Genomic DNA, 57,671 nt, shown 5'->3' on the forward strand with positions numbered 1-57,671 from the left:
CCAGCAGCACTACCCAAATCCGCCGAGTGTGATTCAGGAACACGGAACCAACATTGAGATAGATTATTTACTAAAAGATTTGCCAAAGATGATTGGTTCCATGCAGCTAGGAAGCGATCGCATCAAAGATATTATGCAATCTTTGCGGAATTATTCTCGCAACGATCATGGGCAAAGAAAGCTGAGTGATATCCACAAAGGTATAGACACCACATTAATGATTCTGCAACATCGGCTGAAAGCTAAAGCTAATCGTCCCGCAATTCAAGTGGTGAAAAACTATAGTGATTTACCAAAAGTTCCCTGTTACCAGGGACAACTCAATCAAGTATTTATGAATTTATTGGCAAATGCTATTGATGCTTTAGAAGAAGCTAATGAAGGTAAAAATTATCAAGATTTAGAGCAACAACCTAACATGATTCATATTCAAACAACAGTAGAAGATGAATGTGCAGTAATTAGAATTGTAGATAATGGATTGGGGATGTCACAAGAAGTACAGCAGCTACTTTTTAACCCTTTCTTTACTACTAAGCCTGAAGGTAAAGGTACAGGTTTAGGATTATCTATCAGTCAGCAAATTATTACCGAAAAACACGGTGGAACTCTTGAGTGTAATTCTTCTCCCAGTCAAGGTACAGAATTTGTGATTCATCTGCCATTAAATTAATACAATTTTGAATTTTGAATTTTGAATTTATTTTAGGGACTTCCAGAAAATAAATTATACCAATTCAAATAATGTTTGCGATACATCAATATATTCTAGAGGCCAAGGCACTGCCCATTGGTGTCAACTTAACGTGAAACCAGCTTGGTTGCAAGGTTTCGCCCTCACCCCCAGCCCCTCTCCCACCAGGAGAGGGGAGCAAGAGATTTAGTTCCCCTTCTCCTGCGGGAGAAGGGGTTAGGGGATGAGGGCGCGAGGTATTTTTACAACACGCGCCGTATATAGCTTTTAGCTTAAGTTGACACAGGTGGGCAGTGCCTTGCCCCTACAATCTGTCGCATTCTTTTTTCAAATTAGTATTATCAAATTTACAAGAGAGAATATTTTCTTTCTCCCCTGCTCCCTGCTCCCCTGCCAAAAAAGCGATAGTATATTTTTTAAGTTACAAATTCCTTAGTTACTACGCACAGTAATTACAGCTACCGGACACCGTGCTTTATTGAGAATAGCATCAACACGATGACCAAAAAATACTCGACCTGTGATTGTTTGAATACTGCTACCTAAAACAATTAAATCTACTTGCTTAGTATGAGCATATTTGAGAATTTCAAACTCTGGAATACCAGTCAAAATTGCTGTTTTTACCTCAGCACCGAATCCTCGCCCTACTTCAGCTTGCTGCTGCACAATTTGTTTAGCAATGTCTGTAATAGAATCAATTGTCTGCTCCTCAAATAAAACATATTCGCGCTGAGTTCGGTTGACGACATTGACTAAAGTTACAGTTGCTCCGGTTTGAGCAGCAATTGTACTCGCAACTTCTACGGCGTGTAGGCTGTATTCATTACCGCTAGTGGGTACTAAAATATGAGCGAGTTTGTGATAACCAGTTGGCTCATTTGTAGATAAATTTGACTTCACCACCATTGTGGCGCAAGGAGATTCTTGCACTACTCGATCAACTAACAAGTTGAATACAGAACCGCGAGAACGTTGATTTCCAGTTGCGCCTAAAACAATCAAGTCATAGCCTTTATTGGCTTCTTTTAAAATCACATCCGCTTTGTTTTGTCCAGATTCAACTTTGGTCTGGATTAGTGAACCAGTGGGGAGATTCATTTCATTAGCTACGATAGCAATAGCATTTTCTGCTGTATTATCTTTAACAGCAGTTGCGACAGCTTTTACTGATTTACGTAGAGGCTGTTGATCGCTTTTAGCATATAAAGCTGTCACTTCCAAAGAATTTTGATGTGCTAAATGATTGACTAACTGAGCCGCTAACCTGACATTCGGCCCGCCTTGAGTGGGTACTAATACGCGACGAATGCGCTTGATAAAGCTGCGACTAGCGAGTTCTTCTTGCTCTAAGCGTTGGGCTTCTTCTTCACCGATGGAGACTTTAGAAAGTGACCAGCGTAGCAAAGGCGGAGCCATCAATGAGGTAACGATCGCCACCATCACGATAATAGAATACATCTGGGGATTCAGTACACCCAAGGAAACCCCAATGGTGGCGACGATAATCTCCATCGCGCCTCTCGCATTCATTCCCGATCCCATTGCGATCGCTTCCCAGTGGCTTAATCCACCAACACGCGAACCAATATAAGCACCAGTGAATTTGCCAAAACAGGCGATCGCTAACACCACTAAACCCACTACAAAGGTTTGCGGAACCAATAGTTGTACTAAATCAACCTTTAATCCGGCTGTAGCAAAGAAAATCGGTGCTAGAAATCCAGCCGTGATTAATTCCAGAGTTAAACCCGCCTCACGACTAAAACGGGGTGATTGTCCTGCTAAAATTCCGGTGACAAATGCTCCTAATGCAGCTTCAATTCCTAAGGTGTGAGTAAAAGCCGCTGCACTTAACGCCAACACTAATAAAGCGGACAAACTAGCTGTAGCGCCACCAATATAATCATCTACCCAGCGAAGCGCCCAAGCCATGAGCGATCGCCCTATAGTAAAAGCAATTGCCAAAAACAGTACTGCACCACCAATTGACCTAAATACCGTCGGAAAATCAAACTTTCCACTGGTTGCTAAACCAGAAACTACCGAAAGCAAAATCCAGCCTAAGGTATCATCAGTCATCCCCGCAGCTAAAGTCACCTGACCAATATCCCGGCGAATTAGCTTTAAGTCCATTAATACCTTGGCTATTACTGGTACTGCGGAAATACTCATCGCCGTAGCAATAAACAAACTAAAGATTAACCTTTGCTCAGGATTTGCTAAAAAGCTTTCTGGGAGAAACCAACCTAATCCCAATCCAGTTGCAAAGGGAATGATAATCCCCCCCAAGGAAATTAGTAATGCTGTTTTGCCTTTGCGAACTATTAAGTTAAGGTCTGTTTCTAATCCTGTGACAATTAGTAAGAACAGCACACCTAACCAAGACACAACTGAAAGCAAATCAGACTGCGCCTGACTTTTAGGAAAAATATGATGCTGTAAATTTGGCAGAATCCAACCAAATACTGATGGGCCTAATAGTACCCCAGCGAGTAATTCACCTACCACTGGTGGTAACTTAATCCGACGCATAAATTCGCCCAAACCTCTAGCCACTAGCAGTAGTAAAGCTAATTCCAGCAACACTAATAGCAACTCATGATGACCAAGAGGTTTAATTAAACCTTTTGCTGGTAATGCACTAGAAGCGAATAAAAAGTTTAGCAGTTGATTCATGTTTTCAGTAGTGTTTGAATAATGCCAATGCAATGCTACTCGGTTAAGGGTTTTGAACTCAAAATTGGTTGTGGGGAAAAGGTTAAAGGTTAAGGGTTAAAGGTTTTTTTCCCTTTTCCCATTCCCCTTTTTTCCCTTAAACGACAGACAAGTATTGAATGCCAATGGATGAGATTATTAATAATAAAAGCTTTGACTTAACATAAAAATAATGATGAGGAAAAACCCTCATCATTTAACTTACAGTACCCCTATAAAACTTAGAGAAATTTGACAGCAACAAGGCTAGACAATCCCTGGCCCTTTACCACGAACATCATCCTTATCTGTTAATTGACCTTCCTTATCTTCATTCGCTTCTATTAGTTCTTCTGAACGGTTGGCAATATCTTGTTCGACTTCTTGACGTGCATCACCAGGAACTTCATAATACATTTCTGGCTCAACTGCATAGTTGTTTAATAAACCTTCTTTATCTACAGTGTAGCCATCGGTGGTACGAATACTATCGCCCTCAGTTTGGTCGTCAGTAGGAGCGCTGGCTTCTCTTTCTTCTGTGGGGAGCGTTTTGTATAAGTCTCCTTCTCTTTCTTTACGAGCCGCTGTTTCTGCTGGGACAATACCTCTATCATATACATCAGATTCAACGCGATCCGAAGAGTCTATTGCTCTATTAAAATCTTTATTACTCATAATTTATGTCCTCGTTAAAACATTTTGTTCATTACTTCTTTGATTAGATTACGGTTTGAAAAAAGATAAAGATACTATCTTGAGAAGGGAATTAATTTGCATGAGTAAGTATTTACTCTATCAAAAGATATATCTTGATTGCTAATTTTAGACTTTTTCCTGCATTTCACAGCCTTTGAGAAAGGTTACACCAATTTGAAAAAAGAATGCGACAGATTGTAGGGGCAAGGCATTGCCTTGCCCTCTAGAATCTATTGATGTATCGCAAACATTATTTGAATTGATATTAGATAAATTGAAAAACTATTTGCAATGCATCAGTAACGCAAGAAAAGCATTGCCAGAGGTGCCATACTCTCGCTGCTAACGCACCCTACTGGACTAATAAAAATAATAAATAATATATAGAAATTAGATGTGATTTTTGAAAAAATTTCAGTAACACACGAAAATTTAGACCAGAGATGCGTTACGCGATCGCTAACGCATCCTCCTGGACTGACAAGACTAAAATGTGGCAATATAATTTTCTTGTGGGGTTGACATCTTGTGCCCCCAGGACGGGCAAGATGCCCATCCCACAAGAGTTTGAGCAATGCCCTATTTTAGTCTAGACACGCTACTACATGGTTATTTATAAAGTAAAAATATAATTACTGAAACTTAACGCACCATCCATGCGGTGGTGCGTTACCCAAAGTAGCACAATGCGGTGACCCTACCGTAGGGTACTCCTGCGGAGAAAGAGTACCCGCAGAAGCGTATACAGCAACGCCACTTGCTACAACGGGGTGAACCCCCACACCGCAGTGGCTCCTCAGCACTCAGTAATAGGGTTGGCGGTACTTATTTACCCAAAATCTGTGCTTTAAACTGGTTAATTTCCCCAACTAATTCTTGTCGAGTGTTGGCTTTGAGTAGATAACGGAAGGTTAACCAGCCTGTATAACCAATTCCAATCAACTCAAAAGTTGGTGCTATTAAAGGAATACTATTTAGTGCAGACAGGATTGCTAATACTACTTTGAGTGTGACAATCGCTGACAAAATTAAAATGATGGTCACCAAAGGCTGCTGGTATTGCTGATAAAAGCTGCCTAAATATTCTGGCAAATTTGCCAAAAAATCAGAAACATTGCTCAAAATTTCCTGCAATTCTGAATTAGAATTTTTAGCAGGTGGTAGCTTTGGTAAGTTTTGATTGTCTGCCCCTGTCAGAGCTATTGCCCCTTCTGCTGAGTTAGAATTGGCTACTTCAATTGGCTGTTCTTGGGTTTCCATAAGTTTTATATGTTCGGTAACACAACAGTTTTTATAGGTGATGGAGCTTCACTAATAATAATAGTACTTATTCTATGAAAATTATCTCAGTTTTTATTCAAAAGTCTATAATCAAGGAAAATTTTCCTTTGATTATAGACTATTAGACCTGTAATTTAGATTTTGGGGTTATGTGCATTGCACCCTGTTTAGGAAAGTGAATTAGTTTGTAGTCATAACTTCAGTTGTGCAAGATTTAAGTACTAAAGTGCTAACTACAAACTAGTTAAATTCATTTGGGCGATTTATGAATCCAGCTGCCGATGGATAATTTATTGTTGCTTAGGTGGAGCAACTGCGGCTTTAACTACTACTTTTGTGACACCTTTAATTTCTTTTGACAAAGGTTCAATCTTAGCTAACTGTTGCTGATTGTTAACAGTTCCGCCAACAGTCACAGTACCATCTTTTGCTGCTTCAACTGTTAAAGCACCATTGGGGATGTTAGCCTCTAATTTAGAGCGAACTTCACTGGCTAAGTCGCCTTCAGCTCTTTGTGCATCGCCACCAGTGGTGTTATTGCGTTGTTCACGGGCGCGAATATCAGAGTTTAATTGTCTGCGACGAGTTTCGCTTTGAGCATCTTGTTGAGCTGCTTCTGTGGCTTTGGCGCTAGGTGCTTGTACAGCTTCGTTAGGATTAGCGGGAGCAGATTCACTTGTTTTAGCACCATTATCACAAGCAACAGCACCAAACATGAGAAGACTGCCAATTAAGAACGGTGTTAGCTTTTTCATTTGTTTACTCTTGGTATAAAAAGGGTTAATTGTGCTGATGTGTGTGGGAGAGAAGAGGCAGGGGGAAAGGGAAAAGGTGAAGGGGAGAATGGTATTCCTTTAACCCTTTTCCCTTTCATGCAGAGGCGCGATTATATGGTTTCGTCGCGGCGATCGATGATGACTACAGCAGGCTCGTCTGTAGCAACATCGCTTACATAATTGGGGTGTGTATGGTCAACAACTGTTCTATCGTGGTGGTGATGTGCTCTGTCTAAATCGGTAGCATCGTATACTGCCCAATCTTCGATACCACGACGGCGGAGAATATTTTCAGCTTGATGGATTTCCGATTCTGTACCATCAACCATGACTATATAGTCACCTTTGTTGAAGCGATCGCTATAAACTCGCGCCCGATTTTCGGGAATTCCTAAGCCAACCAAGCCACCTGTAATTCCACCTGCGGCTGCACCAATCGCCCCACCTGTGACTGTTGTAGCTAAGGCTGTGGCTGCTGCACCACCTGCAATTACGGGGCCGACTCCAGGAATGGCTAATGCACCCAAACCAACTAATAGACCACCCAATCCACCTAAGGCTGCACCTGTAGCGGCACCTGCTTTAGCACCTTCATCGGCTTTATTACCAGTGCCCACATTTCTGTCTACAGCAGTATTTACACCAGTGTTCACACCCGCAATGCGATCGCCTTCGTTGTGTTTAGCAATGATCGAGACTCGGCTCATGGGGAAACCCGCATCGCGCAGTTCTGTGAGTGCGGCTTCTGCATCGCGGCGATGAGCAAATACACCAACCGCCCGTCTGTTGGCGCGAACATCCCCAACTGGTCTGTCGTGGTTGTCGTGGTGGTGATGCACTCTGTCTAAATCGGTAGCATCGTATACTGCCCAATCTTCAATACCACGACGGCGGAGAATATTTTCAGCTTGATGGATTTCGGATTCTGTACCATCAACGATCACGAGATAGTCGCCTCTGTTGAAGCGATCGCTATAAACTCGCGCCCGGTTTTCAGGAATTCCTAAGCCAACTAAGCCACCTGTAATTCCACCTGCAGCTGCACCAATTGCGCCGCCTGTGACTGCTGTAGCTAAGGCTGTGGCTGCTGCACCACCTGCAATTACGGGGCCGACTCCGGGAATGGCTAATGCACCCAAACCAACTAATAGACCACCTAATCCACCTAAGGCTGCACCTGTAGCTGCACCTGCTTTGGCACCTTCATCGGCTTTATTACCAGTGCCCACATTTCTATCTACACCAGTATTTACACCAGTGTTCACACCCGCAATGCGATCGCCTTCGTTGTGTTTAGCAATGATCGAGACTCGGCTCATGGGGAAGCCTGCATCACGCAATTCTGTAAGTGCAGCTTCTGCATCGCGGCGATGAGCAAATACACCAATCGCCCGTTTGTTGGTGCGAACATCTCTATGAGTACCAACAGCACCTACAGGCGCAACAGGTGCAACGCGATCGCTAGCTACATTTTCGCTAGTGGGGCGATCAAAAACATTGAACTCGTCAATATTCCAGCGTCGGAGAATGGGTTCGACTCTAGCAATTTCTGCTTCTGTACCATCAAAAATTACTAGATAGCCGCCACGTTCTACGCGTTCGTTATACATTCTGGCGCGTTCTTCGGGAATTCCTAAGCCAATTAATCCTCCAAGTAAGCTACCTGCGGCTGCACCAATTGCACCACCTGCAACGGTTGTGGCTAAAGCTGTGGCGGCTGCACCAGCCAGCATAATGGGGCCAATTCCAGGGATGGCTAGGCTACCAAGACCTACCAACAAGCCAGTTAGACCACCTAATGCACCACCGGAAACTGCACCGATTGTTGCACCTTCATCAGATTTATCGCCGACTTTTTCTGTAACTGGAGTTCCCGCAATATCACCGTGGCGATCGCCTTCTCTGGCGATGACAGAAACTCTATCCATTGCTATGCCAGAATTGCTTAATTCCCGCAGTGCTTGTTCAGTATCATGACGATTATGAAATACACCTATAGCTCGTCTAACTACAGCCATTGTTTTCTCCCAATAAGAAAATTACTTAAACAACAAAATTATTAAGCTTCAGCTAAGACTATTTAGGCTTTTTTAAAATTGCTTTTCATCAATCATTTGGGAGAAATTATTCCTCTATCATTGGATATAGATTTTTTATAAGCGAAATTTATCTCTGATATATTGCTTTCTAGGCAAGGATTTTCGCATTTAATTTTATGTACATTGCCGCATATTTTGCTAGGGCAATTTATTTTTATTGCTGCTTCAACATGACACCTTAGTGTTTTCTTAGATAAATTTTAATAATTTTATTTTTATATAAATGAAACAAAAATTCACATAAAAATTTGCTTTTAATGCTATTCATTCGGCATGAAATTTTAATGTTATATATACTTATTCAATGTGAGATACCACTTTTGACCCATAGATATATTACTTAGGAAAGTGTATGCCCGCATCTCTACTATTTACACTGATAACTAAGCCATTTCCTCTAACAGCGATTTAATATTTGGTAAACCGCAGGTTAGGCATTATCTATAAAGTAAGTTGGCAAAGAAATAGAACACAATTGCCTACCTGACAAAAGCGTTAATTATTAATAAATGAATCGATGTTTTAGAGAAATGGCATTGAACCATCGAACGTAAGAGAGAAAATACTATGTTTCAAAGTTTTGAAACTATGTTGAGATGGGGTTGGCTACCTTTAGGCATCACAAGCACAGATAGCATACCAGAAGTTATCAGTCCAGAAAGAGTGTCACTTGTCTTTTCCAGCCCTAAATTTTTAGTGGCTTTTTTGGCTGGTACTTTAATGGCTTTAGCCTTTCAATTATTGCTCACAAATTTTTCTTTAGCTGTTGGTATTTCATCTTGGGATAATGATGCAGATGATGACGATAGCTCAGGTAGTTTGGGACATTCAATTCGCAAAGTAGAAGCGAAAGTAGGTTTGTGGGCATTAATTTCTGCTAGTACCGCCTTATTTATTGCTTGTTTTCTAGCAGTAAAACTAAGTTTAATTCAAAGTGCCCTTTTCGGAGCCATCATTGGTGTAGTTATTTGGTCTACCTTTTTCTCATTGGTAGTTTGGTTTGGCTCATCAGCAATCGGTTCTTTAATTGGTTCTCTCGCCTCTACCTTGACTACTGGTTTGCAAACCCTAACGGGTACAGCAAGTGCTGGTATCGGTGCAAATATGGCACAAAGACAAATGGTTTCCACTGCTGAGGAAATCACTGCGGCGGTGCGGCGAGAATTAACTTCAGGTTTTGACCCTGATAGTATTAGGAATACATTGCAAAGTTCCTTAAGTTCTCTGCAAATACCAAACCTAGATTTAAAAGATATTCGCTCGCAATTTGATAAAATCCTCAGCGATGTTGATTTTGGTAGCATTGCTAATAGTGATGTGCTACGCAATGTCAATCGGCAAACATTTGTGGATTTAATTAGCAGTCGCACTAACTTATCTGCTGGCGATATCAATAAAATTGCTGACCAATTGCAAGCTGCTTGGACGCAAGCATCATCGCGGAAAAACCCCACAGAACAAGTAATTAATTTGCTGAAATCGGCTACACCTGAAGAATTAAATTCCGAAAAATTAGGTGAACGACTTCAGGAATTAGTGACAGTTGGCGTAAATGGTAGCGGTAATGGCAATGGTAGCAATGGTGTATTGAAGCAAGCGGCTCAATATGGCGTAGGTGCTGCTATCCCCGCAGTGCTGGATCGAGTAGATTTCTCTAATGTAGATATCGGCAAAATTACCAATCAGTTACAAAAACTGAAAGACAAAGTTCAAGATATCGACGTTGAGAAAATTACCCACGAACTGCAAAGTTTTACCGAGAAAACTACCGAACAAATAACTGAGAAATTGCCTACATCCAACCGCAACAATATTAAAGCGGATGTAGAAGATTACATTTCCAATTCTTTCCCTTGGCATTTTAATCGCCTGACAATCAAAGATGAATTCCAAGAACTCATCTACGATCCACAAGCCGATCCAGCAACCACACGCCGAGAGTTGGAAGAAATCAATGAAAACTATATTACCAGCTTGTTAAGCCGGCGAGATGATCTAAGCGAAGCTAGAATCAAAGAAATTTCTCAGCAGTTAGAAAGCATTCGCCAAGAAGTTTTAGCAACTGTGCAACAATCAAGCACCCGAGATAAATGGCAAGATGTGCGTAGTCAGTTGGAAAATTATCTGCGTTCAACAGGGAAAGAAGAACTCAAACCAGAAAATATTGAGCGTAATTTCACAGAGATACTCCAAGATCCACAAGTTGGTTTTGCAGAGTTGAGCGATCGCTTCTCGCAATTTGACCGCGATACCTTTGTACAATTGCTCCAGCAACGTCAAGATATTGACGATGAGCAAATCAATAATATTATTGGTCAACTGGAAAGCAGTCGCGATTCTATCTTGAATAGTGCGAGAGAATTGCAAGAACAAGCACAAGCAAAAACTGCGGAATTGCGTCAACGAGTAGAAGATTATCTGCGGAATACTAACAAGGATGAACTGAATCCTGATGGTATCAAGCGCGATTTTAGAACTTTAATCGAAGACCCACAAGCGGGATTTGCAGCTTTAAAAGAACGCCTCTCGCAATTTGACCGTGATACATTTGTGCAACTACTTTCTCAACGTCAAGATTTGAGCGAAGACCAAGTTAATCAAATTATCGATCAGTTAGAAGGTGTCAGAGATAATATCTTACAAGCACCCCAAGCAGTTGCAGATAAAGCCAAAGAACAATACGAACAAACTAGTACCAAGATTGCAGAATATCTCCGCAATACCAATTTGGAAGAACTCAACCCCGAAGGTATTAGAAAAGATTTAGAAACCTTACTTTCCGATCCACAACAAGGTGCTGTAGCTTTACGCGATCGCCTTTCGCACTTTGACCGTGATACCCTGGTACAACTCCTCAGCCAACGGGAAGGCTTAAGCGAAGAACAAGTTAATCGCACTATCGACCAATTCCAAGAAGCGATTAATAGTATAGTCAAAGCACCTCGACGCTTAGTCAACCGCACCAGCCAACGGGTAATAGATTTTGAAAAGACTCTGGAAAATTACCTGCGTCACACAAACAAAGAAGAACTCAACCCCGATAGTATCAAGCGCGATTTACAATTACTCTTGCAAGATCCAAGATTGGGTATTGGAAATTTAGCCGAACGCCTATCTAGATTCGACCGTTCGACAATTGTCGCGTTGCTATCTCAACGAGAAGATATCTCGGAAGAAGAAGCCAAACGGATTGTCGATCAAATCTTGTCGATTAGCGAATCTCTAGGGAAGCAATATCAGCAGATTCAGCAAAAAGTACAATCAGTTATTGATGGTGTTTTTGGCAGAATCCGCAACTATCTCAACTCCTTGGATCGTCCCGAACTCAACTATGAAAGCATTCAACAAGACTTTGCTAAAGTCTTCGACGATCCGCAAGCTGGATTTGAAGCCTTACGCGATCGCCTCAGCCATTTTGATCGCGATACCTTAGTAGCGTTGATTAGTTCGCGTTCCGATATTTCTGGGGAAGACGCTAACCGTATTATCGACCAAATCGAAACCGCACGCGATCGCGTCTTACATCAAGCCGAACGCATTCAAGAAGAAACCCAAAAACGCATCAAAGCCATTCAGCACCAAGCTAAAAAGCAAGTTGAAGAAACCAAAAAAACCGTCGCCAGTGCAGCTTGGTGGCTATTTAGTACAGCCTTCACTTCCTTAGTTGCAAGTGCGATCGCTGGAGTTATCGCCGCCACAGGTGGGTTAAACTTCATTGGGTAAGGGGGAAGGGTAAGGGTTTTATCTGTTTTCTCTTAACCAAATCCTAATCCTCCTATCCAACTCATCATCTATATATATTTCAATTCCGTCAGCCCGATCCGGCGGAACTCATGGAACACCAACTAAGCCTGCTTCACCTTGATTTCTGGGTGTAAGCAGGTTTATTTATGCAAACAGACGCGATGAATCGCGTCTCTACAAGAATTAAAGAATTCTTTCCCAATCCCCAATCCCCAATCCCCAATCCCGAAAACTGCGATCGCAATCACCATACTGTGAGATATATATCACAGGGAATATCCGCACTTATCACTTAGGTTGTGTACAAAATTAATCATACTGATACATAAGCTGAAGCTTTCAGCGATCGCCTGGCAGGTGTGGGGAGTGACGATTATGTCTGAAAAATTATTATTAGCAGTAGGCCTCACGTTAAGTCTTGTTTTATTTACAAAAATGAGTTGGTCAGCCCCAACTCAGACTACTAGCAGTATTGAGTTAGAGCATCCAGGGTTCACTGTTAGCCAAGTAGCTGAGTAATTGATGATACTACAGATGGCACATGGCTGATATTGCCCATATCATAAGCTGAAGTATAAATATTTCTCAGCGTCAGCTGAGTATTGAGTAACTAATATGGCGGCAGCGATTATGAAAAGCCAAATTCTAGCCACAACAGTATTCTTAACTATAATCAGCTACACAACAAGCGCCCAAGCTGCAAATTCTGAACATATTAGACAATTATTGGCTAGCAAACAATGTCAAAATTGTGACCTAACAAATGCGGGTTTGGTATTAGCTGACTTATCAGGAGCCAATTTAAGCGGTGCTAATCTTGCCGGTGCTAATCTCAGCCGTGCAAACTTAACCGGTGCGGATTTAAGAGGTGCAAATTTAAGTGGTGCTGGTTTATTTGGTGTAAACCTGAGCGGTGCTAGACTGGCGGGAGCAAATCTAGCAGGTGCAGATTTACGAAATAGCTATTTAGCCAATGCAGAATTAACCGGAGTCAACCTTAATAGCACTTACCTGCAAGGTGCCGTTGGGATACCAGCACAAATTGCCACACCAGACGAATTTTATGCTTGGGGTGTAGCAGAAGGACAAAAAGGCAACGTCCGCCAAGCCATTGATTATTTTAACCAAGCGATCGCGGCTAAAGATGACTACGCAGGCGCATATTTAGCTCGTGGTATTGCCCGTTACCAAATCCTAGACCGCCAAGGTGCATTCCAAGATGCCCAAGTTGCAGAAAAGCTGTTTACTTCTCAACAAAATAGTTCTGGAATCCAAACATCCCAAGCTTTTATTAAAGAACTGCAAACACCGCCAGATGGTAAAGTCAGCGTTGGTAAACCTAGCTTTTTTGACTTTATTGGCAGTCTCGGCTCAGTCTTGCTGCAATTCTTCCCCTTCTAAGAAATATCTTGATTCAGGTTACTATTTCAGTATTTCCAAAGCGAAAATATCTCAGTTTTCGGATGCTTAAATAGTAAATATTATCGCAGGATTTTTTTAATTTGAATCACATCTTTGTTTGTGGCACAGCATTGCTATACCACAGTGTATTATTTTCTATGGGCTGATGGAGCTTACTCTCAGCACTAACGCATCATCAAATTGAATGTCACTTAATTGAGTGAGATTTAGATACCCGACTTTTGAAAAAGTCGGGTATCTGATCAGCAGTGTTTGCTTTAGTAGTGCTATTCATCCCTGGCTTTTATCAGCACAGAGACATCAAAAAACACTCATGATTAAGAATTCCTAAACGTAATTACGAATTACGAATTAGTAATTACGCTTCATCTAAAGCTGCAATACCGGGTAATACTTTACCTTCGAGTAATTCCAAGCTAGCACCACCGCCAGTTGAGATGTGGCTCATTTGATCGGCTAAACCTACCTTCTCTACAGCCGCTACAGAGTCACCACCACCGATGATAGTGGTAGCGCCAGTTTTGCTAATGTCAGCGAGGGTATGAGCGATCGCTTCTGTACCTACAGCAAATTTATCAAATTCAAACACACCCATTGGCCCGTTCCAAACTACTGATTTGCAATCTGCAAGCGCGTCTTGGAAGACTTTGACTGAGTCTGGGCCGATATCCAAACCCATACCATCAGCTGGGATGTTCTCGATGCTGACAGTTGTAGCATTGGCATCAGGAGCAAACTTATCTGCTACTACTACATCTGTGGGTAACAAGAAGGTAACACCACGTTCTTTAGCCTTAGCTTCCAAAGATTTCGCTAATTCTAGCTTGTCTTCTTCAACCAAAGACTTACCAACATTCAAACCACGGGCTTTGTAGAAGGTGAAAATCATCCCACCACCGATGATGAGTTTATCGCACTTCTCTAGCAGTGTTTCAATTACACCAATTTTGCTAGAAACCTTGGAACCACCAATAATCGCTGCTAAAGGACGTTGGGGATTTTCAATCGCATTTTGCAGATATTGCAATTCCTTTTCAACCAAATAGCCAGCTACAGAAGGGCTAAGGAATTTAGTTACACCTTCAGTAGAAGCATGGGCGCGGTGGGCAGTACCAAACGCATCATTTACATAAAAATCAGCATTGGATGCCAACTTTTTCGCAAATTCTGGGTCGTTTTTTTCCTCTTCCTTATAGAAGCGGACATTTTCTAACAGCAGCACTTGGCCGTTTTGTAAAGCACCGACTTTAGCGGCAACATCATCACCGATACAATCGTCTGTTTTAATAACTTCTTGACCCAGTAATTCCGACAACCGTTTAGCAACGGGAGTCAAACGCAATTTGTCATCCACACCCTTAGGACGACCAAAATGGCTTGCTAGAATTACCTTAGCTCCCTTCTGCGTTAAATCTTGGATAGTTGGCAGGGCGGCACGAATCCGAGTATCGTCTGTGATATTGCCTTGGTCATCCACAGGTACGTTAAAATCCACCCGTACTAAAGCACGTTTTCCAGATACATCTGTCGCAGATAAATTTGCTAAAGTTTTTTTGGACACAGCCAGACCCTCCTGATCGCCTTTTTGTTATTGTTTTGAAAGTAGAACCATCCAGATTTTACCGGAGTACGGGGTACGGAGGTGAGAGATATGTTCAAGACAGTTCTATTTCCTATTGATCAAAGTCGGGAAGCCAGAGAAGCTGCCGACGTAGTTACCAATGTTGTGCAGAAGTATGGTAGTCGTTTGGTGCTGCTATCCGTAGTGGAAGAACCACCCACAGACGCACCTGTTGCCGATCCAATGGTGTCGCCAGATGTGGTTGCCAAACTTTTAGAAAATGCCCAAACTTTATTTTCTCAACAAGGAATTAAAGCTGAAATTTTAGAACGGCAAGGCAAACCAGCTTTTACCATCTGTGATGTTGCCGATGAAATTGCCGCAGATTTAATCATTATGGGTTGCCGGGGCTTAGGTTTAACGGATGAAGGAGCAACTGATAGCGTCACCACTCGCGTGATTAATCTTTCTCCTTGTCCAGTTTTGATTGTGCCTTAATGGGAATGGGGCATGGAAGCGGGAGGGTGAAACAGATGAGGGAGATGAGGAGGATGAGGAAGACATAAAAAATGCCAATTACCCCATGCCCAATGCCCAATGCCCCATGCCCCATTCCCCATTCCCAACATTACACTTCATTGCAAAATAAAAAGTAACCCAAAACAACGTGATAAGTTTTTTTTCATGTGAAAAAACTGCACAAGACTAATCAAGGAGAATACCAGTGGCATTGGAATCAAATCTCTTAACGGGCACAAGTGTAGTAAATGAAGATTTTAGCGAGTATGTTGCCCATTTACAGCTACACATGACTTTACAAGCTCGCAATCTGGTTCCACCTCTCAAGCCAAATCAAGAAGATAGTCGAGAGCAATTACTCCATCAAACCCAAGCCTATTTTGAAAAGCTCGCTTCTCGGCAAGGTTTGTAAATTATTTAAACTTTCAATTAATTTCACTTAATATTTACATAAAAATAAAGCGGATATTGTTGATATATGCTAAGAGTGTTATCATCAAATCTGCTTTTTTTATTTATTTTCAGTATTTTGTCAGCAAGATCACTCTTTTGGATCACTAGCTAGAGGCGGAAAGCCGCTAATATTATTATTGCAGCAATTACTCAGCAAGAGCAGTTAATTAAGGCTTAATGGCGGCTCGAATTAAAATGACTTCACTACTTCCTCGAAATCTCAGCGTGATCGTCCGACCAGTCCAATACCGGGATTTGGACGGTATCGAACGCCTCCATCAAGAGTCATTCGCAGCTCTCACCCCCAAGGGAGCTGATTCTGCCACTCGCCAGATGCAATGGCTGCGACGCTGGTATGGCTTTTTGAAATTTTTAAGTTGGTTTCCTAACCCTTTACAGTATCTATTTTGTTCCTACGTAGCAGAGCAAGGGCGAATGCTGCTGGGAATGATTCAGGTGTCTCCGTTTAACCGTACCCGCAGTACTTGGCGTGTTGATCGGGTGATGCTTGACCGTGCTACAGATAAGCAAGTAATAGGTTCGCAACTTTTACGGTATTGCTTTGAGTCACTGGTCGAAGCACGGACTTGGATACTGGAAGTTAATGTTAATGACCTCGAAGCCTTAGCATTATATCGGCAAAACGGATTTCAACGTTTGGCAGAAATGACCTATTGGGAAATAGAACCCGAATTGTTGAGTGAATTGGCACAAGCAGAGCCAGATTTGCCTAACCTACTGCCGATAAGTAATGCTGATGCTCAGTTGCTTTATCAATTAGATACAGCATCAATGCCGCCTTTGGTGCGTCAGGTGTTCGATCGCAATACCCGTGACTTTAAAACGAGTTTGTTTGGAGCCTTAAGCGATGCTATCAAACAATGGGTGACGAAAACAGAAGTAGTCAGTGGCTACGTATTTGAACCCCAACGCAAAGCTGCGATCGGACATTTTCAGGTACAACTTGATCGCAAGGGTATTACCCCCCACGTAGCAACCCTGACGGTTCACCCTGCCTATACTTGGTTGTATCCCGAGTTGCTGTCTCAACTTGCGCGCATTGTCCAAGATTTTCCCCAACAAGGATTGCGACTAGCTTCCTCCGATTATCAACCAGAGCGAGAAGAGTATTTAGAGCGTATTGGAGCTAAACGCATCGAACATACTTTAATTATGTCTCGCTCAGTGTGGCACAAATTACGAGAGTCTAAATTTGTCTCCCTCGAAGGCATTCAATGGCCAGAAGTTTTGCAAGGACTACAACCTGCCCGTAAACCCATACCTGGTGGGATGTCATGGACACAACTGCCAACGCGATCGCCTGAGAGGACAGTGCCAACTAAATCAGAACCTGCTGCCTTTGAAACATCTTGCCAGCCTGAAGCAGCAGATGCACAGCAGGATAAAGGATGAAGTGCTAATTGGTCTAAAAACCGTCCCTAATGGCTAATTTAAGTGATATCTCTTTAGAGATAAGGTAATTTCACACTTCAGCCTTAAGCCTTCAGTTGATACTCAGGAGCAAGCACAAAAATTGATTTCAGCTTTAGGATTAGATTTCGGTCGTAAACGTATTGGTGTCGCTGGGTGTGATGGCACAGGCTTAATCGCAACTGGAATCACCACCATTGAGCGCACATCTTTTGAACAAGATGTGGAACAACTACGACAACTAGTAAATCAACGTCAAGTACAAGTACTAGTTATCGGCTTACCTTATTCAATGGATGGTTCCTTAGGCTTTCAGGCACATCAAGTGCAAAAATTTGCCAAAAGGCTCGCTAAAGCCCTACAACTGCCTGTGGAATACGTGGATGAGCGATTGACTTCATTCCAAGCAGAACAACTGCTAAAGGCAGAAAACCGCTCACCATCACGCCATAAAGCTTTGATTGATCGCAAAGCTGCTGCTTTAATTTTGCAGCAATGGCTGGATGCTCGCCGCGCTCAATCTCATAAATCGGCAATAGCGGCTGAGTATTGATACCTTTTAACATGATATTCTGAAAACTATTACCAGGCAGTTGTATTACATCTCAAGCTATTTATCAGGCACAATTCGGTCATTAAATAGTTAAACGATCTCCAAATTTGCTGCTATTTATAAAGTCCCAAACCTCGGCTATGTTTTCCTCACAATTTCCTGACGACAATGATCGCTCTAATGCTGGTTCCATCACCTTGACTGACGACAAGGGGCGGAGTCTGGATTGTTATATCGAACATTCCCTATCAGTTGATGGGCAAGAATATGTATTACTTCTACCTGTGGATTCGCCTGTAGAAATTTTTGCTTGGCAAGGTGAAAACGAGGAAGAAGAAGCCGTTCTAGTAGAAGATGATTACACCCTAGAAAAGATTTTTGCTACTGCTCAAGCCGTGTTGTCAGAGCAAAATCTCATGTTAAAAAATACCGCCTATGCACTCACTGTTGCTGGCGAATTACCTCCCGTAGAAGACTCAGAACTGTTCACATTAGAAATTGAAGATGATGAAGCAGATTTAGAGCCAGAACAATTACAACTCTTGGCTAGCTTCTACGATGAAGAACAGGAATACGCCATCTATACACCACTAGATCCCCTGCTCTTTTTTGCCCGCATTTCCAACACAGGTGAACCTGAACTACTTTCTCCAGAAGAATTCCGCAAGGTACAACCTTTATTAGAAGAACATCTTTTTAATGAAGTTGAATAATAATTACTAATTCGTAATTCGTAATTCGTAATTAAATAAGCACAGCAAAACCACCAAATCACAAGATTATGGTGGTGTTTTGTAGGGTGTGTTGTCGCGCAGCGCAACGCACCGTCAATAATTCGGCAGGCACTTTACCCTTGAGGCGAGTCAGACAGGTGAAAAAAGGGGTAAAAAGCTGAGGTTATAATGACAACGTTAATTTGCTTAGATTTTTAGGGAACTCTAGTAATAGAAATTTATATTCTGATACCTCGAACCATTAATACAAAGCAATGGCTTGAGGGCTCTATTACTATTAAATGTCTTATTGCATCAATCCTCATTGCCCAAAATCTGTTGACCCAGCGAATGCAAAAAACCGTATTTGCCGTAACTGTGGGTCAGATATTCTGCTGCAAGGTCGCTATCAAGTACTGAAACTACTAGGACATGGAGGCTTTGGTAAGACTTTTGAAGTGGATGATGGAGGTACACTTAAAGTCTTAAAAGTCCTAACAGAGAATAATTTAAAAGCTATTGAACTATTTCAGCAAGAAGCAAAAGTTTTAAGCCAGTTAGATAATCCTGGAATTCCCAGGGTAGAATCAGATGCTTATTTTACAGTTTTACCTAAAAATAGCTCTGTCCCATTGCATTGTTTAGTGATGGAGAAAATCGATGGCTTAGATTTAGAGCAATGGATGGAATGTCATAACTATCAACCAATTTCTCAATCTCAAGCTTTCAATTGGCTCAAGCAACTTGTAGAAATTCTCACTAAATTACACGCTCATCAATATTTTCATCGTGATATTAAGCCTCAGAATATCATGTTACGACCTAGTGGGCAGCTTGTCTTAATTGATTTTGGAGCGGTTCGACAAGTTACTACAACCATTTTGGTGGGAAATTCTCATACCAGAATAATTTCACAAGGATATTCACCGCCAGAGCAACAAAATGGTTATTCAGTACCACAGTCAGACTTTTTCGCTTTGGGGCGAACTTTTATTTTTCTACTCACAGGTAAAGAACCCCAAGATAAAGAAATTTATAACCCTCTGACTAACGAATTGAACTGGCGAAAATATGCATTAAATATTTCTCCACTTTTTGCAGACTTAATAGACAATTTAATGGCTCCCAGCGCAAGCCAGCGACCTCAAAATACAGAATTTATTTTGCTGCAATTACAAAATATAGAAAAAGAGTTACATAACACTCATAAACTATATCAATCAAGAATATTTCAATCAGCTAGCAAAGTTAAATCTCCTGCGTTATCGACTTCTGTAGCTACTGTATCAGTTGGTGTCATAAAATCACTAAATACTTCTTATAAGCAAACTCCTAAAAGCAAAATATATGGGCAATTTTTCATTGGCTTAGGAGTTATATTATGTTCTGGTTTTGCTATTACAGCAATTAACCAATCCAGTATAAAAACTCAAGTTTCTCCTGTAGAAAATATTCCAATTACTATTCCTAGTATAGTTTCCTCACCAGTTAACCAAATTCCAGAAACTATAAATGAAGCTAAACCTAAACCAGCAATAAGTCCTTTAAATTTACCTGTATCTGAAACAGTAGAAGCCGAACAAGCTCAAAGCAAAGCAGTAGAAAAAGAAAAACGTCAAGCTGCTTTTAAAGCAGAGCAAGAGAGACAAGCGGCTATTAAAAGAGAATTTGCAGCTAGAGCCGAAAAGGAGAAGCTAGAAGTTTTAATTAAGGAGAAAAAAATACAAGATGATTTATTAGTACAAAAAAGGCGACAAGACGCACTTTTAATTCAGCGCAAACGACAACAGGAGGCAATAGAAGCTGAAAAACCTCAGATCAAGCGCACTGCTTTACGAACAAAGCCACCACAAAAAAACACTATAAAAGCCCGAAGTAATCAGCAACTACCAGTTAAACAAAAAAAAGATGTAGTAAATCAAAATAATACTGCAATTAACACTAAAAATCCTTGGGAGTATAAAGATACTATTCCAAAAGCATCAGATGAATTAGAAAAGGTAATAAGAGAAGGAAACCAATGAGAAAACTTGTATTCAAAAGTTTAATTACTTTCTTTGTAACTAGCTCTGCATTATTGTTAACACCCATGAGCAGTTATGCACAGGTTAATATGAAAATACTGACCAACGTTGCTAAAAGTTGTCAAAAAGATGCTCCTTCTGCCAACTATTACAAGTCAATGGGGTTTGATCGTGATATGAATTACCCTGGTTCAATTGAATCTTGTGTATTGAGAAGATACCATTACTCCTTAATTATATCTAAATTCTCTTGGCTGCCTTCCACGGGAGAAATACTACCTGGATATATTAGTTCGGTGTTAGTTGGAACTCTAGCATATCAGACTGGGCCTGATTTATCTCTTTTAGACTGTATTGCTAGTCAGGATACCTCTAGTAAAGAATGCTGGGCTACCCGAGAATATATTGCTCTGGACTCGAAAGTGAGAGATTACAATTCTTCTATATATACTATGGGGTATAGTCAACCTCTTTATCTTGCTTATGTTTGTCCTACTTGTGTCGTTGCTCATGATGAAATCTCCGGTTCCAGAGATGAAATTTTAAAAGCTTTTATGAAATGGTTTCTTACACTTGAGAAACCAAAAAGAAGAGAATTAATGTCACTTTTAGGCGATAACGAACAAGCTATTCAGTTAAGGTCTCAAATAAGAGATGAATCTCAGCAAGCCGTACAAGAATATCTAAAAGCTCGCGCAAGAGTTGAGCAGCAGGAACGGGAGAGACGCAGACGAGAACTACTTGGTCAATAGTTGTTGTTTAAACTATAGAGAACAATGCATTAAGGCGTGAATATTCATAACCTTATTATTACCATTAATGAGGTAGAAATTCTCCACCTTATGCATCTTCTAACTTTACGTTTTTGTAGCTGTATATGAAATTAAAATTCCACGTTCTCAGGGGTGCGAGGGAAGGGAATTACATCTCGAATATTCCCCATACCCGTCATAAATTGCACAAGGCGCTCAAAACCTAAGCCGAAACCAGCGTGAGGTACAGAACCAAAGCGACGTAAATCTAAATACCACCATAAATCTTCTGGTTTCATCCCTTGTGCTAATACACGCCGTTCTAGCACGTCTAGCCGTTCTTCCCGTTGTGAACCACCGACAATTTCGCCGATTTTCGGTGCGAGAATATCCATTGCGCGCACAGTCTTTTCATCATCGTTTAACCGCATATAAAAAGCTTTGATTTGCGCTGGATAATCAGTCACAATTACTGGTTTTTTAAACAGTTGTTCAGCTAAATAGCGTTCGTGTTCTGATTGTAAATCTAGACCCCAACTAACGGGATATTCAAACTTGAAATCGGCTTTTTCTAAAAGTTTGATGGCATCTGTATAAGTTAAACGCTCAAATTGATTATTAATAATATTTTCTGCGGTTGCTAATACAGAATTATCAATGCGTTGATTAAAAAATTCCATATCTTCTGGACATTTTTCCAACACATATTTAAAAATGTATTTGAGAAATGCCTCAGCTAAATCCATATCACCATTAAGGTCACAAAATGCCATTTCTGGCTCAACCATCCAAAATTCGGCTAAGTGACGTGAGGTGTTGGAATTTTCTGCACGGAAGGTAGGGCCAAAAGTGTAGACATTACTAAACGCCATCGCCATCACTTCGGCTTCTAACTGTCCGCTAACAGTTAAATATGCAGGTTTCCCAAAAAAGTCTTTACTGTAATCGACAGCTTGGTTGTCTGTGCGGGGAATATTTTTCAAATCCAAGCTAGTGACGCTAAACATTTCGCCTGCGCCTTCGCAATCGCTAGCCGTAATGATGGGTGTGTGTACCCACAAAAAGCCTCTTTCCTGGAAAAAGTTGTGAATGGCTGTAGAACAAGCATTGCGGACGCGGAAAACTGCACCAAAAGAATTAGTGCGCGATCGCAAATGTCCAATGGTACGCAAAAATTCAAAGGAGTGGCGTTTCTTTTGCAGTGGATAAACTTCGGGATCAGCTTCACCATAGACTTTCACGGTTTCGGCTTTCAGTTCAATTCGCTGTCCTTTACCTTGGGAAGCCACCAACACGCCGGCTACTTCTACCGCCGCACCTGTATTGACTTTTTTTAAAATCACATCGTAGTCTGGCACATCTTCGTTGATCACAACTTGCAAATTCGCCAAAGATGAACCGTCATTAACTTCAATAAAAGCAAACCCTTTCAACTCGCGTTTCGTCCGCACCCAGCCTTGAACTACGAGGGAATCATCAGGTTCACCACTTCGCAATATTTCTCCAATTCGTCGATTTACCATAATTTACCCAGCACAGGACTTTAATATCCAGCCTATGATAACGCCCATTCCACCAAAGCGGACGGCTTGCCAGAAAGGTTTCTTGAAGCTACGCCAAGAAAATAATTGGCTTTCTAAGTTGAGTTCTAGCGCTTCCAACTGCTGTTTAATTTGCCGTAACTCTGCCTTGATTTCTGGGGTAGGATTTTTATTTTGCTGCAATTCTTGGCGACGCTGTTGCCATTTTGCCTTTTGTTCGCGATCGCTTTGCACTTGATTGTATCGTTCTTTAAGGGAGAAAAGCGATCGCTCTACTTCTTGCAGTTCTTGTTCAAAATCGGCTTCGGAATTTCCCTCGGGTAAAGAATTAGAAAACTGTTTAGGCGGCTTCATTTTGCAGTAGTAAATTATGATTAAATGAGAGTCTGCCAATAGTCAATAGCTAAAATTGAGACTATAAACTAACTCAGCACTTATCATTTAGTACTCAGCATTTAGACTCATGTCTCAACCTACCCAGCTGCCTAAAACCAGCCAACTGAATGAATTTAGCACTCTGGAACTAGCCCAAGCTCTCATGGAGAGACTAAGCATTTCCCCTAACGATTGGCATCGCCTCAAGTCTAACCGCAATTCCCGCGCTCGTGAACAGGCTGCCGCTGCTCTGGTGTTTCTCCTGAAGGATCAGCCACAAGAAGCACTCGCCAGATTAGAACAGGCTACTGGTTGGTTAGATCGTACGATTTCTGCTCCCCCTTGTCCGACTCATGGTCATGGGGGGAAGGGGGCTGGTGATTAGGGACTGGGTACTGGGTACTGGGAAAAAAGGAAAATCAATAACTTTTGACACTTGACCTTTGACCCTTGACTCTTTACCGATACCTAATCCCTGATCCCCGATCCCCAATCCCTAGCATCACCGCCGCAGAGATAGGCGGGGGCGGGGGGTTTCTAGCTGTTTACAAAGCCTTAATTCTGTGCCCTTTCGGTTCCACTCTACCTGATCAAAGATTTGATGCAGTAGACAAAGACCTCGACCACTTTCTGCTTCGTCTGGAGGGAGATAATCAATGGGATCGGGATCGCAATCAGAATCAGATTCTGATGATGGACTAAAACCGTTACCTTGATCTGATATAATCCACCAATATTGATTATCTATCAAGGAAAAACGTACTAAGACTGTTTTACTAGGGTCTAAGTTATTACCATGTTTTGCTGCGTTGACTAAGGCTTCTTGGAGTCCTAGCCGCAGTTCTGCTTGCATTCTTTCTGGAATTTCTGCCAAGAGTAAATCTAAGATTGGACACAGATAGAGGGTTGAGGCAAAACTAATAGTGCCCCAATAACGTCCAACTGGACGGAGCGAGATGGTAATCACAAGAGAAACCCCATAGCTTTCAGTTAGCTAGACATCAGTTTGCTATCACAGGCACCCTGATAAATATTGAGGTGGTCATGCTGCCTTCAAACTTGCGTCTTTAAAACTAAATTTTGAAAATGCTAGGGAGCATTGACTCTATTTATGAATTAGAGATTGTTTAATACATAAAACGGCTTGGAGTTATATCCAAAGGCAGTCAGGCAATAAAAAAATGCTAATGATTAAAAGTAGCATTTTTATGTTATGTCTGTTGGCCGATTTGGCATTTTACAATCAGATTCATAATTTAATTGAGTCTATGCAACATCAGTTTTTTAAAAAAATCAATCTATTTTTAGCTTAATTCAATTTTAGCATTTTTACTATGCAATAGACTACAAATTTGAAATTTGAGTTTTTGTCAAGGTGGCAGTACCCCCGTATTATTGAGATAACGCAAGAAATGCGGCAGCTTCCACATGAGCAGTTTGCGGAAAAAAATCAGCAGGTTGCACCCGTGTGAGCGTATATAGCCCATCTTGGCAGAGCAGCTTCAAGTCACGAGCCAAGGTAGCTACTTTACAGCTGACGTAAACGATTCTTTGTGGTTTCGTTTGCCGTAAAGATTCGATGACAGCGCGATCGCAACCTTTGCGAGGCGGATCGAGTAATACCACATCTGGGACGCTTTCCATCTGTGGCAGCAATTTTTCTACTGCCCCGGTTTGGAAGGTGACATTATTAATTCCATTGCGTTGAGCGTTCAAAATTGCTTGCTGTACTGCCTCTGCCTGTACTTCTAGCCCGGTAGCTTGCTGTACTTGTTTCGCCAAAGGCAAGGTCAAAGTTCCAATTCCACAGTAGGCATCCACCAATACCTCATACCCTTGAAGATTCAGTTCTGACTGAATTACTTCTAAAAGTGCCTCTGCTGTTTCAGTATAAACCTGAAAAAACGTATCGGGTAGTACCTGAAATTCCAATCCTGCAAATTTTTCGTGCAAGTATGGCATACCAGCAATGCAGCGAGTCTCACTACCAAAGATGGCATTAGTGCGATCGCCATTGCGATTTAACGATACACCTACTAACTGGGGATAGCGTTGCAACCATTCCTGTGCTTGGGTTTCAATGCATGGTAAATGCCAATCTTTAACAACTAGAGTTAATAAAATTTCTCCAGTGCGCCGCCCAATGCGTAAACCTAAATGGCGGATTTGCCCTTGATGACGACGTTCATCATAAATTTGCCAACCCCGCTTTTGAATATCCAGCTTCACCTCAGCAAGTAGGGGATTTAATCGCGAGTCTTGCACTGGGCATTGATTCAAGTTAATTAATTGGTGGCTAGCTTTTTGGTAGTAACCAGTTTGTACCTGCCCTGTAGAAGATTTCCCAACTGGATATGTAGCTTTGTTACGATAACCCAAAGGAGAACCTGGTACAAGTACAGGATCTACAGATGGTTGCGTGAAACCACCTATGCGTTCCAAAGCTTGGATAACTTGATTGCGTTTAGCTGTAAGCTGGAACTCATAATTAATATGCTGCCATTGGCAACCACCGCACTTATCAGCCACAATGCAACTTGGTCTTTGACGGTGGGGCGATCGTTGCAATAATTCCTGAATTTTGCCGTGGGCGTATTTCGGCTTCACGTGTAGCAAGCGCACAACAACGCGATCGCCCGGTACCGAATCGGGAACAAAGACAACGCGATCGTTATATCTGCCCACACCATCACCGGTATCGCTCAAATCCGCGATCGTCACTTCAATTAATTCACCCTGTTGCCAATTTGTGTTTGTCATTTGTTATTTGTCATTTGTCATTTGTCATTTGGGGTTTGGTAATTGGTAATGGGTAATTGGTAATAGGAGGAATTTTTAATTTATTTTTTCCCCAGTCCCTAGTCCCCAATCCCTCATCCCCAACCCCTAATCATTTCAATTCAATACATCGCTGCCTATAACCCTTCACTTGTGTACCTCCAACTCGTTAAACTAGCAAATAATATTTCGCGTGATTGCAATAATCATGACTGTAATTAGCCAAGTTATTCTCCAAGCCGACGATGAACTGCGTTATCCCAGCAGTGGCGAACTGAAAAGCATTCAAGCTTTTATGCAAACCGGTGCAAAGCGCACAAGGATTGCTAGCACCCTAGCTGAGAACGAAAAAAAGATAGTTCAGGAAGCAACCAAACAATTATGGCAGAAGCGTCCTGACTTTATTTCTCCTGGTGGCAACGCTTATGGCGAACGTCAGCGTTCTCTATGTATCCGTGACTTTGGTTGGTATTTACGCCTGATTACCTACGGCGTACTTGCTGGCGACAAAGAGCCAATCGAAAAAATCGGTTTGATTGGCGTACGGGAAATGTACAATTCACTTGGCGTTCCCGTACCTGGAATGGTAGAAGCGATCGCTTCCCTCAAAAAAGCCGCACTTGACTTATTGAGTGCAGAAGACGCTGCGGAAGCATCACCCTACTTTGATTACATTATTCAGGCCATGTCTTGATACAAATTTTGTACTGGTTCGAGTAGTGGATTTGCGTCTACTACAGTGAGTGCTCAATGTCAGCACTCAAAATCGATAACATTCCTAATTTGATCATACTCTCCCCACAACTGGTTGTGGCCTTGGCAAGCTGATGTCAAGTTATCAACCATTTGTGGGGAACTTTTATGGGTGGGGATTGGGGATTGGGGGCTGGGGATTGGGGACTGGGGACTGGGAACTGGGAACTGGGGACTGGAAACTGGGAATTTGGAAAAGCAGGGGGCAGGGTGCAGGGGCAAAAAGAACAAATTATTCCTATTACCCATTACCCCATGCCCAATGCCCAATGCCCAATGCCCCATGCCCAATGCCCAAATAACAAAAAGCCGACAGCCCTTAATATAAAGACTGTCGGCAAGTATTGTGTTCCCTATTAATGACTCGGCTAGAGTTCAGTTATAAGGAAGTATGCCAGGTTGACCTGTGTTCGGGGAGGATCTTAATCATGGGCACTAGTGATTGTTGTCACTGGATGGTTAGTACCTAACTGTATCTGCTCCAGGACTTGCTGACTTAGCCATAAAAGTGCACATTATAGCATTAGGAACTGTAACCTAAGTTACAAAGTCTAGTTATATATTGTTAAAACTAATACTTTTAAGGACAATGACTCTTAAACTTGTGAATTTGATGACGGGGGCAATTCTGCTGGTAACAACCTTAGGTTGCGCCACATCAGCGCAGAATCAACTCTCCTCAGAGAATAGCGTTACACCTGCACCCACTGCTATCCAACTCAGTTATAACTCAAAAGCCAATAGACCAGCCACTAAAACCGCTACTATTAGCATTGAAGGGGAAAAAAGTCCTATTACCCTCAGACTGTATAACCAATACAGCGATTTATTTAGTACTTACTTTCCTGAAAAAGATTTTATTGCGGAAGGTAGTAGTTCTGGTGAAGGAACGGGAGTGAGATTTATTGCTAATTTTGGAGGTAGTAAAAACGATAATGCATATATCCATGTTGCCTTTTTAAATGATTTAAAAAATCTCAATCAGTTAAGAAGTTTTATAAATGGCAAGAATGGCTTAATTGCATCTAATGGCTGGCGGGTTGTTAGCCGCAGTCAAAAAGTTGCCTATCCTTGGGCAAAAGAAAAGATAGTTTTTAGTAAAGGTAAAGATATTGTGGGTGATGTTTACCTTGGTCAGCAAAATGGCAAAGTTTTTTATGTTATTCTCCAGTTTCCAGTAGCGTATGGCGATGGATTTCCACCAAGGGCTGATTTAATTTTACAGAATCTCCAAGTAACCCGTTAAGGGACTTCCAACTAAAAAATATACTATCGCTTTTTTGGCAAGGGGACAGGGAGCAGGGGGGATATGAGAAAAGAGCTTTGATACTATAGAGAATCTCTAAAATCAGCTATGGAAACGATATGGCTGCGAAGCCACTCACTAAATTTATCTCTTCCTAACTCACCAGATGCTACTTGCAAAATTACTTGTTCTTGTTCATCCACTGTGGCGTTAATCTCAAAACCATTCAAAACCAAGAAAACTTCCATTGCGGCGTGACCGATGCGTTTATTACCATCTATGAAAGGATGATTTTTAATCAGTGAAAAACTAAGCGCTGAAGCTTTTTCAACTATCGTCGGGTAAAGTTCCTCACCACCAAAGGTCATTTTTGGTTGCGCTAAAGCTGATTCCAAAGCGCCAAGGTTAGCAATACCAGACGAACCACCAGACTGCTCAATGATGCGATGATAGAGTGCTAATACCTCTTGCAAAGTCAGGTAGCGCATTATGCTAGACGCTTGTACAGTTCAGCATTTTTATTGAGTACGTAGTTCATTGCATCTTGAAACGATGTTTCTGGCTGATTTAGCAATTCTTCAACACCCATTAACACTAATTCTTCTACTGATATACCAAGATGAGTAGCTTTTTGTTGCAACTTCAGCAAATACTCATCGGGAATGTTGATTGTAATGGTATTCATAGTTTGATCTGAGGCTTGAAGATACCATTAATGTAGCACTGTAAGCAAACTGCCAAAAGTGCGATCGCACTTTTGGCAGTTTAATTATGAGAAAGCGATCACATCGAAATTATTGATAACTGCCAAATATTTCAGCAATTTATTTTTTGTTTTTTTGGATTCAGGATAAGTTTGAGAGTGAATTCGCCACTTTCTCAATTAATTTTACCATTGCCTTTAACGTTAGCAATCATACATTCATGTTCATGATTTTTGATTTTGTGACTTAAACCTACCTGCAATAAACTCTCGCTTATTTAAATGTTTAGTCTTGCGTTTGGTAACTCGCTTTCGCCACATACAGAAACTGGATTCTTTCATTTGCTGCCGCATTAAGACAATTACCTGTTTCTCTTTTAGCCCAAACTGAGTTTCAATAACATCAAAAGGTGTTCTATCTTCCCATGCCATTTCAATGATGCGATCAATGGTTTGCGGATCAAAATTTGGTAACTTCATGATGAGAGCTTGTCAGGTCAATTCGAGGTATATCTACTTTACTTGAGGAAGCACAGGGAGTAAGTAAAAAGTTGAACAAGAGTGTCTGCCGAGATATCCACAAAATAGGACAGGTTATAAACTGGAAACTTCGGTTTTTTCAGGATGGAACATAAATGATAAAACTCAAATTTGCTATTATTGCGATGGTAATTGTCATATTCTCTGTTTCTGCCTACTATTCTAAGTCTGTTCTCGATTGGGCAGCAGAAGCTGGTGGATTTGGTTCTTGCTCTTGGTGTTCCCAAACCCACCCTTTCTACATAGCAACAAACCAGGAAATAGCTGACTTTTTTACTCTTGGTTGTCTTATCGGAGGACTGACAATTTCCACCTGGGTTATGCTGCTCAATTTTGAAAAGAATAGTTGAGTAAGGGACAGCTTAGTCAGCTTCTTCGCGCTACTCGCGAACTTCTGGGTTTAACGCAAGAGCAATTTATTGAGCAGTTACCTGCATTTGCATCATTGAAACCGATAGAATAATTCTCTGTCCTTTTGGTGCATTAGTTACATGACTGCCCAATCCTCTGCTCCCTTTTCACCCCAAGAAATCGCCGCTGAAGGTTTGAAACCAGAAGAATACGAAGAAATTGTCCGACGGTTAGGGCGACATCCCAACAAAGCTGAACTAGGAATGTTTGGGGTAATGTGGTCAGAGCATTGTTGTTATAAAAATTCCCGGCCTTTACTTAAACAGTTTCCCACAACAGGCCCCAGAATTCTGGTTGGGCCTGGTGAAAATGCTGGTGTTGTAGATTTAGGCGACGGATTACAACTTGCTTTTAAAATTGAATCCCATAATCACCCCTCAGCAGTTGAACCCTTCCAAGGTGCGGCAACGGGAGTTGGAGGTATCCTGAGAGATATCTTTACGATGGGTGCGCGTCCCATAGCTTTGTTAAATTCCCTGCGCTTTGGTTCCCTAGAAGATGGAAAAACTCAAAGGCTGTTCCAAGGAGTTGTAGCTGGGATTAGCCACTATGGTAATTGCTTGGTTGGTGATGAAACATTTATCTGGCGCGATCGCAATGGTGTCAATTTCGACAAAATTGGCAACTTTGTCGAATCGCGGTTGAGTGGAAATATCACCACTCTAGAATTAGATGATGCGATCGCAGTTGAAACTCTTTCTCTAGACCCTGATACTCATGCTAGTTGTTGGCAGCGTGTACGGCGGATTTTCAAGAGGCGCACTCAAAATTTGGTAACTATTCGTACAAATCTGGGTCGTACTCTTACGGTGACACCAGATCATCCCATGTTGGTGCAGTCAAAGGGTCAATGGGATATCTGTACTGCCCAATCTTTAAAAGTAGGTGATGAAATCCCCATTCTTACTGCTTTACCCCAAAGCGATCGCACCGAAGAAATTCTCCCATTAGATTTAATATCTACTTTGAATCCAGAAGATGGGACTGGTAAAGATGTATATGTGGAACTCCCCGCAACTTGGCAACCGACAGCAGAAATTCGTACAGCTTTGCGATTACTCGAACCTTCTGCGGTTAATCGTCATCAGTACTTGAAAGATGGTAGGTTGCCCCTAGGATATTTTCTCGCCTTAGAATCCGTACTCAAAATATCCCGGAGCGAAGTCCGCCTGTTCCGTCGTGGCAAAGCCAATTATATGCGGGCGGTTATCACCCCTGATGCAGGTTTTGCAAGATTACTGGGCTATTACCTCTCAGAAGGATGTGTCTCTCAAAATGGCAATACCTATAAGATTATTTTTACTTTCGCTCTCCATGAAAGTGAATATATCGAAGATGTTGTCAGCGCTTTAAAAGATTTGGGATTACGCCCATGTGTGGAAAAACGGTCTTCAACAATCGCCGTTTATGCTACTTCTTGGCTGTTGGGGCATATCTTGAAAAATGTTTGGCAATGCGGTGCTGGTGCAAGCAATAAAGCTTTTCCCAATTTTGTGTTCGCATGGCCAAGTAACTTACAACGTGAAGCCCTCAAGGGTTTACTTAGAGGCGATGGTTCCCTAACTACAAAAACTCATGGCAGTCATGCCAAAATATCGTTTGCGACAACTAGCCACAAGTTGTTTGAGCAAACTCTGATGCTAATTCAAAATCAAGGAGCAATTCCTTACATTTATCAACGACCAGCATCAGTAGGAGAGATAGAAGGGCGCAAGCATACAAGATTACCATTATGGCAGTTAGAAGTTACCAACTTTGCTGGACTAACCGCTTTAGCTAATGTATTTTCTCAAGCAAGAACGGCAGAACTAGTTACTGCTTTGGCACGATATGACGGAACAAAATATTCTTTCCCACGTTTCCGTCAACCTGCAAATACCTTAGCAGTGGTCAAAATTACCAGTATAGAAACCAAAAATGTTGATGAATGCAATGTCTACGATGTAGAAGTAGATAATACTCATCTTTTCGTTACTACTTCTGGTATTATCACCCACAATTGCGTCGGAGTTCCCACAGTTGGCGGTGAAGTTTACTTTGACCCTGCTTACTCTGGAAATCCCTTAGTAAATGTCATGGCTTTGGGATTGATGGAAACTCCAGAAATTGTTAAATCTGGGGCTTCTGGGATTGGTAACCCTGTGCTGTATGTCGGTTCCACCACCGGACGCGATGGTATGGGAGGCGCAAGTTTTGCCAGTGCAGAATTGAGTGATGAATCTCTAGATGACCGTCCGGCTGTGCAAGTTGGCGATCCATTTTTAGAAAAATCGTTAATTGAAGCCTGTTTAGAAGCATTTAAGACAGGTGCGGTTGTCGCCGCCCAAGATATGGGTGCTGCAGGTATTACCTGTTCCACATCAGAGATGGCTGCTAAAGGTGGTGTCGGTATTGAACTGGATTTAGATAAAATTCCGGTGCGGGAACTGGGGATGGTTCCCTATGAATACCTGCTTTCGGAATCGCAAGAAAGAATGCTGTTTGTTGCCCACAAGGGAAGAGAACAGGAGTTAATTGATATTTTTCACCGTTGGGGACTCCAGGCGGTTGTTGCTGGGACTGTGATTGCAGAACCAATTGTACGGATTCTGTTTGAGGGTGGAATCGCAGCGGAAATTCCTGCTGATGCTTTAGCTGAAAACACTCCCCTATATCATCGGGAATTGTTGGCGGAACCTCCAGAATATGCCCGCCAAGCTTGGGAATGGCAAGCTGATTCTTTACCTCCCTGCAATACTGCTGGGATTGAAATTCAAGGAAGTCTGCAAAGTTGGAGTGATATTTTGTTAACTTTGTTGGATACTCCCACCATTGCTTCTAAAAGCTGGGTTTATCGTCAGTATGACCATCAGGTACAGAATAATACGGTGATTTTCCCTGGTGGTGCTGATGCAGCGGTGGTGCGCTTACGTCCTTTAGAACCCCCTGGCAAAACAGGAAGTAAGACAGGTGTCGCCGCAACAGTAGATTGTAATCCCCGCTATGTTTATCTTGACCCTTATGAAGGTGCTAAGGCTGTGGTGGCTGAAGCTGCGCGCAATCTTAGCTGTGTCGGTGCTGAACCCTTAGCTGTAACAGATAATTTGAATTTTGGCAGCCCAGAAAAACCCATAGGATACTGGCAATTAGCTGAAGCTTGTCGCGGTTTAGCGGAAGGTTGTCGGGAATTGGCTACCCCGGTAACTGGTGGGAATGTTTCTCTTTATAATGAAACCCTGGATTCTCAAGGCAATCCCCAGCCCATTTATCCGACTCCGGTTGTGGGTATGGTGGGATTAATTCCCGATATCAGCAAAATTTGTGGTCAAGCTTGGCAAGCTGCAGGCGATGCAATTTATCTTTTAGGTTTGCCACCTCAATCTGACGATAATTTAGGCGCTTCTGAATATTTAGCTGCAATTCACAACACTATTGCTGGTAAACCGCCCAAGGTGGATTTTGAATCGGAACGTCGCATTCAAAAAGTTTGCCGCGAGGGGATTCGTGCAGGCTGGATACGTTCAGCCCATGATTGTGCTGAGGGCGGATTAGTTGTGGCTTTAGCAGAATCTTGTATTGCGGGTAACCTCGGTGCCCAAATCACTTTAGAATTACCAGCCAATAACTCAACAAGGTTGGATACATTGCTGTTTGGTGAAGGTGGTGGACAAATTTTAGTGTCTGTAGGTTCAGAACAACAAGAAATTTGGGAATCCTATTTACAGGAACATCTCGGTCAACAATGGCAAAAACTGGGAACAGTGGTTAATTCAGAGATGGGTTTGGGGGTCTTAACCTCTGATAACCAAACCTTAATAAAAGGTAGTATCAACGATATGACAAATCGCTATTCCCAAGCGATCGCTAAACGATTAGCAGTTCATATTACTACCCCCAGTTAATTCGTATAATCCCCCCTATGGGAATTATTAGCATCATTTAGCATAATTACGGTACTGTTTTAATGGATGGTTAAAGATTTGTTAAGAAGTCTGCATCTATCCACCCATAGAAATCGGGGATTTTAAATTTTGGATTTGGGATGGTAGAAACTTTGCCGACAAGGTTTCTACCATCTACAAGACTGAGACTCAAAATCTCCCACAATACTATCTCTGCCCATTTGGGATTGCACAATCCCAGTGACTTGACACCACCACCAGGAGCAAAGCTAGCATGATTCCCTACCATCCCGACTCTTTGGATGATTACTCTCAACAATCTGACAACGCTATCAATAGTGATGAAAATCGTCCAGACAAGCCAGAAGAAGCTTGTGGAGTTTTTGGTATCTACGCACCAGGAGAAGACGTTGCTAAACTAACCTACTTTGGATTGTATGCACTCCAACACCGGGGTCAAGAATCTGCTGGCATTGCCACATTTGAGGGTACAAAAGTACACCTGCATAAAGATATGGGCTTGGTGTCTCAAGTCTTTAATGAAACGGTTCTCCAAGAATTGCCAGGTAACCTGGCTGTAGGACACACTCGTTACTCAACTACGGGTTCTAGCCGCAAGGTTAACGCCCAGCCTGCTGTAGTCGAGACTAGTTTAGGTTCATTAGCTTTAGCACATAATGGTAATTTAGTCAATACAGTAGAATTGCGCGAACAGTTGCTTAAGAACAAATGCAACTTAGTGACAACGACAGACTCAGAAATGATTGCCTTTGCGATCGCAGAAGAAGTAAATGCTGGGGCAAATTGGCTAGATGCAACTATGGAAGCTTGTCGCCGTTGCCAAGGAGCCTTTAGTTTAGTAATTGGCACTCCCGATGGCGTGATGGGTGTACGCGACCCTAATGGGATTCGTCCATTAGTCATTGGCTTGTTAGCTGGTGAGCCAGACCGTTATGTCTTAGCTTCCGAAACTTGTGGCTTAGATATTATTGGCGCAGAATATGTGCGAGATGTTCAACCAGGGGAATTAGTTTGGATTAACGAAGAAGGTTTAACTTCCATTCAATGGCATCAACAGACCCAACGTAAGTTATGCATCTTTGAAATGATTTACTTTGCTCGTCCTGATAGCCTTATGCATGACGAGACTTTGTACAGTTACCGGATGCGTCTAGGACGACGACTCGCCGCAGAATCTCTGGTTGAGGCTGATTTGGTATTTGGGGTTCCTGATTCTGGCATACCAGCAGCCATTGGATTTTCCCAAGCTTCTGGCATTGCTTATGGTGAAGGCTTGATTAAAAATCGCTACGTAGGACGCACCTTTATTCAGCCTACTCAATCCATGCGCGAGTCGGGTTTGCGGATGAAACTCAATCCTCTGAAAGATGTGCTAGTAGGCAAACGCGTGGTGATTGTAGATGATTCCATTGTGCGGGGAACCACCAGCCGGAAATTAGTCAAAACTCTGCGTGAAGCTGGTGCAGCAGAGGTACATATGCGAATTTCCTCTCCGCCAGTCACTCATCCTTGCTTTTATGGCATTGATACCGACACCCAGGATCAGCTAATTGCTGCTACCAAGTCAGTAGAAGAAATTGCCAAGCAATTGGAAGTAGATACCCTCGCTTATCTCAGTTGGGAGGGAATGCTAGAAACAACCAGAGAAGACACCAATAGTTTCTGTTCTGCTTGCTTTACAGGTGATTACCCCGTTGCTATTCCTGAGCAAGTGAAGCGTTCTAAGTTGATTTTAGAAAAGGTTGTAGTTTAGAAGTTGGGTAATGGGTAATGGGTTATGGGTTATGGGGAAGAGAGAATAATTGACCTTTTCCCTTTTGACCCATCTCCTCAAGCTAAAATTAGGTAAATACCCCACAAAAAATATCTCATGAACCAGCAGACAACTGAGAGAGTGCGCTGGACAACCGCTGATTTGGAGTTGTTTCCAGATAACGGGAACCGCTATGAAATTATTGACGGGGAATTGTTTGTGACGAGAGCGCCTCACTGGAAGCATCAGAAAACTTGTGTGAGAATTAGCGGGGTTTTGGATAACTGGTCACAGGTTAGTGGTTTAGGAGAAGTTGTCACAGCTCCAGGTATAATTTTTGGCGACAACGATCATGTGATTCCTGATGTTGTCTGGGCTAGCAATGAGAAACTAGCTACTGTGTTAGATGAGGCGGGACATTTGACTGCTGCACCAGAATTGGTGGTTGAGGTACTATCTGCGGGAATAGAGAATGAAAAGCGAGATAGGGAATTAAAACTCAAGCTCTATTCATCACGAGGTGTTAGAGAATATTGGATTGTGGATTGGCGTAAGCAACAAATAGAAGTTTATCGCAGAGAACAAGGGATTTTAAAGTTAGCTGCGACTTTATTCCATGATGATGAATTGACATCACCTATTTTGCCTGATTTTACTTGTGCGATCGCTCTTTTGTTTAAATGAGAAATTAAGCTAGCGATCGCCTTATATATCCTAATTTACTTCAATTGGCGATACCCCAAAGCTATATTACTCCAGCCAGTTGCCCAAGGTAAAATAAGAGTCTACCTCATCAAAAAGCAGTATGTTAAAAGTCCAGCGTTTACAAATGCAACGCTACGGTGTTGCTATTTTGTCAGTGCTAATGGCGTTGCTATTAGGTTTAATGCTGGAAAAACTGCTACAAATAAAGGTTGCGTCACTTTTTTTTGCGGCTGTAGTCTTTAGTAGTTGGTATGGTGGATTCTCTGCTGGGTTAGTGGCTACAGTCTTGGCCATCTTAGCTAATAATTATTTTTTTACACAACCGATATACGTTTTTACACTTAATAATCCTTCTGATGCTTTAGAGCTAGTTATATTTAGTTCAGTATCGCTATTGATTAGTTCGTTAAATGCAGAATTGCAGGTTGCTAAACAAGCATCGGAAGCCAAGTTAGCAACACTTCAAGTAAGCTACCGTCGCTTGCTAGAGACAGCTAATGAAGGTATTTGGATATTTGACAATCAAGGCAAAACAGAATATGTCAACCAGCGTTTAGCCCAAATGCTAGGCTACGCCATAGAAGAGATGATTGGTCAACCAATTTTCAACTTTGTAGAACATCAAGTTGAAATTGAATTAGACCACTGGTTAACGCAACAAAGGTACAATCTGCAAGATATTAACCAGCAATTTGACTTGTGTTTACGCTGTAAAGACACATCAGAACTTTGGGCAATTGTCTCCACTAGTCCCATTTTGAACCAGCAGGGTGAATTTTCGAGTGCGATCGCCATGCTAACTGATATTACTAAACGCAAACAAACCGAAGTCGCCCTGCAAGAAAGTCAAGCAGCACTGCAACAAAAGCAAGAAAGGCTTGATTTAGCACAAGCTGCGGCGAAAAGTGGCAGCTTTGAGTGGAATATTCAAACTAATGTCAATATTTGGTCAAAAGAGTTAGAAGCACTCTATGGTTTAAACCCTGGTGAGTTTGGCGGTAGTTATGAAGAATGGGCGAGATGGGTTCATCCCGATGATTTAGCTAAAGCCGAAGCAGATTTGATGAATGCGCTGAAAACAGGGGAATTTTTCACTGATTGGCGTGTGGTTTGGAAAGATGGCAGTATTCATTGGATGCACGCCAGAGCGAAAGTATTTTACGATGATGCGGGTCAACCTTTACGCATGGTGGGTATTAATGTTGATATTACTGAGCGCAAACGCACAGAATTCGCCCTGCAAAAAAGTGAAGCGATCGCAAAAGCACGGGCGCAAGAACTAGAAACTTTCATGGAAACGGTTCCTGCTGCTGTTTGGATTGCCCATGATCCGCACTGTCATAACATGAGCGTTAACCGAGCTGCTTATGAATTGATGCGGCTACCGCCAGGCTCAGTATTAACTGCTACTCCTGCTGATGGTGAGTTTCCATTTAAATTCAAAATCCAAAAAAATGGTCAAGACATTCCACCAAACGAATTACCAATGCAATTAGCAGGTCGTATTGGGAAACTAGTTGAGGCAGAATGTGAATTTGTTTTTAGTGACGAAGATGTGCGCTCCATCTACGGCAAAGCCGTGCCATTGTGGGATGAAGCTGGTGCTATCCGTGGTGTAATTGGCGCATTTTTGGATGTCACAGAACGAAAACAAGTAGAGGATGCATTACGAGAAAATCAAGAACGTCTAGCTTTAGCGCTGGATGCCGCTAGGATGGGATCTTGGGATTGGGATCTGTTGAGCGATCGCGTGATGTGGACACCTTACCATGAAATGATTTTTGGCTATGAGCCTGGAAACCCTCATCGAACTTATCAGGATTGGTTGAACCGCATTCATCCAGAGGATCTGCATCGCTTTGAGGTAACAATTAAAACAGCGATGACAAAACGCCAAAACTATGAAGACGAATACCGAGTAGTTTGGGCAGATGGTAGCTTACATTGGGTATCAGCCTTTGGACGCTTCCAGTACAATCAACATGGCCAACCGATTCGGATGTTGGGAATGCTGTTTGAAATTAGCGATCGCAAGCAAGCAGAAGCAGCACTTCGCCAAAGAGAATTAATGTTTAGCACATTAGCGGATACCATGCCGCAAATGTTTTGGATTACCAAACCAGATGGCTATCATGAATACTTTAATCAACGCTGGTATGATTACACAGGAAAAACCTTAGAACAAACAAATGGCGAAGGATGGCAAACAGTTTTGCATCCCGATGATGTGCAACGCACGAGTGAAGTTTGGCAAGATTCTTTGCGTACTGGCAAAACTTATGAAATTGAGTACCGTTTTCTGCGTGCTGATGGCGAATATCGTTGGCATTTAGGGCGAGCATTTCCATTACGCAATCAAGAAGGTCAAATTATTAACTGGTTTGGTTCTTGTACTGATATTCACGACCAAAAGTTAGCAATTGAAGAACGCGCCCAAGCTTTAGCAAGGGAACGAACTGCGCGTATAGAACTAGAAAAAGCCAGTCGCATGAAAGATGATTTTCTCGCAATTGTCTCCCATGAACTACGTTCGCCACTCAATCCGATTTTAGGTTGGTCAACATTGCTGCTCAACCGCCAATTGAATGCCCAAAAGACAACTCAAGCCCTAGAAATCATCCAGCGCAACGCCAAATTACAAACAGGATTAATTGATGATTTATTAGATGTTTCGCGGATTCTCCGTGGCAAACTCAGCTTAAGTATATGTGAAGTTGACTTAGTTGCCATTGTGGAAGCATCTGTAGAAACCGTGCGTTTAGCAGCTGAAGCGAAATCGATTCAAATTCAGACCCAGCTTGACCCCACGGTTGGTAAATTAGAAGGCGATCCTAACCGCTTGCAGCAAGTAGTAGTAAATATACTTACCAATGCTGTGAAGTTTACACCAGAGGGAGGTCGCATCTACATCCAACTCCAGCAGATGGGAACTCATGCCCAAATTCAGGTTACCGACACAGGTAAAGGAATTAGTCCCGACTTTCTGCCCTACGTATTTGAGCGTTTTCGGCAAGCAGATGCAGCAACAACCCGGAAATTTGGCGGTTTAGGCTTAGGTTTAGCAATTGTCCGTCACATAGTGGAACTTCACGATGGTAATATCCAAGCTGCCAGCCCAGGAGAAGGGTTTGGCGCAACCTTCACTGTCACGCTACCCGTGATGACTCCTGTCTTGCAAAGCATTGAAAATCAGGAATTGCAAAATCATTGCCCAAATCTTCAGGGTTTGCGAGTAGTCGCTGTAGATGATGATGTTGATAGCCTGGATCTCATCACCTTTATCTTGGAGCAATATGGCATTGAAGTTACAGCAGTTTCTTCAGCCCGTGAAGCAATAAAAGCGATCGCCCAAATTCAACCAGATTTATTAATCAGCGATATCGCCATGCCAGAAATCGACGGTTATACACTCATCCGTCAAGTAAGAGAAATGGAAGCAGTAAAAGGTGGAAGGCTACCCGCGATCGCCCTCACCGCATTTGCGGGAGAAACAAACAATCACAAAATTCTCGCCGCAGGTTTCCAAAACCACATTACTAAGCCTGTCGATCCAGATGAATTGGCAATGGTGATTGAGCAAGAAGTTAAATAGGGCATGGGGCATTGGGCATTGGGCATTTTTTATATTCTCCCCTGCTCCCTGCTCCCTGCTCCCTGCCCCCCTGCTTCCTCATCTCCCCAAGCGGGCGTAAAATCACTACTAAAATATAACAGTACGCACGTTCTACTATAACTCCAGTAAAGATAGTATTATTAAGGACTGTTTCACGCCTCCTTCACCATCAGCTTGCCGATATGTCAGAGCAAAAGCTAGCCGCATCCTTGAATGGACATCTTCCGCACAAGAGCCACAACAACCAGAATACGATTCGTATTCGGGGTGCGAGGCAGCATAATCTGAAAAATATTGATTTAGAATTACCACGTGATCGCCTGATTGTTTTTACTGGCGTTTCTGGTTCGGGTAAGTCTTCTTTGGCTTTTGATACCATCTTCGCGGAAGGACAACGCCGCTATGTGGAATCTCTCAGCGCCTATGCTCGGCAATTCCTGGGACAATTGGATAAGCCGGATGTGGAGGCGATTGAAGGTTTAAGTCCGGCGATTTCGATTGACCAAAAGTCTACCTCTCATAACCCCCGTTCCACAGTGGGGACGGTGACAGAAATTTACGATTATTTGCGGCTGCTGTTTGGACGGGCGGGTGAACCCCACTGTCCGATATGCGATCGCTGTATTTCGCCGCAAACCATTGATGAGATGGTAGATCGGATTATGGATTTAAGCGATCGCACTCGCTTTCAAATTCTCGCCCCTGTAGTTAGAGGTAAAAAAGGCACTCACCGCAAACTGTTATCGAGTTTGGCTTCCCAAGGTTTTGTGCGGGTGCGCGTTGATGGTGAAGTCAGAGAATTATCCGATTCCATTGAATTAGACAAGAATTTCACTCACACTATTGAAGTAGTCATCGACCGTTTAATCAAAAAAGATGGCATCCAAGAACGTTTAGTTGATTCATTATCTACTTGTCTCAAACTGTCAGGTGGAATAGCCAATATTCTCCTCACTCATGACAAAGGACAAATAACAAATGACGAAGGACAAACAGAAGAAGAATTAGTATTTTCTGAGAACTTTGCTTGCCCAGAGCATGGGGCGGTGATGGAAGAATTATCACCGCGATTGTTCTCGTTTAACTCACCTTATGGTGCTTGCCCTAATTGTCATGGAATTGGTAGTTTAAAAAGATTTTCGCCAGATTTAATTATTCCTGATAGCGATGCACCAGTTTATGCAGCAATTGCACCTTGGTCAGAAAAAGATAATTCTTATTATTTAGAATTGCTCTATGCTTTAGGGCAAGCTCACGGATTTGAATTACAAGTTCAGTGGAGCAAATTAACTTCAGAACAGCAAAACATTATCTTACATGGAGAAGAAGCCAATACCGCAGCCGAGCGGAAACAGAGCTTCAAAGGTGTGATTCCTATCCTGCAAAGACAATATGAAGGTGGTTCTGAGTTAATTAAGCAGAAATTAGAAGATTATTTAATCGATCAACCCTGCGAAGTTTGTCATGGTAAGCGGTTAAAACCAGAAGCTTTATCAGTGCGTTTAGGACAGTATCAAATCTTAGATTTAACGGGTGTTTCTATCCGCGATTCTCGGCAGAGAATTGAACAATTAAAATTAAGCGATCGCCAATTTCAAATTGCTGATTTAGTCCTACGAGAAATTAAAGCTAGATTGCAATTTTTACTGGATGTTGGATTAGATTACCTCACTCTCGACCGTCCCGCCATGACCCTGTCTGGTGGTGAAGCTCAACGTATTCGTCTCGCCACACAAATCGGTTCAGGCTTAACAGGAGTCCTCTACGTTTTAGATGAACCAAGTATAGGTTTACATCAAAGAGATAACGGCAGATTACTCAAAACTTTAACTAAATTACGCGATTTAGGTAATACCTTAATTGTGGTAGAGCATGATGAAGAAACCATTCGTGCAGCGAATCACATTGTTGATATTGGCCCTGGTGCAGGAATTCATGGTGGTCATATTGTCGCCCAAGGTGATTTGCAGGAATTACTAACAGCAGAAGATTCTTTAACAGGCGCTTATTTATCAGGAAGGCGAGTAATTCATACACCAGCCGAACGCCGTGAAGGAAACGGGCGGAGTTTGACAATTAAAAACGCCCATCGCAATAATCTGCGAAATATTGATGTCGAAATTCCTTTGGGTAAACTTGTCGCTGTGACTGGTGTTTCTGGTTCAGGAAAATCTACCTTAATTAATGAATTACTTTACCCAGCATTACAACATCATTTAACAAAGAGAGTTCCTTTACCCAAAGAAATAGAGGAAATTAAGGGATTAAATTCTGTTGATAAAGCCATTGTTATTGACCAATCTCCTATTGGGAGAACACCACGTTCTAACCCTGCAACTTACACAGGCGTTTTTGATGTCATTCGTGATGTTTTTTCCCAAACAGTAGAAGCCAAAGCGAGAGGCTATAAACCCGGACAATTTTCTTTTAATGTTAAAGGTGGACGTTGCGAAGCTTGTAGCGGACAGGGTGTAAATGTCATCGAAATGAACTTTTTACCCGATGTTTATGTGCAATGTGAAATTTGTAAAGGTGCGAGATACAACCGCGAAACATTGCAGGTGAAGTACAAAGATAAAACCATTTCCGACGTTCTCAACATGACAGTTGAAGAAAGTTTAGACTTTTTTCAAAACATCCCCAAAGCTGTTACCCGCTTACAAACTTTAGTTGATGTTGGCTTAGGTTATGTTCAATTAGGTCAACCAGCAACTACCTTATCTGGTGGCGAAGCACAGCGCGTAAAATTGGCAACAGAATTATCTCGTCGCGCCACAGGTAAGACACTTTATTTAATTGATGAACCTACAACAGGTTTATCTTTTTATGATGTCCACAAATTGCTAGATGTATTGCAACGTTTGGTAGATAAAGGTAATTCAATTTTAGTAATTGAACACAATTTAGATGTCATTCGTTGCGCTGACTGGGTAATAGATTTAGGCCCAGATGGTGGCGATAAGGGTGGAGAAGTAATTGCAGTAGGAACACCAGAAGAAGTTGCAGCCAATCCCCGTTCTTACACTGGCGAATATTTGCGTCAGGTATTGCAACAGTATCCAGCTTTGAAGAAGTAACAGTGCGAAGAATACAGTTCGGATCAAACAAATCGATTGACGTTTAAATCTTGTAGAGACGCGATTCATCGCGTCTCCATAACCCCAAAATCATAACAAAAAATTTTTAACCGAACCGTATTGAGAGCATCGAGTTTTTTATATACTTCCTTTATCTAACAGCGACTTATAAGCGCTAAAGTTAAACGTGGGTATCTGAATTCCCTCAAGCAACAAACTAAAACAAATGTCTCTTCCCACAGATATAATTTTTTGGATGAGCATCATAAAATCAGCTTATCTGTTGGAGGGTTGCTAGTGGAATTGCTTTACAATTTCTTCTCTTCAGGGAATTTCATTCCACATGGCCATTGTTACCTGTGGAAACCAGAGTTAGTTTGGTTGCATATCTTAGCTGACACTCTCATTGCACTTTCTTACTACTCAATTCCCCTCACTCTCATATATTTTGTTCGTAAAAGAGATGACATTCCATTTAAAGTAATTTTTCTATTATTTGGAGCTTTCATCATTTCTTGTGGAACCACACATCTGATGGAAGTGTGGACACTTTGGCACCCTGTTTATTGGCTATCTGGTGCGATGAAAGCTATCACTGCACTCATTTCTTTATATACAGCAATTACTCTTATACCTTTAGTTCCCCAAGCACTCGCTCTCCCCAGTCCTGCACAATTGGAAGCTGCATATATGGCTTTAAAAGATGAAAATGCAGAACGACAGCGAGTCGAGCAAGAATTGAGAAAATACAAAGAAACCTTAGAAGAATTAGTAGAACAACGCACTGCTGAACTAGCAAAAACTAATGAGCAACTCCAACAAGAAATTATTCAACGTCAGCAATCTCAAGAAAAAATGGCTGAATTATTAAAGGCGGTAAAAAGTGCCAATCAAGATTTAAATGATTTTGCTTATGTAGTTTCTCACGATTTGAAAGCGCCTCTACGAGGAATCAGTTCATTATCAGAATGGCTATTAAGTGATTATGGCGATCAATTTGATGATGAGGGAAAAGAATTAGTCAGATTGCTCATCAGTAGAGTTAAAAAAATGTACAATCTCATTGATGGGATTTTACAATATTCTCGCGCTGGCAGTTATCGAGAACAAAAGACCCAAGTTAATTTAAATGATGTGGTGAGAGATGTAATTGATTTGCTTGCACCACCAGAAAATATTCAAATAGAAATTACAAGTATATTGCCAATTATTAGCGCTGAGACAACTAGAATCAAACAAATTTTTCAGAATTTATTGAGTAATGCTATTAAATTTATCGATAAGCCACAAGGTCAAATAATTATTAACTGTACTGAAGATAATAGTTATTGGCAGTTTAGTATTGCTGATAATGGCCCGGGTATTGAAGAAAAATATTTTACAAAAGTTTTTCAAATGTTTCAGAAATTATCTAATGATGATAATTCAGATAGTACGGGAATTGGTTTATCTTTGGTCAAGAAAATTGTAGAGCTATATGGCGGTACAGTTTGGGTAGAATCGGAAGTGGGTCAAGGTAGTAAGTTCTTTTTTACGTTGAAGAAATAGCTAGTAATTAATAATATGATGCGTTACTGAAATTTAGATCCCCGACTTTTTCAAAAAGTCGGGGATCTGGGCAGCGACTTTTGCTTGAGTAAGTGGTAATTAATAATATGATGCGTTACGCTGACGCTAACGCATCCTACTGGACTAATTATCTTTGCCTTTTTCGATAAACTGTCGCAAAATCTCACTAGGTTTTCTATCCCAAGTATCAATATGCTCATATATCAAATTCTCTTGATTGAGCTTATAAGTGGAATAACCATTAAAAAATATCTTCGCTTTCCAGGGAACGCGCAATACACCTCGCACTGTCCACTTCGCTAGAATTGTATCCTCGGCTGACTGATAAACTTCATGCAAATCGAAGAAAATTTGCGTAAAAAATAGCTGTGCGTGAAATCTTAACGTCCAAAATATAATCCGATAATTGAATTTATATTTAAATTTATTTACTGGATCGCGAAAGTAAATATCCTGTGTATAGATATCATAAGAAATATCTTTTTCAAACAGAGTTGGTAAATCTTGTTTGAGAATCTCAATTACCTGTTCTACCTGCATTTGTATTCCCCCCCCCTGATTAGAAAAGGTTTCTAAAAAATCTTACCAACTTCTGCCAAAGTGATAAGTTATTTCTGCTATCCGCACTACTTACTGTCAAATCAGCTAAAGTTGGAAATGAGGCAGGTTGAGCATAGGGGCCACTCCGGAGTAATTGACCTAAAGCATTATTATTTTCTCGCAAACCTTCATAAAAAAAGAAGACTTCGCCGTTAATACCGCGTTTACGGTTGCAGTTAATTACTTTCAGAAGGTGTTCAGGCGTAATACAGTAAGTACCAAGCTTCATTAAAACTCCTGGCGCTAACTTGGGTAAAGTTGCATCTGTAAATTGTTCAGTAATCAATTTATTAACAACACATTTATAGGTTTGGAAGTCACGGCGGTAAATTTGTGGGTGAATCATATCCACAATTCCGCGATTTATCCAGGTAACTGAATCTTGTAAATACTCTTTAAATCCCCAATCATAAATATTGGGAGACATCGACACAATTAAATTAGGATTAATGCTTTTAACTTCTTGATAGAGACATACTAAAAATTCCGTCAGAATATCCGCACGCCATTTTAACCATTGACTATCTTGAGGGTTTTGTGGCGGATTTTGATTAAATTGCTGGCGGTAACGTGCGATCGTACCCTCATCATAACCACCTTCGCATGGTAATGCAGGAAAGCGATCGTCGCCTTGAATGCCATCAACATCATAATTCTGCACAACTTCCCGCACTAAGCTCAATAAAAATTCTTGCACTTGCGGGTCAAGAGCATTCATCCACTCAAAGCCATTTTTCTTAAGTAGTTTACCATCGCGATCGCGCGCTGCCCATTCCGGTTTTGTTTGCAACAACATTCCGCCATTTAAGTTGTAGGAACTTGCAAAGCCATATTCAAACCAAGGAATAACTTTGAGTCCAACCCGCCGCGCTTCTGCAACTACTTCCGCTAAAGGGTCACGACCAGCAAAACTGGGGTCAATTTCTACCCCAAATGTTTGCTGCATCGTTTGACTACGATACAGCGTGACTCCTTTATTCCAAACCACAGGAAATACAACATTAAATCCTGTCTCAGCCAGAAAATCCATTGCCTCAGCAATGCGTTGCTGTGACTTCAGTACTTTACTATCGGTATTAGTCAGCCAAACACCACGTGTTTCTATTAAGCTCATGTGCGTATCTAAAAACAAAGCGTGCGCTATTTGCAGTAACCCAGTGGGGAACGCAATTTTTAATTCATGACTAGCTGACTATACCGCGCTTTAATCACCATATAAATACCATAAGCAATTAAACCCAAGGCTACAAAGCCTAAAAGCCAAGGGCCATAGGGTTGTTGTGCTAAAGTCTGTAACGCCTCATCCACGCCTCCAGCAGCTTGAGCGTTATATTGCGTTGCAGCTTGAATAAAAAACCAGCCAATAATACAGAATACAATTCCCCTAGCGACTAAACCAAATCGACAGATACCAATAACCCATTTACGTTCTTTATTACTCAACTCAGATAGATTGAATTCTCTTTGGAACTTAGTACTATAAGCTTTATAAAACTGATAAAAACCTAAACCAATAACGAATGCGCCGCCAGTTCCTACTAACCATTGTCCAAAAGGTTGAGAAAGTAGACGCGCTGTCCAATCTTGAGTTGAGTTACTATTACCACTATTGCTAGATCCCAAGAGAATTTGCACAGCACTATAAGCTAGACCTGCATATATAAAACCATTGATTGCATAACTAATTCTCTGTGCTAAACCTTTAGCATCATTACCTTTATGTTCTGGATCTTTGATAGCTTCAACAAAGCGCCACAGTACATATCCAATTAAGCCAATTGCTACCAAAGCCAGTAAAATTTGTCCAAAAGGTTGTTCTCCTAGTGTTTGTAAAGCACCTTTAGTATCAGTTGTTTTGCCACCTGTACCAAAAGCCACCTGTGCTGCTAGTAAACCAACAATAGCGTAAACTACTCCTTTGGATGCATAACCAAATCTGCCTAATCTTTCTACCCATAATGATGGGCGATCCATTAGATGTTGTGTCATTGTATTGTCCATAATTTATGCAAATTCTTTTAGCAGAATTTACATATTATTAACATCTATCTATTGGCAATATTTAGATTATCTCAAGATATATTTATCAATTTTATATTCATTAAATCTATTACTGAAACTTTTCTTTTAACAGATGTTGTAATAAGCCTGAGAAAAGATAATGCAGTCATCTCTCAGATAAACCAACGGTATTTTATATCAATGGAGTAAGATTTATGACTGCTGTAGTTCAACCCACTTGGACACATGAATATATCACTACTAATGGCGTGAGACTCCACTACGTCACCCAAGGCGAAGGCCCTTTGATGTTGATGTTACATGGATTTCCAGAATTTTGGTATTCTTGGCGGTATCAAATCCCAGAATTCGCCAAAGATTTTAAAGTAGTTGCTCTGGATTTACGTGGTTATAACGATAGCGATAAACCAGAAGACAAATCTGCTTATGTGATGGATAAATTTGTTAAAGATGTTAAGGGAGTAATTCAAGGTTTAGGATATGAAAAATGTGTATTAGTCGGACATGATTGGGGAGGTGCGATCGCCTGGAATTTCGCATATACTCATCCTGAGATGTTAGAAAAGCTAATTATCCTGAATCTGCCTCATCCAGCAAAATTTTCCGAAGGCTTACGCAATCCGCAACAAATGCTAAAAAGCTCTTACATGGCATTTTTCCAGTTACCTTTGGTACCAGAATTAGCTATTCAAATGGGAAATTATGCCCCAATTGAAGCAGCTTTTAAAGGTATGGCAGTTGATAAAAATGCTTTTAGCCAAGCAGATATTGACGCTTATAAAAATGCTGCGGCTAAACCTGGTGCCCTCACTGCAATGCTCAATTATTATCGCAACATTTTCGACCAAAAACTCTTACAAGAAAATTGGGGAATTTTGCAAGTTCCAACGCTGATGATTTGGGGCGAAGATGATACAGCACTGGGTAAAGAACTGAGTTATGGTACAGAAGCCTACGTCAAAGATTTTCAAATTAAATACATCCCTCACTGTAGCCATTGGGTACAGCAAGAAAAACCAGATTTAGTCAATCAGTATATGCGTGATTTTTTAAGCATTTAAATGCGCTTACTTTATCTTGTCTAGTCTTGTACTAGGCAAGATAAAAAATGTTAGCTTTTCCTAACAAAATACCGCAAAATGTACATTTGCTTAAGAATTTTTAACAAAAAGTTCCTGGGAACAAAATTGTAAATAAATAAGTCGTAAACATCCTCCTAAAATATAAGTAATTTTACAGTGCAGCATGAATACACAAAAGATTCACAATTTATGAGAAGCTTGATATAGATAGATTATGAGTCTTTGAATTGAAATTTTCTATAGCTGTCATAGCAGTTTGTACTATCAATTAACATTATTTTTTGAATTTAGTGAGATAATAGATTTGTGAGGAAAAGAACGGACATAATTTAAGTGCAAAGGGGGACAATTATGAAACTCCAGCTATTAGCGGCATTAGCCTTAGCGACTCCCCTGTTTTTTACTGGCGCAGTAAAAGCTGATAATTCGCAAGACTTGCAAAAGTTGTTAACCACTGGGGAATGTGTCGGGTGTCGTCTAGAAGGAGCCAACCTCAGTAGTGCTCATCTGATTGGTGCTGATTTAAGAAATGCAAATCTTCAAAATGCTAATCTTAGCGGCGCTAACCTTGAGGGTGCAGATCTCACGGGTGCAAACTTGTCAGGCGCTAACTTAACTTCAGCTTACATAACCAATGTGAATTTAAAGCAAGCCAATCTTGATAATGCCAATTTGACTCGCGCTAAAGTTTACGATTCCAATGTATATCGCGCTTCAATGGATAATCTCACTCTGACTGATGCAGAAATTTATCACACTGGTATCGGCATTGGTGGTGAAGACGCAGTAGAAATTCCTGATTGGAAATAGGCTGAACTAAGTAAGCATCAACACTACATAGAGTAGTAGATTGGGGATAAGCAAAATAACATTAACTTGCGATCGCTTATCCCCAAATTTCTCTACAAGAACCCAAAACATCGCCTCAGTCTTTCTGTGGATGAAATTTCTATAGCTCTATATGGCTTTATTTATTCCTGAAGAGGTATAAGTACTAGGATATCAATCAATAAAATAGGGACTAGAGATTAGGAATGAGGGATGAGTATTTTTAATCAATACTTAAATCTTCAAAACTCAGCAATTTTTCCACCTAGTTCCTCATCAGCAAATCTCACAATTAAGAGCTAGAAATAACTCTTTTGTAGTTCCTAGGCTGTATATCACAAAATAGCTTATATGTCTAGTATATTTGAATACATAAAGAATTTTATTAAGTATTAATATCACTACCTATAGGTTCGATAACTAATTAGTGCTTAAGATAGCTTTAATATCCGCTGAAATCGAGCTTTAAACCTGTATAAATGAGAGGTGGACTGACTTTTGCAAGATTTGTACTTCTAATAAGTACGATAATGGGCAATTGGCATGACATGGGATAATAGCAACCTGAGGATTCCAGTTGATTTAACACCGCAGAACTCAGAAAGCTAATTTAAATAGCTCCTTACCGCCTTCTGAACTTCTATCCTCCTACTGACTTCCTACCCTGTAGTTGATCAAGTAGTAGTTAAGGGGCAATTATGGTGATAGGACACTAAAACCCTTTTGAACCCCAAACTTCAGTTGTACAGATGCTCTCATGCATCGCCTAATCAACAGCCTTTTGGTTGTAATTGTCCAGATTAGAGAAACTCAACTGTTACAATTTATGGAAACGAAAATGCCAGAACCGGAATACACAGAAACCAAGTCCTCAGAGACCACGATGACAGATATCAACAACCAAACAGGAACCATAACCAAGCTCCAGCCTCCCGCGCAGTCTCAAGAACAATGGCTGAAGTACGGAGAACAGATTTCAGGCTTTTTAGGCACACTCCCTGAATATCTGGGTAGCTTCTTCAATCAATACAAGCAGCCGTTGATTTCCGTAGGTTTAATTGTAGGCGCAATTGTTGCTGTTAGGGTACTTTTGGCGATATTAGACTCTTTGAACGATATTCCTTTGGTAGCGCCTACCTTTGAATTGATTGGTATTGGTTACTCAGCCTGGTTTGTTTACCGTTATTTACTCAAAGCTTCAACTCGGAAAGAGTTAACCAACGAAATTACAACTCTGAAATCACAGGTTGTTGGCAAAAGCGTTTCCGAGTAATTTATTAGCGATCGCAATTTTCCAGCCTAATATGTCAGCTTGACCCTGCTATTAGCTCTAAATCTTACTAAAAGCGATCGCAATCAAGTTCGGTTATATATCTCCCACCTTTTAATGGTGCGGAGTCTACATCGAAATAAAGGGAGTCTGTTAAAGCAGACTCCCTTTATTGTTTTGGTATTTTTTGCCTTATTGCGGTACACGGACAATATTTTTCGATGGAATTTTTTCCAATCTTCCCATTTTGACTAAAGCTTGATAGACCATTGCAGCTACCTCAGCGCGGGTAGCTTCTTTGTTGGGAGCAAAGACATCCGCATCTGGATAGTTAACAACTAGGCCATTAACAGTAGCTGCTGCTATTTTGTCAGTGGCATATTTAGGAATATCTTTAGCATCTTTATATACTGTTAAAATCTTCTCTGGTGATGCAGGTGTTTTGAGATTCAAACCACTAACCAAAGCTACTAAAACTTGTACTCGTGGAATCTTTTGTTCTGGTTGAAAAGTTTGGTTAGGATACCCTTTCAAAAATCCTGCACTAATAGTTTGGTTAATTGCAGCATTTGCCCAAGATTTATCCGTTACATCTTTAAACTTGAGTGTATTCTTAACTGGTTTATATTCAAACGCTCCTTGCAATATAGCTGCAAACTCAGCACGGTTTACAGGTTGATTTGGTCGGAAAGTATAATCTGGGAAACCTTTGATAATACCCCGCGAAGAAAGAACATTAATAAAACGCAAACCCCAAAAATCAGCCGGGACATCATTAAATGCTATGGGTGGCGGGATGGTTAACTTTGGTTTTGAGGGAGTTACCAGAGAAAATGGTTCGGGATTGACTGTGATAGAAGATGGTACAGGCCCTTGTGCTTGGGGGGAAATAGTTGGCGCAATCTCAGCAGGTAATAAAACCGAGGTTGCAGGGGCCTTGTCAATTATAGATGGAGCGCTGCTAGGTACAACAATAGGTGCAGGTAGAGGCGATCGCAAATTATCTACATCTGTATCTGCTTCTGGTTGTACTGTCGGAACAGGCGAGGGTGAAACTGGTTTTTGCTGAGTCGTAGCTGAGGTTTTTGGGGATAGAGATAGTAAACCGTTAAAATCCCAGCTTGTATCTTTACGGGATAACGACCAAAATAAAACCGCGCCAATTGTGCTAAAAGCGACTAGAACGGCGATAAATTCGTCAAATCCAAGGGCAGTTTTTGGGGATGACTCAGGATCGGGAGGTGTATTTGTCATTTTAGGCACCGTACCATCAGTACACTAGACATCCTAAATTAAGTTGTTCGATCAAATATTAATACCCCCATTGAATTTTTGGGGCTTTGGCAATGCTTACTAATGATTGAAGTTATTAAACTATATGTAGAAACAACTACATTTATTTCAAATCCAGTAGTCCTTCTTCCTTCAACTTGGGATTGAAGCGAATTGGCGTTTGTACACCACGGCTTTCCAATACCGCTAAAATCTCCGCTTCCACTCGCCGTGCGACATTTTTCAAGATTTTCATCTGTGCCAATTCATCATTAACAGGATTTTGATAATTTTCCTGTTCTGCGGCTGTCATCATCGCTTTCGCATTGATGGCGTTTGTCCATTCAGCTTTGCGATCGCTATTTCCCAATGGCACAGTACCATTTTCTGCAATCCAAGCCTGCTCAATATTTTCTAAAATAGCGCGGCTGGGACGGTCAATGGTTTGAGCTTTGACAAAGTAGCATTGTTGCGGCTGACGTACTAAATGCTGCTTGAGGCTAGCGTGAACATCGCGAGAGTAGCCAACGAATTGCAATACTTTGTCTTGGTCAAAAATGGCATAGACTCCAATTTTACCTTGGAATTGTTCCGGTATTTGCCCATGATCATCTATGTAATTGACATAATCTAGCGTCGCCAACAACGGAATATTTGTTTCAGTAGCCATAAGCTAAATTAAAGTTGAATAATTTTTTCACTAAACAGAACGTCAAAATAAAATTAAACAATTTTGTAAATTGCACAAAGGCGGCTAGGCTGAAAAATTTTGGCATTAAACATAAAATTCGGCGGTACGTTGATAATAGCGTACTCTTTAACTCCATGATATTTCTCAAATTCTTTAGGCATTCCTTTAGGAGTATTTAAACTATAAGGAACTGGCTGGAAAAGTAATTCAGTAAATTCAACTTTTTCACATTTTAATTGTTGAGCAACTTGGTTTAAAAATGTCTCATTGGTTAATAATTTGTATATATTCTCTTGAGCCTGGGGTTCTAGAGAAAAACTGCTATCAAAGTTTTGAACAATCTTGAGAGGCATAATATTTACTCGTAATTAAAAACTTAATAACAGATGATATTTTGGCAGCGATAGCCTAACAAATTACGAATTGAGATTAAGTTAATGATTCGCTCACCAAACTCTGTCATCAATTCATTTTAGTGGGGCTAGTGAATTTGTAATTCATAATTTTTATAACAACAAAAAAAGGCAAAAGAAAATTTTCTTTTGCCTTTAGTTAATTTTTACCTGTTCAGGTTCTTATTCGTAATCGTCCTCATCATCGTCATCATCATCCTCATAGTCATCATCATCTACAAGGTCGGTGATTTCATCGGCGATTAAGTCATCGTCATCCAAAATAGACCGTTCTGTACGTCTAGTAGCACCAAAAGTAGGTTCAGTCAAAGACGGAGCATCTAAATTGTAGGTACGAGCTGTGCGATCGTCCAGCACCATATCTAACGGATCATCTACTTCATCTAAGACGCTGCTGCTATCTAGTGCAGCGTAATCATCAATGGCTCCTGTTTCTTCATAAGCATTGTACCCAGTACCCGCAGGAATCAAGCGTCCGATGATCACGTTTTCTTTTAACCCCCGCAGCCAGTCAGATTTACCTTCAATGGCGGCTTCGGTTAAGACTCTGGTAGTTTCTTGGAAGGAAGCAGCAGAAATAAAGCTGTCGGTGTTCAAGGATGCTTTGGTGATCCCTAATAATACAGGGGTATACTGTGCCCTAGCACCGCCAGTAATCGCCATTGCTTCGTTCACCTGCTCAACCTGGCGTAATTCCACCAATTCACCCGGAAGCATTGTGGTATCACCACCATCATCAATCCGGACTTTATTAGTCATCTGGCGAACAATTACTTCGATGTGTTTGTCAGCAATATCAATACCTTGGGATTGATATACTAACTGCACTTCGTTCACCAAGAATGTTTGCACTTTTTGTAAAGCATGGCTAGCACAAGCGTAGACTCCATCTTCAGAACCCAGGCTAAAGAAGACTTCCAAAATTTCGTGGGGGTTAGAAGGGCCATCACTGAGGGGTTGTCCTGCAGATACATGGGAACCATCTGTCACCACTAAGTTTTGTCCAGGGCCAAGGGGATAGTCTGTGACTACTCCATTCGGTTCTACTACTTTAATTGCGATCGCTTCATCACCATCGCCGTAAACTACCTTAACTTCACCAGCCCGACGGCATAAGATACAAGCTTCTTTGGGTTTGCGGGCTTCTAGTAGTTCCTCAATCCGGGGCAAACCTTGAATAATGTCCCCAGTTTTGGCACGTTCAAATACCAGTAACACCAAGTTATCACCACGCTGTACCAAATCGCCGTCTTCGATTTGCAACACAGCACCAGGGCTGACTCGATAGGGACGACCAATACGGATATCAACGGAGTAATTTTGAGTACTGAGTGCTGATTCTCCAGCCGCAGCACTAGCAGTCGTATTTCTGATATTAAGGACTTGACCAGATTCAGGAGCAAAAATGCCAGGGGCAATTTCTGCACCTTCAACTAACAAGTCTCCTGCTTTAGCTTTGGGTTGGACGCTAGTATTGACTGTGATTTTGTCAACACTTTCACGTAAAACTAAACAGCGACGGACGTTTTCTGAGCCTTTTTGGACACCGCGCACTGTACCGCCTTCTTTACACAAGATTTGGGTACGAGCAACAACTGCACCAGGGGCGATGGTTTGTCCATCCTGTACTTCTAGTGAAGTTTGGGTACTACCTTGGGTAGCGTCAGCAGCAATATCGCGACGAATCACCAAGGATTCCAAAATCACCAACTGCAAGCGCTGAAGATCGGCATTGTCAGGATCGGGGATTAATTCAATATCCGCTGCTAAAGGAGAAGCATTGTGGTCTTGTTCGCCTTCCTGCTCGATTTCCAAAACTAGTTGGGTACGCAGCAGTTCTACGCCTTCCACAGACTTGACACGCTCAGAATCTTTGTAAGGTAGTCTTTGTACTGCCCGTAACTCAATCGAACGTCCAGTTTGTTGGCTTACAGATGTGGTAGATGGCACATCAGGGTTGGTGGGTACAGCAAACTCTACTACTGGGCGGCTCAATAAAGCTGGGCCTTCTGGAGATTCCACATACTGGATATAGCGCAATTCGGTAGCTACTGTACCTTGGAATTCTTCTCCGGGTTGAATGAAGGTGTTGTCTCGACCAATGACTGCTTCGGGATCGTCTACCATCAGCAGTTCACCTGGCTTAATCACGACTTCCCGCAAGATGTCGTTTTTCTGAGTAACTTCAATTACACCACTGTTTTGGCAGAAGATATCCTTCACGACTTCGGTGCCAGCTTCCACGAATTGTCCATCTTCCACCAATAGCAAGGAGATGTCTTTGTTGACTTCGTGGGTTTCTTCGGGAATCCACAGTAGGGTACCACCCTGTACTACTTCATAACCGAGCTTGGCTTTACCTTTTTTCTGAACTTCTACGCCCGCGAATTTCAGGAAGCCCCCAGTGGTGGTGCGATAGCGGTCATCAATTAATTCCGCTACCACTTGACCATTTTGCACTTTTGTGCCCGGTGTAGCTCTGAGGTTAAATACTTGGTTATTACCAGTAGTAACTAGGTAGTTGTTGCGACCTTGGGAGCTTTGAACGGTGACAGTAGCTTGGTCTAAGACAACAGAAGCAGTGATAATTTCAATTTCCCTAGTACTCTTACCGGGAGTAGCTTCTGGCAAGCGGACTGTACCACCATGCAAGGTAGTGAGTTTGGTTTCTGCGAGTACACCATTGGAGGCGATCGCATCGCCATTTTTCACTACCAATTCAGCACCAGGTGGTAAGTTATACACTTCCCCTGACAAAATCCAAATCAAACCACCCCTAGCGGCTGTGGTGGTGGTATTGCCTTGGCGGTCTGTTTTCTGTTCGGGTACAACTTCCGCAAACTGTACTTCCCCTGCCAAGTCTGTTGCTACGTCTTTTACTGCTTTTTCGGTGTTAGCGCGAGCTGTACGTCCCCCCAGGGCAACTTCTGCTAGCAACTGACCTTGTTTTACTTGGTGCCCATCAAATACATAAAGTGTAGAGCCTTGAGTGAGATGCACTTCTTGGGGAGGCGGGGTATCGGTTCCGACTTTTTTCGGTTCCAAAATCAGGATACCGTTGGCCTCTACATACAGAGCATCTTCACCGTGACGGGTACGATATGCTCTTACTTTCAGCTTCCGAGGAATTTTGACAGTCCCATCAATTTTTGAACGTACTTGTTGTGCTACTTCCCCTGTGAACACACCACCTGTGTGGAATGTCCGCATAGTTAGCTGGGTACCTGGTTCCCCAATACTTTGGGCAGCGATAATCCCTACAGCTTCACCCAAGTCCACCATCTTGGCGTGGGCTAAACTCCAGCCGTAGCAATGTTGACAAACTGAACGTGCCGCTTCACAAGTTAAGGGCGATCGCGCCAAGACTTCAGTTACGCCAGATTTTTGGATTTTTGCTGCCAATTCATCGGAAACTGGGGTATTGCGAGGGGCAATGACTTCTTTGGTTTTGGGATCTATGACATCTTCACCTAACACCCTTCCCAATAAACGTGTAGCCAAGGAAATTTTTGTTTTCCCACCTTCTACCATCGCCCGTAAGGGAATACCTCTGGTAGTCCCGCAATCAAATTCCCGAATAATCACATCCTGGGATACGTCTACCAAACGACGGGTGAGATAACCAGAGTCAGCCGTCCGTAAGGCTGTATCTACCAGCCCTTTGCGGGCACCGTAAGACGAAATAATGTATTCCGTAACGGTGAGTCCTTCGCGGAAGTTGGTTTTGATGGGTAAGTCAATAATTTCCCCTTGGGGATCTGCCATCAATCCCCGCATCCCTACCAGCTGCCGGACTTGGGAGATATTACCCCGTGCACCAGAGAATGCCATCATGTACACGGAATTGAGGGGATTGGTCTTTTTAAAGTGAACAACTACCTCATCTTTCAGGGCTTCACTAGTACCGTTCCAGGTATCAATTACCTTTTGAAAGCGTTCTACTTCCGTAATTTCCCCACGTTGGTAACGAGCTTCAGTAGCGCGAATTTCTTCTTCAGCTGCTTCTAGCAGCGCCCGCTTGGAAGGTGGCACCATCAAATCATCGACACTGATAGATACCCCAGCTTTGGTGGCATAGCGAAATCCTAAGTCTTTCAGTTTGTCCGCCATGACTGCGGTACGTGCTGTACCGTAATTTACAAAAGACCAAGAAATTAAATTTCTCAGCTGGCCTTTATCAACTACGCGATTGCGGAAAATTGCCTGTTCGTTTGTCATTAGTGATTCATCCCCAAGTTAGCTTGCCAGTGCTTCCTGAATTGCTTTGTTGTAAATAACGCGGCCTGGTGTCGTGCGGACATACTGAGACAATAAATTTCCTTGAGCGTCTTCTCTGACTCGGCGGTATTTATACAGCAAAGTTCGAGTACCATCGCTGTTGTCTGTCACTTCCAGTGGTTCTGTGTCGGGTCCGTCTGATTCTACTTCTCCATCAAACCGCACGTAGATATAGGCGTGCAAGTCAATTTGCTCTTGCTGGAACGCCATAATTACGTCGTCAAGAGAAGCAAAATACCGGCCTGCCCCTTTGGTTGCACCAGGGTTTTCTGCAGTTAAATAATATGCTCCCAATACCATGTCTTGGCTGGGTGTAATAATTGGTTTCCCGGTAGCTGGCGACAAGATATTGTTAGAAGCCAGCATTAATAACCGCGCTTCTGCCTGACTTTCTAAAGACAGGGGTACGTGTACCGCCATTTGGTCACCGTCAAAGTCAGCGTTAAATGCCGGACAAACTAACGGATGGAGTTGAATAGCTCTCCCTTCCACCAAAATTGGCTCAAATGCCTGAATCCCTAAACGGTGCAGTGTCGGTGCCCGGTTCAGCAGTACTGGGTGTCCTTCAATCACTTCTTCCAGTACATCCCACACGCTGGGATCGTTACGAGAGATGAGTTTTTTCGCTGCTTTGATGTTGTTGACCATACCGCTGCGAATCAAGCGATTGATCACAAAGGGCTGAAATAGCTCAATTGCCATTTCTCTGGGCAAACCGCACTGGTGGATATTTAATTTTGGCCCCACCACAATTACAGAACGACCCGAGTAGTCAACCCGTTTACCTAACAAGTTTTGCCGGAAGCGCCCTTGCTTACCTTCAATAATGTCGGA

45 protein-coding genes and 1 pseudogene (2 of these 46 running past the window's edge) are annotated in these 57,671 nt (G+C 41.8%); 25 read left to right on the forward strand and 21 right to left on the reverse strand.

All coding sequences use genetic code 11. The features are described 5' to 3' along the window. Nucleotides 1-673, forward strand: partial view of a trifunctional serine/threonine-protein kinase/ATP-binding protein/sensor histidine kinase gene (locus AACU25_RS26010; RefSeq protein ID WP_321206705.1) — the 3' portion only. 4,718 nt of this gene lie to the left of the window's left edge; the window shows 673 of its 5,391 coding nt (coding positions 4,719-5,391); the start codon falls outside the window, past its left edge; its stop codon occupies nucleotides 671-673. A 453-nt stretch (nucleotides 674-1,126) separates the two neighbouring features. Here the strand turns inward: AACU25_RS26010 and AACU25_RS26015 are convergent, their stop codons facing one another. From AACU25_RS26015 to AACU25_RS26035, 5 genes are all read right to left on the reverse strand, one after another. Next, a complete protein-coding gene (locus AACU25_RS26015) occupies nucleotides 1,127-3,373 on the reverse strand; it encodes a cation:proton antiporter domain-containing protein (protein WP_096580621.1) in 2,247 nt (748 codons plus the stop codon). A gap of 285 nt (nucleotides 3,374-3,658) precedes the next feature. Beyond that, nucleotides 3,659-4,066 carry a hypothetical protein gene (locus AACU25_RS26020; protein WP_045868403.1) on the reverse strand — a complete coding sequence of 136 codons (408 nt, stop codon included), beginning with the start codon at nucleotides 4,064-4,066 and terminating at the stop codon, nucleotides 3,659-3,661. Nucleotides 4,067-4,912: 846 nt separating this feature from the next. Further along, the gene (locus tag AACU25_RS26025) at nucleotides 4,913-5,347 is read right to left on the reverse strand and encodes a CAAD domain-containing protein (RefSeq protein ID WP_096580623.1); all 435 of its coding nucleotides are present in this window, start codon (nucleotides 5,345-5,347) and stop codon (nucleotides 4,913-4,915) included. Between the two features lie 311 nt (nucleotides 5,348-5,658). Beyond that, complete coding sequence (locus AACU25_RS26030; RefSeq protein WP_096580625.1) at nucleotides 5,659-6,123, reverse strand: BON domain-containing protein; 465 nt, start codon at nucleotides 6,121-6,123, stop codon at nucleotides 5,659-5,661. A 131-nt stretch (nucleotides 6,124-6,254) separates the two neighbouring features. Continuing rightward, nucleotides 6,255-8,162: a hypothetical protein gene (locus AACU25_RS26035; protein ID WP_096580627.1), complete on the reverse strand. Its 1,908-nt coding sequence runs from the start codon at nucleotides 8,160-8,162 to the stop codon at nucleotides 6,255-6,257. A gap of 648 nt (nucleotides 8,163-8,810) precedes the next feature. On the opposite strand from AACU25_RS26035, the gene AACU25_RS26040 reads away from it, so the two are divergent. From AACU25_RS26040 to AACU25_RS26055, 4 genes are all read left to right on the forward strand, one after another. Further along, nucleotides 8,811-11,966, forward strand: a complete 3,156-nt coding sequence (locus AACU25_RS26040) for a coiled-coil domain-containing protein (protein WP_096580629.1) — start codon at nucleotides 8,811-8,813, stop codon at nucleotides 11,964-11,966. 167 nt (nucleotides 11,967-12,133) lie between these two features. Then, nucleotides 12,134-12,283, forward strand: a complete 150-nt coding sequence (locus AACU25_RS26045) for a hypothetical protein (protein ID WP_190445778.1) — start codon at nucleotides 12,134-12,136, stop codon at nucleotides 12,281-12,283. A 79-nt stretch (nucleotides 12,284-12,362) separates the two neighbouring features. After that, complete coding sequence (locus AACU25_RS26050) at nucleotides 12,363-12,506, forward strand: hypothetical protein (RefSeq protein WP_155539005.1); 144 nt, start codon at nucleotides 12,363-12,365, stop codon at nucleotides 12,504-12,506. A gap of 111 nt (nucleotides 12,507-12,617) precedes the next feature. Continuing rightward, nucleotides 12,618-13,388, forward strand: a complete 771-nt coding sequence (locus AACU25_RS26055; RefSeq protein ID WP_096584075.1) for a pentapeptide repeat-containing protein — start codon at nucleotides 12,618-12,620, stop codon at nucleotides 13,386-13,388. Nucleotides 13,389-13,767: 379 nt separating this feature from the next. On the opposite strand, the gene AACU25_RS26060 is transcribed toward AACU25_RS26055, so the two are convergent. Next, nucleotides 13,768-14,970 (reverse strand): phosphoglycerate kinase, encoded by a 1,203-nt coding sequence (locus tag AACU25_RS26060; protein ID WP_096580631.1) that lies wholly within the window; start codon nucleotides 14,968-14,970, stop codon nucleotides 13,768-13,770. Nucleotides 14,971-15,060: 90 nt separating this feature from the next. Here AACU25_RS26060 and AACU25_RS26065 point away from each other — a divergent pair, with 90 nt between their 5' ends. The 7 genes from AACU25_RS26065 to AACU25_RS26095 all read left to right on the forward strand — a co-directional run bounded on the left by AACU25_RS26065 (nucleotide 15,061) and on the right by AACU25_RS26095 (nucleotide 21,415). Further along, a complete protein-coding gene (locus AACU25_RS26065; protein ID WP_096580633.1) occupies nucleotides 15,061-15,468 on the forward strand; it encodes a universal stress protein in 408 nt (135 codons plus the stop codon). 232 nt (nucleotides 15,469-15,700) lie between these two features. Further along, a complete protein-coding gene (locus AACU25_RS26070) occupies nucleotides 15,701-15,901 on the forward strand; it encodes a hypothetical protein (RefSeq protein WP_045868913.1) in 201 nt (66 codons plus the stop codon). Nucleotides 15,902-16,119: 218 nt separating this feature from the next. Continuing rightward, nucleotides 16,120-17,355 (forward strand): GNAT family N-acetyltransferase, encoded by a 1,236-nt coding sequence (locus tag AACU25_RS26075; RefSeq protein ID WP_096580635.1) that lies wholly within the window; start codon nucleotides 16,120-16,122, stop codon nucleotides 17,353-17,355. Between the two features lie 67 nt (nucleotides 17,356-17,422). Next, a complete protein-coding gene (gene ruvX, locus AACU25_RS26080) occupies nucleotides 17,423-17,926 on the forward strand; it encodes a Holliday junction resolvase RuvX (protein ID WP_096580637.1) in 504 nt (167 codons plus the stop codon). Between the two features lie 140 nt (nucleotides 17,927-18,066). Further along, entirely contained in the window at nucleotides 18,067-18,639 is a 573-nt protein-coding gene (locus AACU25_RS26085) for a DUF3727 domain-containing protein (RefSeq protein ID WP_096580639.1), read from the forward strand. 302 nt (nucleotides 18,640-18,941) lie between these two features. Beyond that, nucleotides 18,942-20,663 (forward strand): serine/threonine protein kinase, encoded by a 1,722-nt coding sequence (locus AACU25_RS26090; RefSeq protein ID WP_096580641.1) that lies wholly within the window; start codon nucleotides 18,942-18,944, stop codon nucleotides 20,661-20,663. Then, nucleotides 20,660-21,415 (forward strand): hypothetical protein, encoded by a 756-nt coding sequence (locus tag AACU25_RS26095; protein ID WP_096580644.1) that lies wholly within the window; start codon nucleotides 20,660-20,662, stop codon nucleotides 21,413-21,415. The genes AACU25_RS26090 and AACU25_RS26095 overlap by 4 nt, the downstream gene beginning before the upstream one ends. Before the next feature lie 131 nt (nucleotides 21,416-21,546). On the opposite strand, the gene asnS is transcribed toward AACU25_RS26095, so the two are convergent. Both asnS and AACU25_RS26105 read right to left on the reverse strand, forming a co-directional pair. Beyond that, entirely contained in the window at nucleotides 21,547-22,938 is a 1,392-nt protein-coding gene (gene asnS / locus AACU25_RS26100) for an asparagine--tRNA ligase (protein ID WP_096580646.1), read from the reverse strand. A 3-nt stretch (nucleotides 22,939-22,941) separates the two neighbouring features. Further along, nucleotides 22,942-23,310, reverse strand: a complete 369-nt coding sequence (locus AACU25_RS26105; protein ID WP_096580648.1) for a sll0565 family protein — start codon at nucleotides 23,308-23,310, stop codon at nucleotides 22,942-22,944. 109 nt (nucleotides 23,311-23,419) lie between these two features. Here AACU25_RS26105 and AACU25_RS26110 point away from each other — a divergent pair, with 109 nt between their 5' ends. Beyond that, complete coding sequence (locus AACU25_RS26110; RefSeq protein WP_096580650.1) at nucleotides 23,420-23,716, forward strand: DUF6439 family protein; 297 nt, start codon at nucleotides 23,420-23,422, stop codon at nucleotides 23,714-23,716. 117 nt (nucleotides 23,717-23,833) lie between these two features. Here AACU25_RS26110 and AACU25_RS26115 read toward each other — a convergent pair whose 3' ends face one another. Together AACU25_RS26115 and rlmD are read right to left on the reverse strand one after the other, a co-directional pair. Beyond that, the gene (locus AACU25_RS26115) at nucleotides 23,834-24,298 is read right to left on the reverse strand and encodes an ATP-binding protein (RefSeq protein WP_096580652.1); all 465 of its coding nucleotides are present in this window, start codon (nucleotides 24,296-24,298) and stop codon (nucleotides 23,834-23,836) included. 425 nt (nucleotides 24,299-24,723) lie between these two features. Further along, nucleotides 24,724-26,091, reverse strand: a complete 1,368-nt coding sequence (rlmD, locus tag AACU25_RS26120; protein ID WP_096580654.1) for a 23S rRNA (uracil(1939)-C(5))-methyltransferase RlmD — start codon at nucleotides 26,089-26,091, stop codon at nucleotides 24,724-24,726. Nucleotides 26,092-26,317: 226 nt separating this feature from the next. On the opposite strand from rlmD, the gene apcD reads away from it, so the two are divergent. Both apcD and AACU25_RS26130 read left to right on the forward strand, forming a co-directional pair. Further along, complete coding sequence (gene apcD / locus AACU25_RS26125; protein ID WP_096580656.1) at nucleotides 26,318-26,803, forward strand: allophycocyanin subunit alpha-B; 486 nt, start codon at nucleotides 26,318-26,320, stop codon at nucleotides 26,801-26,803. A 648-nt stretch (nucleotides 26,804-27,451) separates the two neighbouring features. Next, nucleotides 27,452-28,108: a hypothetical protein gene (locus AACU25_RS26130; RefSeq protein WP_096580660.1), complete on the forward strand. Its 657-nt coding sequence runs from the start codon at nucleotides 27,452-27,454 to the stop codon at nucleotides 28,106-28,108. 83 nt (nucleotides 28,109-28,191) lie between these two features. On the opposite strand, the gene AACU25_RS26135 is transcribed toward AACU25_RS26130, so the two are convergent. The 3 genes from AACU25_RS26135 to AACU25_RS26145 all read right to left on the reverse strand — a co-directional run bounded on the left by AACU25_RS26135 (nucleotide 28,192) and on the right by AACU25_RS26145 (nucleotide 29,291). After that, complete coding sequence (locus tag AACU25_RS26135; RefSeq protein WP_096580662.1) at nucleotides 28,192-28,596, reverse strand: type II toxin-antitoxin system death-on-curing family toxin; 405 nt, start codon at nucleotides 28,594-28,596, stop codon at nucleotides 28,192-28,194. Then, nucleotides 28,596-28,793, reverse strand: coding sequence for a DNA-binding protein (locus tag AACU25_RS26140; RefSeq protein ID WP_096580664.1), 198 nt, complete (start codon nucleotides 28,791-28,793; stop codon nucleotides 28,596-28,598). Before AACU25_RS26140 ends, AACU25_RS26135 begins: the two co-directional genes overlap by 1 nt. 243 nt (nucleotides 28,794-29,036) lie before the next feature. Next, on the reverse strand, nucleotides 29,037-29,291 hold the full coding sequence (locus AACU25_RS26145; protein ID WP_096580666.1) for a TIGR03643 family protein: 255 nt from the start codon (nucleotides 29,289-29,291) through the stop codon (nucleotides 29,037-29,039). Between the two features lie 155 nt (nucleotides 29,292-29,446). On the opposite strand from AACU25_RS26145, the gene AACU25_RS26150 reads away from it, so the two are divergent. After that, nucleotides 29,447-29,701 carry a hypothetical protein gene (locus AACU25_RS26150; protein WP_190445779.1) on the forward strand — a complete coding sequence of 85 codons (255 nt, stop codon included), beginning with the start codon at nucleotides 29,447-29,449 and terminating at the stop codon, nucleotides 29,699-29,701. Between the two features lie 141 nt (nucleotides 29,702-29,842). Next, entirely contained in the window at nucleotides 29,843-33,643 is a 3,801-nt protein-coding gene (gene purL / locus AACU25_RS26155; RefSeq protein ID WP_096580668.1) for a phosphoribosylformylglycinamidine synthase subunit PurL, read from the forward strand. A gap of 70 nt (nucleotides 33,644-33,713) precedes the next feature. Here purL and AACU25_RS26160 read toward each other — a convergent pair whose 3' ends face one another. Continuing rightward, nucleotides 33,714-33,932, reverse strand: coding sequence for a hypothetical protein (locus tag AACU25_RS26160; RefSeq protein WP_096580670.1), 219 nt, complete (start codon nucleotides 33,930-33,932; stop codon nucleotides 33,714-33,716). On the opposite strand from AACU25_RS26160, the gene purF reads away from it, so the two are divergent. From purF to AACU25_RS26185, 5 genes are all read left to right on the forward strand, one after another. Beyond that, entirely contained in the window at nucleotides 33,918-35,417 is a 1,500-nt protein-coding gene (gene purF / locus AACU25_RS26165; RefSeq protein ID WP_096580672.1) for an amidophosphoribosyltransferase, read from the forward strand. The genes AACU25_RS26160 and purF overlap by 15 nt on opposite strands. Before the next feature lie 117 nt (nucleotides 35,418-35,534). Continuing rightward, nucleotides 35,535-36,101 carry a Uma2 family endonuclease gene (locus AACU25_RS26170; protein WP_096580674.1) on the forward strand — a complete coding sequence of 189 codons (567 nt, stop codon included), beginning with the start codon at nucleotides 35,535-35,537 and terminating at the stop codon, nucleotides 36,099-36,101. A gap of 121 nt (nucleotides 36,102-36,222) precedes the next feature. Then, nucleotides 36,223-39,714, forward strand: coding sequence for a hybrid sensor histidine kinase/response regulator (locus AACU25_RS26175; protein ID WP_096580676.1), 3,492 nt, complete (start codon nucleotides 36,223-36,225; stop codon nucleotides 39,712-39,714). A 203-nt stretch (nucleotides 39,715-39,917) separates the two neighbouring features. Next, on the forward strand, nucleotides 39,918-42,812 hold the full coding sequence (uvrA, locus tag AACU25_RS26180) for an excinuclease ABC subunit UvrA (protein ID WP_096580678.1): 2,895 nt from the start codon (nucleotides 39,918-39,920) through the stop codon (nucleotides 42,810-42,812). 297 nt (nucleotides 42,813-43,109) lie between these two features. Beyond that, complete coding sequence (locus tag AACU25_RS26185; RefSeq protein ID WP_422641113.1) at nucleotides 43,110-44,360, forward strand: sensor histidine kinase; 1,251 nt, start codon at nucleotides 43,110-43,112, stop codon at nucleotides 44,358-44,360. Nucleotides 44,361-44,504: 144 nt separating this feature from the next. Here AACU25_RS26185 and AACU25_RS26190 read toward each other — a convergent pair whose 3' ends face one another. Genes AACU25_RS26190 through AACU25_RS26200 form a run of 3 tightly spaced genes read right to left on the reverse strand, consistent with a single transcriptional unit; the run spans nucleotide 44,505 to nucleotide 46,970 of the window. Beyond that, on the reverse strand, nucleotides 44,505-44,921 hold the full coding sequence (locus AACU25_RS26190; protein WP_096580680.1) for a C6orf136 family protein: 417 nt from the start codon (nucleotides 44,919-44,921) through the stop codon (nucleotides 44,505-44,507). A 19-nt stretch (nucleotides 44,922-44,940) separates the two neighbouring features. Next, on the reverse strand, nucleotides 44,941-46,095 hold the full coding sequence (locus AACU25_RS26195) for a glycoside hydrolase family 10-like protein (protein WP_096580682.1): 1,155 nt from the start codon (nucleotides 46,093-46,095) through the stop codon (nucleotides 44,941-44,943). Between the two features lie 59 nt (nucleotides 46,096-46,154). Continuing rightward, the gene (locus AACU25_RS26200) at nucleotides 46,155-46,970 is read right to left on the reverse strand and encodes a DUF1206 domain-containing protein (protein ID WP_096584081.1); all 816 of its coding nucleotides are present in this window, start codon (nucleotides 46,968-46,970) and stop codon (nucleotides 46,155-46,157) included. Nucleotides 46,971-47,197: 227 nt separating this feature from the next. Between AACU25_RS26200 and AACU25_RS26205 the strand changes: the two genes are divergently transcribed. From AACU25_RS26205 to AACU25_RS26215, 3 genes are all read left to right on the forward strand, one after another. After that, the gene (locus AACU25_RS26205; protein WP_096580684.1) at nucleotides 47,198-48,064 is read left to right on the forward strand and encodes an alpha/beta fold hydrolase; all 867 of its coding nucleotides are present in this window, start codon (nucleotides 47,198-47,200) and stop codon (nucleotides 48,062-48,064) included. Between the two features lie 372 nt (nucleotides 48,065-48,436). Next, nucleotides 48,437-48,895, forward strand: a complete 459-nt coding sequence (locus tag AACU25_RS26210) for a pentapeptide repeat-containing protein (protein WP_096580686.1) — start codon at nucleotides 48,437-48,439, stop codon at nucleotides 48,893-48,895. An 856-nt stretch (nucleotides 48,896-49,751) separates the two neighbouring features. Further along, complete coding sequence (locus tag AACU25_RS26215) at nucleotides 49,752-50,186, forward strand: CAAD domain-containing protein (protein ID WP_045868907.1); 435 nt, start codon at nucleotides 49,752-49,754, stop codon at nucleotides 50,184-50,186. A 189-nt stretch (nucleotides 50,187-50,375) separates the two neighbouring features. Here AACU25_RS26215 and AACU25_RS26220 read toward each other — a convergent pair whose 3' ends face one another. The 4 genes and pseudogenes from AACU25_RS26220 to AACU25_RS26235 form a co-directional block, all read right to left on the reverse strand. After that, nucleotides 50,376-51,437: an S-layer homology domain-containing protein gene (locus AACU25_RS26220; protein ID WP_096580688.1), complete on the reverse strand. Its 1,062-nt coding sequence runs from the start codon at nucleotides 51,435-51,437 to the stop codon at nucleotides 50,376-50,378. A gap of 142 nt (nucleotides 51,438-51,579) precedes the next feature. Further along, entirely contained in the window at nucleotides 51,580-52,125 is a 546-nt protein-coding gene (locus AACU25_RS26225) for a GIY-YIG nuclease family protein (protein ID WP_096580690.1), read from the reverse strand. A gap of 53 nt (nucleotides 52,126-52,178) precedes the next feature. Further along, nucleotides 52,179-52,499, reverse strand: coding sequence for a hypothetical protein (locus AACU25_RS26230; RefSeq protein ID WP_096580692.1), 321 nt, complete (start codon nucleotides 52,497-52,499; stop codon nucleotides 52,179-52,181). Between the two features lie 222 nt (nucleotides 52,500-52,721). Then, nucleotides 52,722-57,671, reverse strand: a pseudogene (locus AACU25_RS26235) (DNA-directed RNA polymerase subunit beta''); it runs 1,002 nt beyond the window's last position.

It is taken from the genome of Tolypothrix tenuis PCC 7101 (genome assembly GCF_963874875.1).
GTDB lineage: Bacteria > Cyanobacteriota > Cyanobacteriia > Cyanobacteriales > Nostocaceae > Aulosira > Aulosira tenue.

Bases quoted from the DNA above. Each gene is read 5' to 3' on its own strand.
- AACU25_RS26015 (WP_096580621.1), bottom strand. From the start codon at position 3,373: ATGAATCAACTGCTAAACTTTTTATTCGCTTCTAGTGCATTACCAGCA.
- AACU25_RS26020 (WP_045868403.1), bottom strand. From the start codon at position 4,066: ATGAGTAATAAAGATTTTAATAGAGCAATAGACTCTTCGGATCGCGTT.
- AACU25_RS26025 (WP_096580623.1), bottom strand. From the start codon at position 5,347: ATGGAAACCCAAGAACAGCCAATTGAAGTAGCCAATTCTAACTCAGCA.
- AACU25_RS26030 (WP_096580625.1), bottom strand. From the start codon at position 6,123: ATGAAAAAGCTAACACCGTTCTTAATTGGCAGTCTTCTCATGTTTGGT.
- AACU25_RS26035 (WP_096580627.1), bottom strand. From the start codon at position 8,162: ATGGCTGTAGTTAGACGAGCTATAGGTGTATTTCATAATCGTCATGAT.
- AACU25_RS26040 (WP_096580629.1), top strand. From the start codon at position 8,811: ATGTTTCAAAGTTTTGAAACTATGTTGAGATGGGGTTGGCTACCTTTA.
- AACU25_RS26045 (WP_190445778.1), top strand. From the start codon at position 12,134: ATGCAAACAGACGCGATGAATCGCGTCTCTACAAGAATTAAAGAATTC.
- AACU25_RS26050 (WP_155539005.1), top strand. From the start codon at position 12,363: ATGTCTGAAAAATTATTATTAGCAGTAGGCCTCACGTTAAGTCTTGTT.
- AACU25_RS26055 (WP_096584075.1), top strand. From the start codon at position 12,618: ATGAAAAGCCAAATTCTAGCCACAACAGTATTCTTAACTATAATCAGC.
- AACU25_RS26065 (WP_096580633.1), top strand. From the start codon at position 15,061: ATGTTCAAGACAGTTCTATTTCCTATTGATCAAAGTCGGGAAGCCAGA.
- AACU25_RS26075 (WP_096580635.1), top strand. From the start codon at position 16,120: ATGGCGGCTCGAATTAAAATGACTTCACTACTTCCTCGAAATCTCAGC.
- AACU25_RS26085 (WP_096580639.1), top strand. From the start codon at position 18,067: ATGTTTTCCTCACAATTTCCTGACGACAATGATCGCTCTAATGCTGGT.
- AACU25_RS26090 (WP_096580641.1), top strand. From the start codon at position 18,942: ATGTCTTATTGCATCAATCCTCATTGCCCAAAATCTGTTGACCCAGCG.
- AACU25_RS26095 (WP_096580644.1), top strand. From the start codon at position 20,660: ATGAGAAAACTTGTATTCAAAAGTTTAATTACTTTCTTTGTAACTAGC.
- asnS (WP_096580646.1), bottom strand. From the start codon at position 22,938: ATGGTAAATCGACGAATTGGAGAAATATTGCGAAGTGGTGAACCTGAT.
- AACU25_RS26105 (WP_096580648.1), bottom strand. From the start codon at position 23,310: ATGAAGCCGCCTAAACAGTTTTCTAATTCTTTACCCGAGGGAAATTCC.
- AACU25_RS26110 (WP_096580650.1), top strand. From the start codon at position 23,420: ATGTCTCAACCTACCCAGCTGCCTAAAACCAGCCAACTGAATGAATTT.
- rlmD (WP_096580654.1), bottom strand. From the start codon at position 26,091: ATGACAAACACAAATTGGCAACAGGGTGAATTAATTGAAGTGACGATC.
- apcD (WP_096580656.1), top strand. From the start codon at position 26,318: ATGACTGTAATTAGCCAAGTTATTCTCCAAGCCGACGATGAACTGCGT.
- AACU25_RS26130 (WP_096580660.1), top strand. From the start codon at position 27,452: ATGACTCTTAAACTTGTGAATTTGATGACGGGGGCAATTCTGCTGGTA.
- AACU25_RS26135 (WP_096580662.1), bottom strand. From the start codon at position 28,596: ATGCGCTACCTGACTTTGCAAGAGGTATTAGCACTCTATCATCGCATC.
- AACU25_RS26140 (WP_096580664.1), bottom strand. From the start codon at position 28,793: ATGAATACCATTACAATCAACATTCCCGATGAGTATTTGCTGAAGTTG.
- AACU25_RS26145 (WP_096580666.1), bottom strand. From the start codon at position 29,291: ATGAAGTTACCAAATTTTGATCCGCAAACCATTGATCGCATCATTGAA.
- AACU25_RS26150 (WP_190445779.1), top strand. From the start codon at position 29,447: ATGATAAAACTCAAATTTGCTATTATTGCGATGGTAATTGTCATATTC.
- purL (WP_096580668.1), top strand. From the start codon at position 29,843: ATGACTGCCCAATCCTCTGCTCCCTTTTCACCCCAAGAAATCGCCGCT.
- purF (WP_096580672.1), top strand. From the start codon at position 33,918: ATGATTCCCTACCATCCCGACTCTTTGGATGATTACTCTCAACAATCT.
- AACU25_RS26160 (WP_096580670.1), bottom strand. From the start codon at position 33,932: ATGGTAGGGAATCATGCTAGCTTTGCTCCTGGTGGTGGTGTCAAGTCA.
- AACU25_RS26170 (WP_096580674.1), top strand. From the start codon at position 35,535: ATGAACCAGCAGACAACTGAGAGAGTGCGCTGGACAACCGCTGATTTG.
- AACU25_RS26175 (WP_096580676.1), top strand. From the start codon at position 36,223: ATGTTAAAAGTCCAGCGTTTACAAATGCAACGCTACGGTGTTGCTATT.
- uvrA (WP_096580678.1), top strand. From the start codon at position 39,918: ATGTCAGAGCAAAAGCTAGCCGCATCCTTGAATGGACATCTTCCGCAC.
- AACU25_RS26190 (WP_096580680.1), bottom strand. From the start codon at position 44,921: ATGCAGGTAGAACAGGTAATTGAGATTCTCAAACAAGATTTACCAACT.
- AACU25_RS26195 (WP_096580682.1), bottom strand. From the start codon at position 46,095: ATGAGCTTAATAGAAACACGTGGTGTTTGGCTGACTAATACCGATAGT.
- AACU25_RS26200 (WP_096584081.1), bottom strand. From the start codon at position 46,970: ATGACACAACATCTAATGGATCGCCCATCATTATGGGTAGAAAGATTA.
- AACU25_RS26205 (WP_096580684.1), top strand. From the start codon at position 47,198: ATGACTGCTGTAGTTCAACCCACTTGGACACATGAATATATCACTACT.
- AACU25_RS26210 (WP_096580686.1), top strand. From the start codon at position 48,437: ATGAAACTCCAGCTATTAGCGGCATTAGCCTTAGCGACTCCCCTGTTT.
- AACU25_RS26215 (WP_045868907.1), top strand. From the start codon at position 49,752: ATGCCAGAACCGGAATACACAGAAACCAAGTCCTCAGAGACCACGATG.
- AACU25_RS26220 (WP_096580688.1), bottom strand. From the start codon at position 51,437: ATGACAAATACACCTCCCGATCCTGAGTCATCCCCAAAAACTGCCCTT.
- AACU25_RS26225 (WP_096580690.1), bottom strand. From the start codon at position 52,125: ATGGCTACTGAAACAAATATTCCGTTGTTGGCGACGCTAGATTATGTC.
- AACU25_RS26230 (WP_096580692.1), bottom strand. From the start codon at position 52,499: ATGCCTCTCAAGATTGTTCAAAACTTTGATAGCAGTTTTTCTCTAGAA.